Annotated in this window: 54 protein-coding genes, 1 tRNA gene and 1 rRNA gene (1 of these 56 running past the window's edge); 37 read left to right on the top strand and 19 right to left on the bottom strand. The window is 51.7% G+C overall.

Features of this window, described 5'->3' with window-relative positions; translation table 11 throughout:
- Positions 1-110 (top strand): 5S ribosomal RNA (rrf, locus tag LG202_RS01300); the annotation flags it as partial.
- A gap of 184 nt (positions 111-294) precedes the next feature.
- On the opposite strand, the gene LG202_RS01305 is transcribed toward rrf, so the two are convergent.
- Positions 295-1,062 carry a ParA family protein gene (locus LG202_RS01305; protein WP_230346631.1) on the bottom strand — a complete coding sequence of 256 codons (768 nt, stop codon included), beginning with the start codon at positions 1,060-1,062 and terminating at the stop codon, positions 295-297.
- Positions 1,063-1,195: 133 nt separating this feature from the next.
- Between LG202_RS01305 and msrA the strand changes: the two genes are divergently transcribed.
- The gene (msrA, locus tag LG202_RS01310; RefSeq protein ID WP_268867550.1) at positions 1,196-1,735 is read left to right on the top strand and encodes a peptide-methionine (S)-S-oxide reductase MsrA; all 540 of its coding nucleotides are present in this window, start codon (positions 1,196-1,198) and stop codon (positions 1,733-1,735) included.
- Positions 1,736-1,738: 3 nt separating this feature from the next.
- On the opposite strand, the gene corA is transcribed toward msrA, so the two are convergent.
- The gene (corA, locus tag LG202_RS01315) at positions 1,739-2,812 is read right to left on the bottom strand and encodes a magnesium/cobalt transporter CorA (protein WP_230346632.1); all 1,074 of its coding nucleotides are present in this window, start codon (positions 2,810-2,812) and stop codon (positions 1,739-1,741) included.
- 183 nt (positions 2,813-2,995) lie between these two features.
- Between corA and LG202_RS01320 the strand changes: the two genes are divergently transcribed.
- Complete coding sequence (locus tag LG202_RS01320; RefSeq protein ID WP_230346633.1) at positions 2,996-3,319, top strand: hypothetical protein; 324 nt, start codon at positions 2,996-2,998, stop codon at positions 3,317-3,319.
- Positions 3,320-3,327: 8 nt separating this feature from the next.
- On the opposite strand, the gene LG202_RS01325 is transcribed toward LG202_RS01320, so the two are convergent.
- Together LG202_RS01325 and LG202_RS01330 are read right to left on the bottom strand one after the other, a co-directional pair.
- Entirely contained in the window at positions 3,328-3,930 is a 603-nt protein-coding gene (locus tag LG202_RS01325) for a flavin reductase family protein (RefSeq protein WP_459724209.1), read from the bottom strand.
- Positions 3,931-3,942: 12 nt separating this feature from the next.
- Positions 3,943-5,706, bottom strand: coding sequence for a glutamine--tRNA ligase/YqeY domain fusion protein (locus LG202_RS01330; RefSeq protein ID WP_230346635.1), 1,764 nt, complete (start codon positions 5,704-5,706; stop codon positions 3,943-3,945).
- A gap of 126 nt (positions 5,707-5,832) precedes the next feature.
- Here LG202_RS01330 and birA point away from each other — a divergent pair, with 126 nt between their 5' ends.
- The 4 genes from birA to LG202_RS01350 are packed head-to-tail and all read left to right on the top strand — an operon-like array spanning position 5,833 to position 8,620.
- On the top strand, positions 5,833-6,810 hold the full coding sequence (birA, locus tag LG202_RS01335) for a bifunctional biotin--[acetyl-CoA-carboxylase] ligase/biotin operon repressor BirA (protein WP_230348012.1): 978 nt from the start codon (positions 5,833-5,835) through the stop codon (positions 6,808-6,810).
- A complete protein-coding gene (locus tag LG202_RS01340) occupies positions 6,811-7,560 on the top strand; it encodes a type III pantothenate kinase (protein WP_230346636.1) in 750 nt (249 codons plus the stop codon).
- Complete coding sequence (locus LG202_RS01345; protein WP_230346637.1) at positions 7,557-8,213, top strand: SPOR domain-containing protein; 657 nt, start codon at positions 7,557-7,559, stop codon at positions 8,211-8,213. Before LG202_RS01340 ends, LG202_RS01345 begins: the two co-directional genes overlap by 4 nt.
- An 8-nt stretch (positions 8,214-8,221) precedes the next feature.
- Positions 8,222-8,620: a hypothetical protein gene (locus tag LG202_RS01350; protein ID WP_230346638.1), complete on the top strand. Its 399-nt coding sequence runs from the start codon at positions 8,222-8,224 to the stop codon at positions 8,618-8,620.
- A gap of 30 nt (positions 8,621-8,650) precedes the next feature.
- Here LG202_RS01350 and LG202_RS01355 read toward each other — a convergent pair whose 3' ends face one another.
- From LG202_RS01355 to LG202_RS01380, 6 genes are all read right to left on the bottom strand, one after another.
- The gene (locus LG202_RS01355) at positions 8,651-10,456 is read right to left on the bottom strand and encodes an ABC transporter ATP-binding protein (RefSeq protein WP_230346639.1); all 1,806 of its coding nucleotides are present in this window, start codon (positions 10,454-10,456) and stop codon (positions 8,651-8,653) included.
- On the bottom strand, positions 10,453-11,289 hold the full coding sequence (locus LG202_RS01360) for an ABC transporter permease (RefSeq protein ID WP_230346640.1): 837 nt from the start codon (positions 11,287-11,289) through the stop codon (positions 10,453-10,455). Before LG202_RS01360 ends, LG202_RS01355 begins: the two co-directional genes overlap by 4 nt.
- Complete coding sequence (locus LG202_RS01365) at positions 11,286-12,392, bottom strand: ABC transporter permease (RefSeq protein ID WP_459724218.1); 1,107 nt, start codon at positions 12,390-12,392, stop codon at positions 11,286-11,288. Before LG202_RS01365 ends, LG202_RS01360 begins: the two co-directional genes overlap by 4 nt.
- Complete coding sequence (locus LG202_RS01370; protein WP_230346642.1) at positions 12,389-13,981, bottom strand: ABC transporter substrate-binding protein; 1,593 nt, start codon at positions 13,979-13,981, stop codon at positions 12,389-12,391. Before LG202_RS01370 ends, LG202_RS01365 begins: the two co-directional genes overlap by 4 nt.
- 39 nt (positions 13,982-14,020) lie before the next feature.
- Positions 14,021-15,262: an LLM class flavin-dependent oxidoreductase gene (locus LG202_RS01375; protein ID WP_230346643.1), complete on the bottom strand. Its 1,242-nt coding sequence runs from the start codon at positions 15,260-15,262 to the stop codon at positions 14,021-14,023.
- 242 nt (positions 15,263-15,504) lie between these two features.
- Entirely contained in the window at positions 15,505-18,135 is a 2,631-nt protein-coding gene (locus LG202_RS01380; protein ID WP_230346644.1) for a TonB-dependent receptor, read from the bottom strand.
- A gap of 422 nt (positions 18,136-18,557) precedes the next feature.
- On the opposite strand from LG202_RS01380, the gene LG202_RS01385 reads away from it, so the two are divergent.
- Positions 18,558-19,637 carry an LLM class flavin-dependent oxidoreductase gene (locus LG202_RS01385; protein ID WP_230346645.1) on the top strand — a complete coding sequence of 360 codons (1,080 nt, stop codon included), beginning with the start codon at positions 18,558-18,560 and terminating at the stop codon, positions 19,635-19,637.
- Positions 19,638-19,707: 70 nt separating this feature from the next.
- Here LG202_RS01385 and lpdA read toward each other — a convergent pair whose 3' ends face one another.
- The 3 genes from lpdA to aceE all read right to left on the bottom strand — a co-directional run bounded on the left by lpdA (position 19,708) and on the right by aceE (position 25,613).
- Positions 19,708-21,471, bottom strand: a complete 1,764-nt coding sequence (lpdA, locus tag LG202_RS01390) for a dihydrolipoyl dehydrogenase (protein WP_230346646.1) — start codon at positions 21,469-21,471, stop codon at positions 19,708-19,710.
- Positions 21,472-21,487: 16 nt separating this feature from the next.
- On the bottom strand, positions 21,488-22,828 hold the full coding sequence (gene aceF / locus LG202_RS01395; protein WP_230346647.1) for a dihydrolipoyllysine-residue acetyltransferase: 1,341 nt from the start codon (positions 22,826-22,828) through the stop codon (positions 21,488-21,490).
- A 130-nt stretch (positions 22,829-22,958) separates the two neighbouring features.
- Positions 22,959-25,613 (bottom strand): pyruvate dehydrogenase (acetyl-transferring), homodimeric type, encoded by a 2,655-nt coding sequence (gene aceE / locus LG202_RS01400; RefSeq protein ID WP_230346648.1) that lies wholly within the window; start codon positions 25,611-25,613, stop codon positions 22,959-22,961.
- A 451-nt stretch (positions 25,614-26,064) separates the two neighbouring features.
- Here aceE and arfB point away from each other — a divergent pair, with 451 nt between their 5' ends.
- Positions 26,065-26,466 (top strand): alternative ribosome rescue aminoacyl-tRNA hydrolase ArfB, encoded by a 402-nt coding sequence (gene arfB / locus LG202_RS01405; RefSeq protein WP_230346649.1) that lies wholly within the window; start codon positions 26,065-26,067, stop codon positions 26,464-26,466.
- Positions 26,467-26,470: 4 nt separating this feature from the next.
- Here the strand turns inward: arfB and LG202_RS01410 are convergent, their stop codons facing one another.
- The 5 genes from LG202_RS01410 to LG202_RS01430 form a co-directional block, all read right to left on the bottom strand.
- Entirely contained in the window at positions 26,471-28,162 is a 1,692-nt protein-coding gene (locus LG202_RS01410; RefSeq protein WP_230348013.1) for an NAD(P)-binding protein, read from the bottom strand.
- 52 nt (positions 28,163-28,214) lie between these two features.
- Positions 28,215-28,583 carry a DUF6394 family protein gene (locus LG202_RS01415; RefSeq protein ID WP_230346650.1) on the bottom strand — a complete coding sequence of 123 codons (369 nt, stop codon included), beginning with the start codon at positions 28,581-28,583 and terminating at the stop codon, positions 28,215-28,217.
- Positions 28,584-28,653: 70 nt separating this feature from the next.
- Positions 28,654-30,138, bottom strand: a complete 1,485-nt coding sequence (locus tag LG202_RS01420; protein ID WP_230346651.1) for a CYTH and CHAD domain-containing protein — start codon at positions 30,136-30,138, stop codon at positions 28,654-28,656.
- Between the two features lie 15 nt (positions 30,139-30,153).
- Complete coding sequence (locus tag LG202_RS01425; RefSeq protein ID WP_230346652.1) at positions 30,154-30,786, bottom strand: nucleotide-binding protein; 633 nt, start codon at positions 30,784-30,786, stop codon at positions 30,154-30,156.
- A 66-nt stretch (positions 30,787-30,852) separates the two neighbouring features.
- Entirely contained in the window at positions 30,853-31,305 is a 453-nt protein-coding gene (locus LG202_RS01430) for a SixA phosphatase family protein (protein ID WP_230346653.1), read from the bottom strand.
- Positions 31,306-31,377: 72 nt separating this feature from the next.
- Between LG202_RS01430 and LG202_RS01435 the strand changes: the two genes are divergently transcribed.
- From LG202_RS01435 to LG202_RS01455, 5 genes are all read left to right on the top strand, one after another.
- On the top strand, positions 31,378-32,352 hold the full coding sequence (locus tag LG202_RS01435) for a hypothetical protein (protein ID WP_230346654.1): 975 nt from the start codon (positions 31,378-31,380) through the stop codon (positions 32,350-32,352).
- Positions 32,324-34,018: a single-stranded-DNA-specific exonuclease RecJ gene (recJ, locus tag LG202_RS01440; RefSeq protein WP_230348014.1), complete on the top strand. Its 1,695-nt coding sequence runs from the start codon at positions 32,324-32,326 to the stop codon at positions 34,016-34,018. Before LG202_RS01435 ends, recJ begins: the two co-directional genes overlap by 29 nt.
- Before the next feature lie 122 nt (positions 34,019-34,140).
- Positions 34,141-34,893: a triose-phosphate isomerase gene (tpiA, locus tag LG202_RS01445; protein WP_230346655.1), complete on the top strand. Its 753-nt coding sequence runs from the start codon at positions 34,141-34,143 to the stop codon at positions 34,891-34,893.
- A 32-nt stretch (positions 34,894-34,925) separates the two neighbouring features.
- On the top strand, positions 34,926-35,261 hold the full coding sequence (gene secG, locus LG202_RS01450) for a preprotein translocase subunit SecG (RefSeq protein ID WP_230346656.1): 336 nt from the start codon (positions 34,926-34,928) through the stop codon (positions 35,259-35,261).
- 26 nt (positions 35,262-35,287) lie between these two features.
- Positions 35,288-35,372, top strand: a tRNA-Leu gene (locus LG202_RS01455).
- A gap of 71 nt (positions 35,373-35,443) precedes the next feature.
- Here the strand turns inward: LG202_RS01455 and LG202_RS01460 are convergent.
- Positions 35,444-35,674, bottom strand: coding sequence for a hypothetical protein (locus LG202_RS01460; RefSeq protein WP_459724227.1), 231 nt, complete (start codon positions 35,672-35,674; stop codon positions 35,444-35,446).
- Between the two features lie 354 nt (positions 35,675-36,028).
- Here LG202_RS01460 and LG202_RS01465 point away from each other — a divergent pair, with 354 nt between their 5' ends.
- The 23 genes from LG202_RS01465 to LG202_RS01575 all read left to right on the top strand — a co-directional run.
- Positions 36,029-36,385 (top strand): NADH-quinone oxidoreductase subunit A, encoded by a 357-nt coding sequence (locus tag LG202_RS01465; protein ID WP_230346657.1) that lies wholly within the window; start codon positions 36,029-36,031, stop codon positions 36,383-36,385.
- Between the two features lie 13 nt (positions 36,386-36,398).
- Entirely contained in the window at positions 36,399-36,875 is a 477-nt protein-coding gene (locus LG202_RS01470; RefSeq protein ID WP_011480281.1) for a NuoB/complex I 20 kDa subunit family protein, read from the top strand.
- Between the two features lie 10 nt (positions 36,876-36,885).
- Positions 36,886-37,479 carry an NADH-quinone oxidoreductase subunit C gene (locus LG202_RS01475; RefSeq protein ID WP_230346658.1) on the top strand — a complete coding sequence of 198 codons (594 nt, stop codon included), beginning with the start codon at positions 36,886-36,888 and terminating at the stop codon, positions 37,477-37,479.
- Positions 37,472-38,725 carry an NADH-quinone oxidoreductase subunit D gene (locus LG202_RS01480; protein ID WP_230346659.1) on the top strand — a complete coding sequence of 418 codons (1,254 nt, stop codon included), beginning with the start codon at positions 37,472-37,474 and terminating at the stop codon, positions 38,723-38,725. Before LG202_RS01475 ends, LG202_RS01480 begins: the two co-directional genes overlap by 8 nt.
- Complete coding sequence (gene nuoE, locus LG202_RS01485) at positions 38,722-39,201, top strand: NADH-quinone oxidoreductase subunit NuoE (protein ID WP_230346660.1); 480 nt, start codon at positions 38,722-38,724, stop codon at positions 39,199-39,201. The genes LG202_RS01480 and nuoE overlap by 4 nt, the downstream gene beginning before the upstream one ends.
- The gene (nuoF, locus tag LG202_RS01490) at positions 39,198-40,523 is read left to right on the top strand and encodes an NADH-quinone oxidoreductase subunit NuoF (protein WP_230346661.1); all 1,326 of its coding nucleotides are present in this window, start codon (positions 39,198-39,200) and stop codon (positions 40,521-40,523) included. Before nuoE ends, nuoF begins: the two co-directional genes overlap by 4 nt.
- On the top strand, positions 40,516-42,942 hold the full coding sequence (nuoG, locus tag LG202_RS01495) for an NADH-quinone oxidoreductase subunit NuoG (protein ID WP_230346662.1): 2,427 nt from the start codon (positions 40,516-40,518) through the stop codon (positions 42,940-42,942). Before nuoF ends, nuoG begins: the two co-directional genes overlap by 8 nt.
- Positions 42,939-43,958, top strand: a complete 1,020-nt coding sequence (gene nuoH / locus LG202_RS01500; protein WP_230346663.1) for an NADH-quinone oxidoreductase subunit NuoH — start codon at positions 42,939-42,941, stop codon at positions 43,956-43,958. Before nuoG ends, nuoH begins: the two co-directional genes overlap by 4 nt.
- 41 nt (positions 43,959-43,999) lie before the next feature.
- On the top strand, positions 44,000-44,491 hold the full coding sequence (nuoI, locus tag LG202_RS01505; protein ID WP_230346664.1) for an NADH-quinone oxidoreductase subunit NuoI: 492 nt from the start codon (positions 44,000-44,002) through the stop codon (positions 44,489-44,491).
- Between the two features lie 84 nt (positions 44,492-44,575).
- A complete protein-coding gene (locus LG202_RS01510) occupies positions 44,576-45,214 on the top strand; it encodes an NADH-quinone oxidoreductase subunit J (RefSeq protein WP_230346665.1) in 639 nt (212 codons plus the stop codon).
- Between the two features lie 13 nt (positions 45,215-45,227).
- Positions 45,228-45,536 carry an NADH-quinone oxidoreductase subunit NuoK gene (nuoK, locus tag LG202_RS01515; protein WP_011480272.1) on the top strand — a complete coding sequence of 103 codons (309 nt, stop codon included), beginning with the start codon at positions 45,228-45,230 and terminating at the stop codon, positions 45,534-45,536.
- Positions 45,537-45,591: 55 nt separating this feature from the next.
- On the top strand, positions 45,592-47,646 hold the full coding sequence (nuoL, locus tag LG202_RS01520) for an NADH-quinone oxidoreductase subunit L (RefSeq protein WP_230346666.1): 2,055 nt from the start codon (positions 45,592-45,594) through the stop codon (positions 47,644-47,646).
- A gap of 6 nt (positions 47,647-47,652) precedes the next feature.
- Positions 47,653-49,140 (top strand): NADH-quinone oxidoreductase subunit M, encoded by a 1,488-nt coding sequence (locus LG202_RS01525; RefSeq protein ID WP_230346667.1) that lies wholly within the window; start codon positions 47,653-47,655, stop codon positions 49,138-49,140.
- Positions 49,141-49,161: 21 nt separating this feature from the next.
- Positions 49,162-50,610, top strand: a complete 1,449-nt coding sequence (gene nuoN, locus LG202_RS01530; RefSeq protein ID WP_230346668.1) for an NADH-quinone oxidoreductase subunit NuoN — start codon at positions 49,162-49,164, stop codon at positions 50,608-50,610.
- A gap of 41 nt (positions 50,611-50,651) precedes the next feature.
- Positions 50,652-50,945 (top strand): DUF2818 family protein, encoded by a 294-nt coding sequence (locus LG202_RS01535; protein ID WP_230346669.1) that lies wholly within the window; start codon positions 50,652-50,654, stop codon positions 50,943-50,945.
- Positions 50,946-50,969: 24 nt separating this feature from the next.
- On the top strand, positions 50,970-51,551 hold the full coding sequence (locus LG202_RS01540; protein WP_230346670.1) for an NUDIX domain-containing protein: 582 nt from the start codon (positions 50,970-50,972) through the stop codon (positions 51,549-51,551).
- Complete coding sequence (locus LG202_RS01545) at positions 51,551-52,378, top strand: SDR family oxidoreductase (protein ID WP_230346671.1); 828 nt, start codon at positions 51,551-51,553, stop codon at positions 52,376-52,378. The genes LG202_RS01540 and LG202_RS01545 overlap by 1 nt, the downstream gene beginning before the upstream one ends.
- 356 nt (positions 52,379-52,734) lie before the next feature.
- Entirely contained in the window at positions 52,735-54,534 is a 1,800-nt protein-coding gene (locus tag LG202_RS01550) for a methanol/ethanol family PQQ-dependent dehydrogenase (RefSeq protein WP_230346672.1), read from the top strand.
- An 87-nt stretch (positions 54,535-54,621) separates the two neighbouring features.
- Positions 54,622-55,464 (top strand): methanol oxidation system protein MoxJ, encoded by an 843-nt coding sequence (moxJ, locus tag LG202_RS01555; protein ID WP_230346673.1) that lies wholly within the window; start codon positions 54,622-54,624, stop codon positions 55,462-55,464.
- Between the two features lie 27 nt (positions 55,465-55,491).
- Positions 55,492-55,986: a cytochrome c(L), periplasmic gene (gene moxG, locus LG202_RS01560; RefSeq protein ID WP_230346674.1), complete on the top strand. Its 495-nt coding sequence runs from the start codon at positions 55,492-55,494 to the stop codon at positions 55,984-55,986.
- Between the two features lie 98 nt (positions 55,987-56,084).
- Positions 56,085-56,360: a methanol dehydrogenase [cytochrome c] subunit gene (locus LG202_RS01565; RefSeq protein ID WP_230346675.1), complete on the top strand. Its 276-nt coding sequence runs from the start codon at positions 56,085-56,087 to the stop codon at positions 56,358-56,360.
- Between the two features lie 138 nt (positions 56,361-56,498).
- Positions 56,499-57,518, top strand: a complete 1,020-nt coding sequence (locus tag LG202_RS01570) for an AAA family ATPase (protein WP_230346676.1) — start codon at positions 56,499-56,501, stop codon at positions 57,516-57,518.
- A gap of 31 nt (positions 57,519-57,549) precedes the next feature.
- Positions 57,550-57,671 carry the 5' portion of a DUF58 domain-containing protein gene (locus LG202_RS01575; protein ID WP_230346677.1) on the top strand. The gene runs 742 nt beyond the window's last position, so only the first 122 of its 864 coding nucleotides appear in the window; it begins with the start codon at positions 57,550-57,552; the stop codon falls past the right edge of the window.

Here is a 57,671-nt window from a genome sequence, read left to right on the forward strand (position 1 = left end):
GCGGCCATAGCGAATTGGAACCACCCCTTCCCATCTCGAACAGGGCCGTGAAACGATTCCGCGCCAATGATAGTATACTTCTCGTATGCGAAAGTAGGTCACCGCCAGGCTTTTATTCAAAAGCCCGCTAGTTATCTAGCGGGCTTTTTCATTTTTTGAGTAAGTGAGTCACTTTAGATACTTTCTTGTTAAATAAGTGCTTTATGTGTGCAGCCTTAGCTGAATACTCATGTAACTTTAAAAAGAAAAGCCCTCTTGTAGAGGGCTGTCTTCGCGCACTTGCATTGATATTACTTATTCTTTAGGCCACTTCTGGGCTAATTCAATCAATAATGCCAAGTAGTTTTGTGCACCAGTGCTATTTGGTTGGTGGCGGAAGATATCAACTCCATGTTCAGGACTTTCTGCCACAGCGACGTTTTCTGAAATAACAGTATCTAGTAGCTGATCGCCAAAGAGTTCCTTAGCTTTTTTCTGTACTTCAAATGTCATGCTGCGTCTGCGGTCGAATCTTGTCAGCAAGTAGCGTCGTTCTATCCGGCGTTTTAATACTGGTTCGATAGCCGCCAATGTATCTCCTACTTTTTTTGCTCCTCTGAGGGAGAGAAAGTCGGATGAGATTGGAATAATCACCAGGTCTGCAGCAAACATAGCATTGAGTGAGAGTGTGCCTAGATAAGGGCAGCAGTCGATCAATGTATGGCGATTGATATAGAGCTTGTCAGCAATATCCAAACCTTCGCGTAGCTTATTCAGTACGGCAAAGCCTTTGCCAAACGCTGAATCTACTTTAATCAATTCTTTATGTGCTGGGATGAGATGACCTAAGCCAGGCCATTCTACTTCCAGATGATAAAGTGGTTTGTCATCTTGGTAGAATGCAAACAAGCTTTGCTTGGCACTTTCTGGAGGCTGTCCATGAATCTGTGTCAGATGCGCTTGAGGATCCATATCGATCAGCAGCGCTTCCTTGCCTGTGCGTTGTAATGCCGCAGCAAGGTTAAGGGCTGTGGTGGTTTTTGCGACACCACCTTTCTGGTTAAAAACTGCAATACGCGCCATAATGGTTTCAGCTGCTCAAGATAGTTTGCAGGATATTAGCCCTTATTATCCTTTATGAGCTGCATGCTTAATCCATGGATTTGAAGCATGAATCTTGTACTTTTTCCCATTTGAACTAGATGGAGGCGTAATTTTGGCAGAGTCAGTGGCTATTTTTGCTGGAGGGTGCTTTTGGTGTTTGGAGCCAGTTTTCTCGCAGTTACAGGGAGTGAAGCAGGTCGTATCTGGCTATATTGGAGGGGACATTCCGAATCCTAGCTATGAAGATGTCTGCACTGGAGCGACAGGACATGCAGAGGCGATCAAGATAGTGTTTGATCCAGCTGTGATTGATTACGCCATATTGCTAGAAGTATTTTTTCTGGCACATGATCCTACGACCTTGAACCGTCAAGGACATGATATAGGTACGCAATATCGCTCCGCTGTATTCTGCCAAGATAGCGCACAGCAGGCATCGCTGACCAATATGTTGGAAACATTTGCAACGGAAAATACTTTTAGTAAGCCTGTGGTGACAGAGATGCATATGGGAGGGGAGTTTTATCCTGCGGAGCAGTATCACCAGCAATATTATGCTCAACACGCTAACCAGCCCTATTGCCTTGCCGTAGCTGCGCCTAAGATCGCGAAGATACGTGCTCAATATGGAGCGCGTATCAAGGCTGAGTGAGGATCAATGTCTGCTGAGCCACTGGCGGCGCCAGAAATGTAGCCCCATGCCGCCAGCGACAAATAGCATCATGGCAATAGCGATCCAGAAGCCCCAGTGATCTTTCAGCAGCGGCATACTCTCGAAATTCATACCGAAGATACCCGAAATCAAGGTTGCGGGCATAAATAGCATGGTAACGACCGTGAGGATGCGAACTTCTTTATTGACCTGGTTGCTAATACTGGATAAGTAGATATCAAGCATACCGGCCAATAAGTCACGTAATGACTCCAGAGACTCGATAAAGTGAATGCTGTGATCGTAGACATCTCGTAAATAGAGAATGGTGTTTTCCTGGAAGAATGAAAACTCATTGCGGATTAGGGTGTTAATGATTTCTCGTAATGGCCATACTGCGCGTCGCAAGTCCATTGTTTCACGTTTAAGTTTGTGTATGCTTTGCAATACCGCATCACTGGGGTGATGCAAGAGTTGATCTTCCAGTTTTTCGCAATCGTCGCTAATTTGCTCAAGCATGACAAAGTATTTATCGACGATCATATCGAGCAAGGCGTAAGCCAGCACATCCGCACCTGACTTGCGTAACAAGCCTTTGTTAGCACGCAAGCGTTCACGTACAGGGTCGAAAGAGCCTGTGGGGCGCTCTTGGAAAGACAGGACAAAGTGGTCACCTAGAATGATGCTGATTTGTTCGGAATTCACCAGCATCTGCTCTGAGTCGTAGCTAAAGAAGCGTGTGACAAGATATAAGTAATCATCATACGCATCAACTTTGGGGCGCTGGTCGGTATTGAGGATATCTTCAAGTACCAATGGATGGAGCTTGAAGCGTTGCCCGATCTCAGCCATCAGCTTGGGGTCATGTAGTCCATGTACATTAAGCCAAAGAATGCTGTTTTGGGTGTCATCAGCTTGTATTTCATTGAGCGAGCTGATGGTGTGCTCTTCGATAGATTCCGCATTGTAGCGAAACAGGGTGAGGGTGATCTGCGGTGTCTTCACGTCTCCTGTATGCACCAGAGTGCCTGGGGGTAATCCAGTTTTCTTGCTGTGTGAATGACGCCGTTTTTTCATCCCTACTCCAATGGTTGACTTATTTAACGAAGAGACTTCATCGGCAAGACATGCGTACCGAGGTAGAATAGTAGCCGAATTGCTCGTTAATACTTGATGTTGAGCTACGCTGCCCTTTCTGTAGGGTAATACAATTAAAGCGGCATATACAACGATGTGTCGCCATGATGTAACGGAGGAAGTATGCGATTTTACTTATTCGCAGCCTTATTAAGCAGTGCATTGAATTTACAGGCAGCCGAGTTGGCTACAGACATGAAAGTAAGCTTAGTCGAGGATGACAGTTCTGAGTGTCTTGCCAATGATGGCAAGCTGATTTTGCTGAAGAGCGACGCTTCGGAAACCATGGTAGTGTGGCTAGACCGCTGGTTTATGGGTATGCAAACAGCGGATCATACCAAGCATGTGATTCAGCCCGGGGACGAGCCGATTGCGCTGGGGTGTTCTGTAACGCGCGATAAGGAAAAACAGGGCTGGACGATTGCGAGTATTAGCCCGCAACCATGACGCACTTGCTAGGTGCTGATACCAGTGCCTGGTGTGAAGAAGAAGCCGCCTGCAACATGATGCAGTGTGCGTAAATCATCGTGATCATCAAAATGCCAACGTCCTTCGCTGAATACACGGTTATCTGCATAGGCAGCGATGACTTCGGCAATAAACAAGTCATAAGTCTGCTGCATATGCGGCTCAGGGATGATGCGGCACTCCAACCACGCCACACATCCTGCTAATAAGGGTGCTGCAATATGTGTAGTGGGGAACGTGTGTAGGTCGAACGCTTCAAACTTGTTACTGGGTGACTTGCCCAATAACTCCCTGCCTGAGCTTGAGCCTACTTTGACGACCATATCGGCTTGCGCACGACAAGGGATATTGATGGCAAAAGTGCCGCTGGCCTCAATTAGGTCGCGCGTGAAGGTTTTCTTATCAATCACAATGGCAAGCCTGGCTGGATTGAAATCCAGGGGCATGTTCCATGCTGCTGCCATGACATTGCTATGTCCATGATGAGCGGATGTTACTAACACTGTAGGGCCGTGGTTAAGTAAGCGGAAGGCTTTTTCCAAAGCGACAGCTTGCACGGTACTGGTGGTTTCTACGGCGTTAAATGACATCATTGCGCCAAGTTATTTCTGCCAGGCATCACGTAATGTGACAGTGCGATTGAATACGGGCTTGCCCGGCTGGCTATCCTTGCTATCAGCGACGAAGTAGCCGTGGCGCTCGAACTGGAAGCGGTCTTCCGGCTTGGCTTCCTTCAATGCAGGTTCTAATTGTGCGGTAATGATGTTGACCGAATTGGGGTTGATGTCATCAAGATAATCACGTTCGCCAGCACCTGGGTGGGCTTCCTTGAACAAGCGGTCATACATGCGTACTTCAGCCGCATAGGCATGTGCTGCCGATACCCAGTGGATATTGCCTTTGACCTTGACTGAATCTGCCCCTGGAGTACCAGATTTGGTATCTGGCAGGTATTCGCAATGCACGACGGAGACATGACCAGCGCTATCTTTTTCAACACCGGTACATTTGACCACATAACCATAACGTAACCGTACCATATTGCCTGGGAACAGGCGGAAGTAGCCTTTGACCGGCTCTTCCATGAAGTCTTCTCGTTCTATCCATAATTCGCGCGAAAGCGGTACGACACGATGACCTAGTTCGGGCTTTTGCGGATGGTTGGGTGCGTGACAGTCCTCGGATTGATCGACAGGATAGTTGTCGATTACTAGCTTGATCGGGTCAAGTACTGCAATACGGCGCTCCGCTGAAGCATTGAGCACTTCGCGCATGCAGTCCTCAAGGATAGTGTATTCAATCCAGGAGTCTGCCTTGGAAACGCCAATGCGATCTGCGAACAGGCGGAAACCCTCTGGTGCATAGCCACGACGGCGCGCGCCGGCCAAGGTAGGCAAACGCGGATCATCCCAGCCACTGACAAATTGCTTTTCAACCAACTCAATCAACTTGCGCTTGGACAGCACGACGTAAGTGAGATTGAGACGGGAGAATTCATACTGCTTTGGCAATGGATGGGCAAGGAGCCCCCCTTCAGCCAGTCTTTCCAGCACCCAGTCGTAGAATGGACGCTGATCTTCGAACTCCAGTGTACAAATCGAGTGAGTGACGCCTTCGTAAGCATCTTCCAGCGGATGGGCAAACGTGTACATTGGGTAGATGCACCATTTGTCGCCAGTATTATGGTGATGGGCATGCTTGATGCGGTAAATCGCTGGGTCGCGCAGGTTGATGTTGGGCGAAGCCATATCAATCTTGGCACGCAGTACCATACTACCGTCCGCATGTTTGCCATCACGCATTTCGCGGAACAATGCTAGGTTATTCGCTACAGCGCGGTCACGCCATGGCGAATTCTTACCTGGCTCGGTCAAACTACCGCGGTTGGTGCGCATTTCCTCGGCGGTTTGTTGGTCGACGTAGGCATTGCCTGATTCGATCAAGTATTCCGCAGCGCGATACATGAAGTCGAAGTAGTTGCTGGCGAAATACAGGTGGGATTCGCCAAATGCATCCCAACCGAAGCCTAGCCACTTGACCGCGTCGGAAATGCTGTCGACGTATTCCTGTTCTTCTTTCTCGGGATTGGTGTCATCGAAGCGCATGTGACACACACCGCCAAAGTCGCGCGCCAAGCCAAAATTGAGGCAGATGCTCTTGGCGTGGCCAATATGCAGGTAGCCATTCGGCTCGGGTGGAAAGCGGGTGCGGATTTTCGCTGGGTCGGGTTCGCCCGCTGCATGATGTTGGGCATCCCCAGGGCATCGGGCCCAGTGACGACTGGCGTAAGTCCCTTGTTCAAGGTCACGCTCGACGATATGACGAATAAAATTGGAAGCTGGAGCAACAGGAGTTTTGTCAGACATGGTGGTAATACGCTATTGATTTGTGCCTATTTTACACTGTGTCATGCGCTAGCGGGCTGTCATGCATGTTGGCTGCTCCCAGAATATTCATTCCATGGTGACGGCTTGCGATATACTGCCCCAGCAATGAATAACTTGGTATTTCCTATATTAAGACTGCTAGCAGATGGCCGTTTTCACTCTGGTGAGGACATTGCGCGCCAGTTTTCAGTGACGCGTGCTTCTGTCTGGAATGCGATCCAGGCTGCAGAAGCCTTGGGTGTCGACATTTTCTCTGTAAGAGGGCGAGGTTATCGCCTGCCACAGCCCTTACATTTACTCGATAAACAGGCTGTGCTGGACGCGCTCGGAGCGCAGCAGCACCGGTTTCAACTAGCCTTGTTTGATGCGATTGATTCCACGAACAGTTATCTGATGCAGCAAGCTGCAAGCCATGCACCGCATGGAATGGTGGCTGCAGCATTGCTACAGACCAAGGGGCGTGGGCGTCGAGGCCGTAGCTGGCAAGCAGCATTCGGCGCCAGCCTGACCTTTTCATTGTTGTGGCGTTTCCAAATGGGTGCGTCGGCATTGTCTGGTTTGAGCCTGGCAGTCGGGCTGGCCTTGGTTCGTGCCTTGCATCACTATGGTTTGCGCAGTGCGCAATTAAAATGGCCTAACGATATTCTTGTGCAAGGTCGTAAGCTTGCGGGCATCCTGATTGAGTTAAATGGCGATATGGATGGCCCTAGTGCAGCGGTGATTGGTATTGGTCTTAACCTTAACTTGCCACCAGCTATACGTGCACAAATTGATCAACCTGTGACGGATATGGCAAGCCATCTGCCGATCAATATTGATCCCAATGCTCTTCTAGGCCAGTTGTTGCAAGAGTTGGTAAAAGTATTGGATACCTTTGAGCGAGAAGGCTTTGCTGCCTTGCGCGAAGAGTGGCAGGCGCATCATGCTTATCATGGTGAGGTGGTCAAGCTGCTATTCCCTGATGGACGGGAACAATTCGGTCATGTGCAGGGCATTGCCGATGATGGGGTGTTACTGGTGCAGAATGAGCATGGGACTCAGCGTTTTTCTTCTGGGGAAATCAGTTTGCGGGGGGCGCGTTAAATGGGTAGCCGGTTGGTGATTGATGCTGGCAATACCCGGACTAAATGGGCCGTTCTGCAATATGAAAATGGTGCGATATTGCATCATGGCGTCATGGATCGTCATGAAGTGCCTGCGGCCTGGCATGGCTGTGATGCTGTGGCCGTGGCGAATGTGGCAGGGCAAGGACGGCACGATATGTTGACGGAGTTGCTCAAGCCGCTAGGTTTGCCAGTGCGTTGGCATGCCAGCACTGCGCACGCTTGTGGTTTGAGTAATGGTTATGCCACCCCGGAGCAATTGGGCGTGGATCGCTGGGCGGCGATGGTCGGTGCGTGGCAGCATTATCAGCGTAGTTGCGTCGTGGTCAACGCAGGCACAGCACTGACCGTCGATATGATCGAAAAAACCAGCCCCGGTCAGGCACGTTTTATTGGTGGCATCATCGTGCCAGGGGTGAAATTAATGCAGAACAGCATTGCTAATGCTGCGGCCAATATTGGAGAGATACACGGGGTATTTCAGGACTTTCCCTTGAACACCCAAGATGCTGTCTATAGCGGTAGTTTGTATGCATTGGCTGGTGCAGTGGATAATTTGGTGCAATTGCTCAGTGAGCATTGCGGGCATGTAGTGCCTTGTATGTTAAGTGGAGGGGATGCGGCTACCTTGTTGCCCTTGCTGCAAAAGCATGTATTTGCAAGGGAGTATCAGCTAGAAGATTACTTGGTGCTGCAGGGGCTTTGGTATTTGGAAAGAGAGTTGCCATGAAGTGGTTGTTGAGCGGCTTATTATTGCTGAACCTCATTGCCTTGATTGGCCTCGGTTGGTACCAGCCAACAGCATCCTCCAATGAACCAATACATGAGCCTTTATCTGCCGATAAAATCAAACTACTGAGCCAGGATGATGTGGACGCCATGCCCAAGGTTAGCGCCTCTGGTGATACCGTGGTAGACGAAGTCTATGCGTGTTATGAATGGGGGAGCTTCTCCGCGGCAGGTTTACAACGTGCACAGGCGATTCTGGGGCAGCACTCACTGGTGGCTACTGTGCAGCAGAAAACCATGCAAGAGGCTTTGCGCTATTGGGTCTATATTCCGCCGTTACCCTCTTTGCAGGCTGCACAGAGCAAGGTGGCCGAATTGAAAGCGCTGGGCGTGGAGGTGAGTTTTATTATTCAAGAGGCACCTTGGCGCAACGCAATTTCGTTCGGGGTCTTCAAGGATGAACGTTTAGCGAATAAACTACTCGAACAGTTACAGCGTCAAGGGGTTCGAACAGCACAAAAAGGGGTACGCAATCAAGAAAAAGGACGTGCCAGTTTGCTCATTAACGATATGTCAGCCGAGATGGCTGGTGAGTTGAGTAAACAAGGTGCAAACTTTCCAGGTAGCGAACTTAAACAGGTCATTTGCCAATAGGAGTCTGTATGGGAATTTTCAAGAATATCATCAAGAAAGTTGCACTGGCTGCCGCAGTTGTTGCAGGGAAACGGATTTTGAGCAAAGTAGTCACCGATGTGATTGATGGTGATAAAAAGCCAGCAGAGGTGCCAGTAACCTCTGCGGTTAAACCCAAGAGTTCCAGTAATCGGCGGAGGGCTCCGGCAAAACCCAAGTCGGAGGGCGCAAAACCCACTACTAGTCGGGCGGCCAAGCCAAAGGCCACAGGAGCAAATAACGCATCAGCAACCGATACGCCTAAGAAACCTACTAAGCCTCGTACGCGTAAACCAAGAGCGGCTGCCCAACCGAAAAGCAGTGAAAATAAGGCAGATGTAGCCAGCACACCTGCTGCATCTCATTCTTCACAATCTGATACTGAATAATTCCGCAGGCCTATTTGTGACTGGGGTGAGTTAGCTGATGCCGGTTGCAAATAGGGATGGTGAATCTTGGATCAGTTTTTTTGTGTAGTTTTCCTGTGGGCGATCTAGTAGCTCGTCCACCGTCCCGGCCTCTATTACTCGGCCATGATTCAATACCATGACGCGATCTGCAATCGTGCGCACCACTCCTAGATTATGAGTGACAAAAACGATAGCAAGACCTTGTTGTTGTAATGATTGTAATAATTCCAAGATATTCGCTTGTACTGACACATCCAATGCCGACGTGATTTCATCGCAGATAAGCAGTTGAGGGTTGCAGATCAAGGCTCGCGCAATCGCGACACGCTGAAGCTCTCCTCCTGATAACTCACGTGGATATTGTTGCAGGATTTTTTTAGGCAACGATACCTGATTCAATACGCCCTCTACTTTTTGTTGTGTCGTGGTGGGATTGAGGTTGAAAAAATGTTGTGTTGCCGCGGTAAGCGTCATTCCAATCGTATGTTTTGGATTCAGGGCTTGGTAAGGGTTCTGGAAAATATACTGGATTTTGTGGCGTTGCTTGCTGGCGCGATAGGCTGCTCTAAGCGGTAGTTCCTCACCATTGAAGTTGATACGGCCAGTAGCGGAAATATTGAGCCCCGCCATGATCTTGGCAAGGGTGGTCTTGCCAGAACCGGATTGTCCAACAATAGCCAAGCATTCGCCGATGGCTACTTCCAGAGAAATGTCGTGCAGCACCGGTTGTTTGCCATATCGGGCTGAGACGTGGTGTAGATACAGAATCGGTGACTGGGTTGTATTACCTGTCTGGCGGGTAGCCGCCTTACGCTGCTGGTATTCCGCGTGTACCAATGGCAATGGCGTTGTGTGCAGGCAGGCGAGCTGATGCCCTTCATCCAGGGAGCGTAATAATGGTTGCGAGTCATGGCATTGCTGTGTGGCTTTGAAGCAGCGCGGTGCAAAAGCGCAGCCTTGGCCTCTATGGCCAGGTGCTAAGGTTTGGCCGGGAATAGGTTTTGGCGTCCGTCTGAGTGCAATGTCTGGAATTGCCTCAAGCAAGCCATGGCTGTAAGGATGGTATGGTTGCGTAAACAAGCGATGACGTGGCGAGATTTCCGCAATGCGGCCAGCGTAAAGTACCATCACGCGGTCTGCGAGTTGTTTGACGACAGCGAGGTCATGCGAAACATACACGGCAGCAGCATTGTAGCGTTTGCATAGGTCGCGGATGGTGTTGAGTATCCTGGCCTGCGAGCTCACATCAAGCGCTGTCGTTGGCTCATCCAGAACAATCAATTTGGGGCGCAGAATAAATGCCAACCCGAGCAGAATGCGTTGTTGTTGTCCCCCTGAAAGTTGATGAGGAAATCTATCCAGGAACTCTTCATCATCTGGGAGCCCAACATCATTCATGATCGTCACTACCTGGGCTTGTCTTTGGTGTTGGGCGAGTTCTGGTCGATGTGCTGTTAACACGTCATGCAAATGCTGGCCGATGGTGCGTAGTGGATTGAGTGCCATGGCAGGGTTTTGCGCAACCAGGCTGACCAGGTGACCGCGTACTGTACGTAAGTCCTGAGGCGCGAGCGCGAGTAGGTCAATGCTGTCGATGAGGATGGTGCCGGATTTTACCTTTGCACCGGCCCTGGTATGAGCTAGCAAGGCCATGGCGATGGTGGTCTTGCCTGACCCTGATTCGCCAACCAATGCCAATACTTCCCCTGCGTGTACGCTGAAACTAATGTCTGCCACTAGTTCGGTGCCATTTTCCAGGGTGATATTGAGTTGATCGACAGTGAGTAGGGCAGGAATCGATTGCGCTGATGTCATCGGGCCTCCTTGATGCCTGATTGTGCTCTTCCCAGGCCTTCTGCCAGCAGGTTGGTTCCCAATGCGAACAACGCGATCAGGATGGCTGGTGCCAATACTGCATAGGGTTGTATCTGTAAACCTGCACGGTTTTCGTTGACCATCAGCCCCCAGTCAGCTGCGGGAGGTTCAACGCCATATCCAAGAAAACTGAGCCCGGCAAGAATGCCGACCGCCCATGAAAGCATGGTGCCAAGATGAATCAGCAAAGGCATGCTGATATTGGGCAGGATTTCGTGCAGCAGGATGCGGTGCGTCGAATATCCCATCATCGTGGTTGCCTCAATATATTCTTGTTGAGCAATGCCCAGTGTAATGCTGCGGGATAAGCGGATGACGCCAGGTAAAAAGGCAATCGCAACGATGAGCACAATCAGCCAGGGATCTCGACCCAGCATGGCAACCACCAGCAATATCAGGATCAGGTTGGGAAAAGCAAGGAATACATCCGACCACCATACAATGCTTTGATCAATGCGGCCGCGAAAAAAGCCAGCCACCATGCCGAGCAGGGCACCTGAGGCCAAGGCGATGACAGATGCCGCTACAGACATCCATACCAAGGATAATCCACCGGAGAGCAAGCGTGACCAGACGTCATGACCCAAATAGTCATATCCCAGTAGTGCCTTGGCATCAGGTGACCCATAGCGAGGGCCTACCAGGTCGACAGGCGAGTGAGGTGCCAACCAGGGCCCGATCAAGGCCAATAGCAGAATACCTGCGCTCAGGGTAAATCCGAGGCCAACCTGACTGTTCTTGCTGATGTTACTGATCCAGGTTGTGATATTCATTGCTTGCCTCCTGCGTTGGCTGGCTGTGTGCGCAATCTTGGCGTCAATAGCACAGTCATAATGTCGGCGAGCAGATTGATTAGCATAACGCTACCGGCCAGAAAAACCACGATTGCCTGAATGACAGGAATGTCACGAATATCAACAGCAGCATTCAAGGCGCTGCCTATGCCTGGATAAGTAAATACCACTTCAACAACCAGTACGCCCCCAATCATGACGCTAGTTGTTAATGCGATCGCCTGGATAGCCGGGATGACCGCATTGGGGATTGCATATTGCCAGATGATGGTACTGTGTTTCAGGCCGCGTAACCTGGCGCTGGTGATGAATTCAGAATCAAGAATTTCTATCATGGAGCTACGTACCAGCCGTAACAGGTAGGGTACGGTGGCAACCACTAGGGTCAAGGTGGGTAGCACCAGAAAAAAAGGCTGAGAAAACGCCGATCGGTTAGGATCAAGGAGTGAAACGGCAGGCAAGATAGGAAACACTGATGTTGCCAATAGCATCATCAGGCCAATGGCAATGGCAAAGCTGGGAATGGCCTTGAGTGCAATCATGGTGGATAGGCAGGCGCGATCTATCCAGCTATCTCGCCGTAGTGCAAGAAACACCCCCAGAAATAGCGATGCAGGGATGCTGATGAGCAGAACGCTGGCCACCAGTGCCAGTGAGTTTTCCAGGCGACCAGCAATCAATTGCGTGACGGGTGTGTTGGAGTCAATAGAATGTCCCCAGTCTCCTTGCAGTGCGTTGCTGATCCACTGGAAATATTGGCTGGCGATTGGCTGGTCCAACCCAAGGGTTTGCCTAAATACCTGCACCGCGTCTTCTGTGGCTTCTGGGCCTAGAATTACTCGGGCAGGATCGGATGGCAATGCCTGGGTGGCTGCAAATACCAGTATGCTGATAACGATGATGCCCAGTAAGCTGGAAACGATACGCTTGAGCATCCAGGGTAGCCAGGCTGGGATGGTGTACTGATTTACCCAGGCTTGCGTTTTGTGCTTTTGGGAAGTGATTGGCAAGGTGCTAAATGAAGCCTTTGCTTTCCATCTTCCCGTTTTTCCTGGCTTGCCTACGCCTGTGAGGATCGTCATGCGGATCTGTTTATCCATAATTTGTCAAAGCGCCAAGTCGGGAAGTGGGAACGTTCTGGTGCCAACCCGCCGACATGCTTGCCAGCGGCATCCAGCGTGTTGGTATAGCCCCAGATGATTAATCCGCCATGATCGTGCTGGATTTGCTGCGCCTCATGTACTAATGGTTTTCTGGCATCGACATTTGTCGTGGAAATCGCTTGTGTGAATAGTTCATTAAAGCGAGGGTTGTCAAAATGCGTCTTGTTGGCGGTTGAGATGGGGCTATCTACCATTGCTGCAGTGTGCAGGAAGCTTCCACCCAGCCGGCTATTGGTGCTGAACTGCCAATCATTGCGCAACGGCCCACCGAATGTGGCGGAATCAACTTGCGTGACTTTGACCGTGACGCCAGCTTTCTTGGCTTGTTCAGCCAAGACCAAGCCTGCAGGCGAGCCTCCTGCAACAGCAGTCAAGCCAGGGCCTACGGTCAACTCCACTCTCAGGTCATTGTTGTATCCCGCTTGTTTCAGCAGGAAGCGGGCTTGTTCAAGGTCATATTCGCGCTGGGGAATGGTGTGGTTGAACGTGGGATCCAAAGGCGAGTATAAGTCATTGGCGATACGGCCTTCGCCACCCAATGCGCGGTCTATTAGCTCCTGACGGTTGACGAGCAGGCGGAAGGCCTGCCTGACCCGGTCGTCGTTGAATGGTGCCTTGCTCAAGTTCATGTCAAACGACTGCCAGCCATGGGTTTCGCTGATGATGACATTGACCTTGGGGTTTTGCTTGAGGGGAATGACCTGTTCCGGATCCAGCGCATTTGCGACGTCGATCTGCCCGCTAAGCAACGCGGCTACTCGCGAGGTTTGGTCTTTGAAGTCAATGATTTCCAGTTCATCCGGGTAAGGCTGACCAGTCTTGTAGAAGTTCTCGAAACGCGTGAACAGTGAGCGTTGCCCTGGCACAAATTCTTTCAGCTTGAATGGACCGGCACCGACTGGATTGGTAACTGGATGATAATCTTTCGGCACGAGGCCACCAAAATTCACCCAGCTATCCGGTAATGAAAGCAGGCCACGCCCCCCCTTGATCGGAATCCTGACGGTACGTTCATCCACCTTGACCAGATTATCCCGATCTATCCACTGCAGGTACGCCAGGTAAGGTGATGCAAGGGCAGGGTCTGATAAGCGCCGTGCCGAGAAAATCAGGTCATCGGCAGTAATCGTCTTACCATTGTGGAATTCCAGGTCTTTGCGTAGGCGAATAGTCCACAGGGAGGCATTGTCATTGACATCTACTTCTTCAGCCAACGCAAGTTCTGGAGTCATGGCCTCACCCCACTCCCACAATTTGCTGTAAAGCGCGAAGCCGCGAATGATGGCACCTGTGGTGAGCGGCTTGTGTGCATCCAGATCGCCGGTTTTACTGCCATCGATAATGCCTAGGCGCAGGCGTCCGCCATATTGCGGTGTGCTGGGTAATGCAGTCACTGCATTATCGTTGTTGTTGCGGCAACCACTCAGGAGGCCACCGCCAAGCAAGATGCTACCACCCAAGGCGGCAGAATTGATAAGAAAGCCACGCCGGGATAGTTCAGTGGTCATGTCTGTTTTCCAAGTGTGATGTCAATCATGAGTAAAGGGTTACGCAGCTTGTTGCTCTGTCTCTGAAGCGTGCTGGTGGCGTTCGCCACGATGTGGATAGCTGTCGCGTCGCACAGGCGAAAGCAAGGGCACATCAAAACCATGATCCAGGTCTAGCAATGGGAACAACAGGTCTGCTACGCGATGGGCTTCTTCAATCAGCGGCCAGCCAGAAAGAATGAAGGCATGTGTGCCGTTGGCTTCAAATTCGCGAATGCGCGCTGCCACATTCTGGGCACTGCCAACCAGCGTAGTGCCTGCTAGGGGGCCCAAGACGTTGAAGCCATGCAGTGCGGGGCCCGTCCAGATATTGGGGTATATCTCGTAATCCTTGGCTTTGGGCAGCTTACCAGCGCGAATGCTTTCCAGATTTTGTTGCACTTGCGGGTCAGGGCTACGATAGCTGTCGAAAGTTTCGCCGGGAGGCAGTTGGCGTTTGATCGAGTCAATGGCGTATTGCACCGAGGTGCGGTCGACCAGATATTGTGCATATTCCCAGGCCTCTTCCTCGGTTTCGCGCACGATGATTTGTAAGCGCGTACCAAAGGTAAGCTTGCGGCCATGCTTGGCGGCTTCTGCACCAACACGCCTGAATTTCTCGCCCAATAAGTGTGGCTTATCGGCAAAGCTGAGGTAAACATCCAGTAACTTGGCGGAATGGGCAACACCTGGTGCAGAGGTGCCCGCCCCCCACAATGAAATAGCATCCTGATATTGACGTGAATAAGCTTGTTGCCGTTTTACCATGCCTGCAACCGCAGGCGGTGCGGCATCAATCTTGATGTATTTGCCGACATAACCCGCTTGGGAGCCACGGTACAATTGCTGGAAGGCATCCCAGTATTCATAGCTAAAGTCGTAACGTTCATCATGGGTAATGTGAAATCCCATGGATGGCAAGATGGCATCGCTGCCATTGACGACGTTATAAATCAGCCTGCCTTCTGAAAACCGGTCAATGGTTCGCGCCATCTGGGCCAGCTTCGCTGGTGCAATCAGCCCTGGATAAACGGCGGCAACAAATTTCATACGCCTGGTGGCTGCCAGCAAGGATGCCGCGACAATATTCACATCATTGCCAGCGCCGCCGCCTGTTGCCAGCAGTGCGCCGTAATACCCCAGTTTATCAATGCTGGTCGCTAGTTGCTGGAGATGGTCAAAACCTGTACTCCAGCGGCCATCGTTTTCCCAAGGTACCGGTCCATCAGGTTCGGTGAGGTACCACAATAGTTTGACTGCCATGTTCTATTCCTTTGTTGATGCATGTGACTGTAGTGGCGTGCAATGACATGCAGGTATTTTGCAAGCCTCATGCCAGCATGAGTGCAGTGCAGGTGTATTTTGTGTGTGTGGTTAACTTTTTGTTTTATATGGAATATATGAATTTATGATCTGGCTTGATATTGCGCTTGTGGTTGGACACCAGCATTGCTGTTGCATGAGCAGCAGTGCTGGTGTCCACTAGGAGGCTAGTCCATATCAACCTAGAAACGATAACCAAACGTGGCTTGCACCGAGAGTGGGTGCGAGGGCACGACAAATTCCCCAGTGGTGCCACCCACGCCGCCAGTGCTGAAGTTTTTGCGGTTCGTGAGGTTGAGGACACGCAGTGCTACATCGTATTTGGGCTGGTTGTAGTACAGCGTCAGGTCGAAATTATGGTTGTTGGGGATTCTGACGTCTTGAGCGGGGTTGGTGTACCAGCTGCTGGTCCACCAAGCCGACAGTGTAGCGCCGAGGCCAGAGGGTAAACGGTAATCCAGATAGCCATTGGCAGAGTATTTGGGGATGCCTGGAGCACGAATGGCGCCTGGGTTAGGTAATCGGCTGAAGAAATTTCCATCACCAAACACCGTTGCATTGTCCGGCACAAAGCCTGCAGCAGAGAAGAAGCCCCCAGGGTAGGCCAAATAGGTGTAGCGTGCATCGGTGCGCGATGCATTGGCACCTCCGCTCAGGCGCTCGGTTGCCTGGAAGCGAATCGAGGTTTCCACACCTTTCACAATCAGTCGTGCCATTTGCCCCAGGTTATCTGGGGCAGTGTCACGCTCTTGGCGGTAGGCTGCCAACGTCGCAAATAGTTTGTCGGGGACCAGCTCGGATTTGATCCCAACTTCGCGCAAGATGCTCAGGCTACGGAATGCCAGGGGAGACAGCCGATTGCCGCTGCCCCAGGTCAATACGTCAGCAAAGCCACCGGTATTGATGGCATAGGAGCGGTCATAGTTGGTGTATAGCGTAGTGAACTGGCTAGGCTTGTAGAGCAGGCCTGCCTGCAGGCTGGGTAGCCAGACGCTGTAGCTGTCGCTGCGGTTATCGGTAGCAGGGTTGATAACCAGTGGATTCTTGATCCTGGCATCAATGTAGGAGGAGTTGAGACCGATATTGAAACCGTATTTGTCGTTGATGAGGAAGTTCTGCTGCGTGAATAGAGACGTTGTCGTCCAGCGGCCCTCACTGGTATAGACTGCACCGGACGGTGGGAAGCCACCGACTTCGGCATAAAGCCCTCCTCCTACCGGATACATCCGTGGTAATACCAAGTAACCGAAACTGGTGAGTTGTGGCACGCCAGCCTGGCCTATCCACGACCCCGAGGTGCCATAGGTGGGCAAGCCCAACAGGCCAGCAGGTGTCTTGAGCGCAAGTGATGCAGTGAGGTCATATGGCGAAGTGGTAAAGCTGTTATTGGCTGCTAATGAGCGGAAGCTTTCGCGGCGAAAGGAAATACCGGTGTTGCTGCGGTCACTGATTTTGAGGCCGAATAACTCGAACTCATGGTGTCCGCGCAACTCGGTGCGGTTGTCGAAAATCTTGTCAGTGAATTGGGTCAGGAAGCTGCCAACCGAGTCGTTGGTATCGTCCGAGTATTGCACCATGGTGCTGTTGAGGATAGACCATTGCTGATTGAGGTCTATCGCGATACGTAGCTGGCTGACGCCACGTTTGGCTGTGTTCTTGTCCTCGGCGCGGGAAAAATCACTGCGCGAGAGCTTGACAGTATCGTTGCCGGGAGTTGAGGGGTCATAAACCCAGCCACGTATTGTGCCTGGGTTACTTGAGTTGGTGAAAGGTGAGGCGACGTTGCCTACTACCACCATTTGCCCAGCGCTATTACGCACACGCTGCTGCCAGCCAGTAATGGCTGAATCGGCTGCCCCGGAAGCATAGACTGGGGAGTAATAATTGCTGCCTTGCTGGATGATGGGGGTGGCACGACCAGCGTTATAGGTGCCGTGATCAATCAGGTCCTGGGTGGTACGGTTCCAGCCGTGTATGACATTGTAATCATAGTAGTCATCATAGCTGGCATTCCAGTCCACGCGCACATTATCCTGAGGCTTCCAGGCCAATGCGCCATAGAAGGCATTGAAATTATTGCTGACATTATCGTAGTAGTCATTGGTGCGCTGCGGCGTGATACTGACGCGATAGGCAAGCGTATCACTGATGGGGCCTGTGGTGTCGTAGGTAATGCGCGCTGTACGGAACGAGCCGCCGCTAGGTACCCAGGTGCCGATGAGGCCGCGAATTTCGGAACGTTGTTTCTCGAAGTCAGGTAGCTTGGATAGATAGTTGATATAACCGCCACTGCGTGAGGTGGGGCCGAACACTTGGGGTGGTGTGCCACTGACGACATCGGCGCCTTCATAGGCATTGATATTGAAAGGCCGACGTACGTTATAGGTACGTTGACCGTCTTGGAACAGTTCTGATGCTTGCCCGCGAATCACTGGGGCAATATTGACGTTCTGGCCGCCATTGCGCTGTATGCTCGGGCCGTAACGCACCAGGTCATCAGCGTTACGGATAGGATCCTTGGCCAATTGGTCTGCGGTGATCTCGAACACTGATCGTGGAGTGTCCAATACCGAAGCTTCAGCGCCTAATGAGCTGGTCGGGCGGCTAGGCAGAGGCGAGCTTGTCAGGGTCTCGGCTTGTACCACCACATGACCGAGAAGATTGGTTTCTGTATCACTAGCAGTGGATTCGGTATTCGTGCCGGTTTCTGCATTGCTCTCTAGGGCCATCGCCTGGTTGGCATAGACGTTCAGTAAGGTGCTGATGGCGATAAAGCCCAGCGAACGTTTGGCGAACGACTGGTGTTTTTTCATGTTTTCCCCTGGTTGTATCCCGGCAAGACGCGGGATATTTGCAAAAATTTACAATTTTCGGGATGTCGGCAAATTTTGTGCCAAATAAATAGTTATTAAAAATCAATTGATTGGGAATTTAGTGTGCTGGGTAAGCATCAGCCCTGTTGTGTCATACGCAGCTCAGCTGTGCAGGAATAAGGCAATGTATTGATTGCCGCGGGTGTGCTACAGATTGGCCGGTAGATGAGATGGCTGCTGGAAAATCAGCGCTAGCTGTTGGGGTCTGTGCATGATGGATGGATGACTGTTTTTATGCAGACAGCATAGAGCAAGGGGTTGCTGGCAAGTATATGTTTAATTGAGGTTTTGTATTAAGTCTTATCAGGCATGGTGCTTGCCTGCATATAGACCTTATTAATCAAGAACCGAGGAGTGATGAAATGCCGGTGGAATTTGTTGGAGGTCTGTTTCCGCGTAACCAGTATGCCCCGCGCCAGGGAGCGAGTGCCAAGTTGGATCTGGAGTACCTACGTGACCTCGCACGCGCCCATGAGCATGCCGGTTTTGACCGCGTATTGATCGCTAATGGCGGTGGTGATCCTGCTTACCTTGCGGCTTATGCGGCATCCCAGACAGAACATCTGGGATTCATGATTGCCCACCGTCCTGCCTTGCAAAGCCCGGCCCTGGCCGCACGTGCCTATGCCACGCTGGACCATATCACTGGTGGGCGCATACGGTTGCATGCGATTACCGGTCATGCCATTGATGCCGAGCACGGCGATACTCTTGCCGATAAAGCCCAACGCTATGAACGTGCCGGGGAATACTTGGATATTGTGCGTCGCTTGTGGACTACGGATAAGCCATTCGATTATGAGGGCAAGTATTTCCAGCTCAAGGATACCTCTATTCCGCTCAAGCCCTTGCAGCAGCCCCATATCCCGATTTCGCTTGGCGGCTCTTCCGATGTTGCGTATGAAGTGGCAGTGCGCCACACTGATCTTTATGCCTTGTGGGCCGAGCCTCTGGCAGATATTGCCGAACGGATTGCCAAGTTGCGTCGCGTAGCTGAGGTGGCTGGTGTTCCTGCACCACGTGTCAGTCTCTCGGCACGCCTGATTATCGGGCCTACGGAAGACATTGCTTGGCAACGTGCGTATGAAATCGTCGAACGCCTGAAACAAAACCATCAAGGTATTGCACCACAACATCTGCATGCAGGTGGTGCATTGCGCCAGCAGGAGATTGCTGCACGTGGTGACCGTCATGACCGGGCCTTATATATGGCTACGTCTACTGCCATAGGCACAGGTGCCGATACTACTTCGCTGGTGGGAACGCCTGACACCATCGTACAGTCGCTGTTGGATTATTACGACCTTGGCGTAACTACCTTCCTCAATCGTGGTTATGAGCCGCTCTATGACGCGGTGGATTACGGGCGCTACATTATCTCTACTGTGCGTGAAGAGGTTCGCAGGCGTGATGAATACAAATTAAAACAGGCCGCGGCTTAACTGGTGAGGTAAAAGCAGGCATAAAAAAACGGCACCTGAGGGTGCCGTTTTTGCTTGGCCATATAAACTATTAGCGCTTCTTTGGCGGCAGCATATCGGTGATCGTGCCTTCTTTCAGCTCTGCTGCAAAGCAGATGGTTTCCGATAGGGTAGGGTGGGCATGAATGGTGAGGCCAAGATCATGGGCATCTGCCCCCATCTCGATCGCCAACACGGCCTCTGCCAATAATTCACCCGCATTGACACCGACAATACCAGCGCCAATGACACGATGTGTCTCCTTGTCGAAAATCAGCTTGGTGGCGCCTTCGGAGCGGGCGATGGACAATGCACGTCCACTTGCCGCCCAAGGGAAGCTGGCTTTCTCGATGGCACGGCCTTGGGTCTTCGCATCGGTTTCCGTGACGCCTACCCAGGCGACTTCGGGGTCTGTGTAGGCGACGGATGGAATCACCGAGGCGATGAACTCAACCTTGTGACCGGCAATCACTTCAGCTGCCACCTTGGCTTCATGCGTCGCCTTGTGGGCAAGCATTGGCTGGCCAACGATATCGCCAATCGCGAAGATATGCGGCACATTGGTGCGCATTTGCTTATCTACGGCAATAAAGCCGCGATCATCGACGGCGACACCAGCGTTCTCGGCACCGATGTTTTTGCCATTGGGGCGGCGGCCAATAGAGACCAGCACGCGGTCGTAGACCTGGGCTTCTTTCGGCGCATTCTCGCCTTCAAAGCTGACGTGGATGCCGTCTTTCTTTGCTTCGATCTTGGCGACCTTGGTGGAAAGCATAATGCTCTCAAAGCGTTTTTCCATACGCTTCTGCAACGGACGAATGAGATCGCGATCAGCACCAGGGATGAGGCCATCCATAAATTCGACAACGCTCACCTTGCTACCCAACGCGTCGTACACCGTACCCATTTCCAGGCCGATGATGCCACCGCCAATGACCAGGAGTTTTTTTGGTACATCAGCCAGCGCCAGAGCACCAGTGGAATCCATGATGCGTTCGTCGTCAGGTGCACCGGGGAATTTGGTGGCTTGAGAGCCTGCCGCAATAATGGCGTTCTGGAAACCAACCGTGGTAACTTTACCATCGGCTGCGGTGACCGCGATCTGATTAGGGCCACTGAACTGGCCTACGCCTTGCACCACGGTCACGCCGCGTTGCTTGGCCATTTGTGCCAAGCCACCGGTGAGCTTACCAACAACATCATTGGCTTTCCATGTGCGGAGTTGCTCCAGATTGACTTCTGGCTTGCCGAAGCTAACACCGTGGTGGCTGGTTTCTTCTGCCTCTGTGATGACCTTGGCGGTATGCAACAGTGCCTTGGATGGAATACAACCCACATTCAGGCAAACGCCGCCCAGTGTAGAGTAGCGCTCAATCAATACCACTTGCTTGCCGAGGTCAGCAGCACGGAAAGCGGCTGTGTAGCCGCCGGGGCCGGAACCCAGGACCACGACTTCAGTGTTGAGGTCGGAGTCGCCAGTCACAGCAGGCACTGGTGCTGATGCCGCGGGTGTTGTCGCAGGTGCAGGTGTTGCGGCTTCTTGCGCCGCTGGGGCAGGGCTGGCCTGTTCTGTGCTGGCTTCTTCCACCAGCAGGATCAGTGCGCCCTTGGCGACCTTGTCACCGACCTTGACCTTGATCTCTTTTACCACGCCAGCGTGGGAAGAGGGGATGTCCATGGAGGCCTTGTCGGACTCCAGCGTGATCAGTGCGTCTTCCTTGGCGATGGTGTCGCCAGCTTTTACCAGCACCTCAATCACATCCACGCTATCAAAGTTACCAATATCGGGGACGAATACTTCAGTAATCTTGCTCATGTTGATCCCTTAATCCTTACAGCAACAAACGACGTACATCGGACAACACCATGCGCAGGTGGCTGGTGAAGCGCGCACCGTCGGCACCGTCGATCACACGATGATCGTAGGACAAGGACAAAGGCAGGACCAGGCGAGGTTCAAACTCCTTGGTCTTGCTGTTGAATACTGGCTGGATGCTGGAACGTGAAACGCCCAGGATCGCTACTTCAGGACAATTTATGATGGGGGTGAAGGCTGTGCCGCCGATACCACCCAGACTGGAAATGGTGAAGCAACCACCCTGCATTTCCTCGACCTTCAGTTTGCGCTCACGTGCCTTGGCAGACAACTCACCCAGTTCAGCCGCGATTTCGAGCACGTCCTTGCGATTGACATCACGGATCACCGGGACAACCAGGCCGTCAGGGGTGTCGCAGGCAAAGCCAACGTTGTAATACTGCTTGAGAATCAGGCTTTCACCATCGGCAGACAAAGAGGCATTGAAGTTAGGGTAAGCACGCAATGCATTCACCGAGGCCTTGATCAGGAAGGCGATCATGGTCAGCTTGACGCCACGCTTTTCGGCTTCGGACTGCATGGATTTGCGGAAATCTTCCAGGTCAGTAATGTCGGCCTCATCGAACTGCGTCACGTGCGGTGCAGTGACCCAGTTGCGATGCAGGTTGGCACCAGAGAGCTTCTTGATGCGGGATAGTGACTTGGTTTCGGTTTCGCCATACTGACTGAAATCAATTACAGGTGCCGGGATGACAGCCAAGCCACCAGCTCCAGTGGCAACGCCACCACCGCGCGGTTTGCTGAGCTCACCCTTGACATAGGCCTGTACGTCAGCCTGGGTAATGCGATTCTTGGGGCCGCTGGCGCTGACCAAATCGAGATTGACGCCTAGTTCGCGTGCGAATTTGCGGATGGATGGGCTGGCATGAGCCAGCTTGCCGGAAGCTGTTTCCACACTCGCCGCGATCGGGTTGGGCGTGGTTTGTGGCTGGATGGTTTTTGGAGGCTCAGGTGCCGGACGGGTTGCCTCGGGTACGGGCGCCGGGGTTGCTGGCGCTGCGGCGGCAGGAGCAGGCTTGGCTGTTTCCGGTGCGGCAACTGGTGTGCTCGCGCTTTCTTCTGCGGCTTCTAGCGTGAGAATAAGCCCGCCTTGAGCTACCTTGTCGCCCACCTTGATTTTGACTTCTTTCACTGTCCCGGCAAATGGCGCGGGAATATCCATGGAGGCCTTGTCGGATTCCAGGGTGATCAGCGAGTCGTCCTTGGCAATGCTGTCACCGGCTTTCACCAGGACTTCGATGACATCCACACTGTCAAAGTTGCCGATGTCGGGAACGAGTACGTCTTTAATTGCCATGCTTGATGTTCCTTAAAATGTATCTTTTTAAGATATGCATTTACGCAAAACGCCCACATGCGGTCAGCCGGGGCGTAGATTGCTTGCGCGAGGCTGCCAGATGGGTATCTGGCAGCTTTCTGTCATCTGGTTAAACCGTTGTCGGGTTGGGCCTGTTGACGTTAATGTTGTATTTCTTGATGGCTTCTGCTGCCTTAGCTGCAGGCAACTTGCCTTCATCAACCAATGCTTTCAGTGCTGCAATGACCACGTGGTAGCGGTCAACCTCGAAGAAGCTACGCAGTGCTTCACGAGAGTCGGAGCGGCCATAACCATCGGTACCCAATGCAACATATCGCTGCGGGATGAAGTTGCGGATCTGGTCAGCGTAGGACTTCATGTAGTCGGTGGAAGCAATGACCGGGCCTTCTGCCTTTTTCAGGCTCTTGGCGACAAAGCTTTCCTTCTGGGTTTTCTCCGGGTTGAGCAGATTCCAGCGTTCTACATCCAGACCTTCGCGGCGCAGTTCGGTGAAGCTGGTCACGCTCCAGATATCGGCAGAAACGCCCCAATCCTTTTCCAGCAACTCGCCTGCAGCAATGACTTCACGCAGAATCACGCCGCTACCCAGCAGTTGCACCTTAGGACCCTTGGCCTTGGATTTGCTGAAGGAGTAGATACCCTTGAGTATGCCTTCCTCAGCGCCAGCAGGCAGCGCAGGGTGGGTGTAGTTTTCGTTCATCAGGGTGATGTAGTAGTACACATCTTCCTGGTTCTGCACCATGCGGCGCAGGCCTTCCTGGATGATTACGGCCAGCTCGTAGGCAAAGGTTGGATCATAGGAAATACAATTCGGGATAGTGGCAGACATCAGGTGGCTATGACCATCTTCGTGCTGCAAGCCTTCACCGTTCAACGTGGTACGGCCTGCGGTAGCACCCAACAGGAAGCCACGGGAGCGTGAGTCACCTGCGGCCCATGCCAAGTCGCCGATACGCTGGAAGCCGAACATGGAGTAGAAGATGTAGAACGGAATCATCTGTACGCCACTGACGCTGTAGGAAGTCGCTGCGGCAATCCATGAGGAGAACGAACCGGCTTCGTTGATACCTTCTTCCAGAATCTGGCCGTCCTTGGATTCCTTGTAGAACATCACCTGGTCGGCATCCTGAGGCTCATACAGCTGGCCGACGGAAGAGTAGATGCCCAGTTGACGGAACATGCCTTCCATACCAAATGTACGTGCTTCATCTGGCACGATAGGCACGACGTATTTGCCGATTTGCTTGTCACGCACCAGTGTCGACAGGATACGAACGAATGCCATGGTGGTGGAAATTTCACGCTCACCGGTTGCCCCCAGCATGTTCTCGAAGGCGGAAAGCTCAGGGACTGTCAGTTCATTACCCTTGCGGCGACGTGATGGCACAAAGCCACCCATCGCTTCGCGGCGAGCCTTCAGATATTGCATTTCCGGGCTGTCATCAGCAGGACGGTAGAACGACAGGTTCTCCACTTGCTCATCTGTCAGAGGCAAGTCGAAGCGGTCACGGAATTTCTTCAGTGTTTCGACGCCCATGCTCTTCTGCTGGTGGGTAGTGTTCTGGCCTTCGCCCTCCTGACCCATGCCATAACCCTTGACGGTCTTGGCGAGGATGACGCTAGGCTGACCCTTGTGGTTCACGGCAGAGTGGTAAGCCGCGTACACCTTGTGTGGATCATGGCCGCCACGGTTCAAGCGCCAGATGTCTTCATCAGACATCGCGGCCACCATTTCCTTCAGTTCAGGATATTTGCCGAAGAAGTGCTCACGTGTGTAAGCGCCGCCCTTGGCTTTGAAGTTCTGGTATTCGCCGTCCACGCATTCTTCCATGCGCTTCTTGAGCAGGCCATCCTTGTCCATGGCCAGCAATGGGTCCCAATAAGAGCCCCACAGCACTTTCAGCACATTCCAGCCAGAGCCACGGAACGCAGCCTCGAACTCCTGAATTACCTTACCGTTACCGCGTACAGGGCCATCAAGGCGTTGCAGGTTACAGTTGATGACGAAAATCAGGTTGTCCAGCTTTTCACGTGCGGCCAGGGAAATCGCGCCCAAGGACTCAGGCTCGTCCATTTCACCATCGCCACAGAATACCCATACCTTGCGGTCTGAGGTATCGGCAATGCCACGGTCATGCAGGTACTTGAGGAAGCGTGCCTGGTAGATGCCCTGCAATGGGCCCAGGCCCATGGATACCGTTGGGAATTGCCAGAAATCTGGCATCAGCCAGGGGTGAGGGTAGGAAGATAAGCCATTGCCTTCCGCTTCAATACGGAAGTTGGACATTTGTTCTTCTGTCAGGCGGCCTTCCAGGAAGGCGCGTGCGTACACGCCAGGGGACGAGTGGCCTTGGAAGTAGATCAGGTCGCCACCGAAGTTTTCGTTGGCAGCACGGAAAAAGTGGTTGAAGCCGGTGTCATATAGAGTGGCTGCAGACTGGAAGCTGGCAATGTGACCACCTACGCCGGGAGATTTCTCGTTGGCGCGCAGTACGGTCATGATGGCATTCCAGCGGATCAGCGCACGGATCTTGCGTTCCATGGCAGTATCGCCAGGATGCTTGGCCTGCAGGTGTGCAGGAATGGTGTTTACGTAAGCGGTTGTTGCGTTGTACGGTAAATACGCACCTGAGCGGCGCGCTTTGTCGATCAGCGTTTCCAGCAAGAAGTGGGCGCGCTCGGTTCCCTCGTTCTCAAGTACCGATGAGATGGCTTCCAGCCATTCCTGGGTCTCTTGAGGGTCGATATCAGGGGTCAATGCCATGTAAGGTTCTCCGGGAAACTTTTAAGATACGCTTGGGTATAATCAGCCTGATGCAGCATCAAGCTTAAAATATTGGTTATGGCTTGAGGCCGTTGTGAAGACGCTATATTGGCTTTTTTGACTGTTTAGGTCAAGTTTTGTCGCTTGTTCCAGTGCATGAAAGTACGGGCCTAAGCCGCTAAAAACAAGAGAAAACTTATGATTCTGCAACCGTATCAACCCCTCTTCCTGACAGCGACGAAATCGCGTCCCGCTAAGACCAATATACTGTTTGTTCTATGCAGTGCAGCGATCACTTGGCTATTGCGTGCACCAGCGCTGCAAGCTGCTTCGTGCCGTGCTGACGGCCAATATACCGACCTGGCGAAAATGTTGCGCTCAAAGGGGGTGCCAACGATAGGTCATATCTATAGCTTGTTGTGCTTAGGCGTTGAGCTAGGAGGGAATGGGGATGGCGGATATCCAGCTTGAACCGGATGAAATCACCCTGACTGCCGTGCGTGCGCAAGGGGCGGGCGGCCAGAACGTGAACAAGGTGTCGAGTGCAATTCACCTGCGTTATGACGTCAAGGCGTCCTCGTTGCCTGAGACGGTGAAGGCTCGGTTGTTGCGCTTGCGTGATCACAGAATTACCAAGGATGGTGTGATCATCATTAAGGCGCAATTACACCGCAGCCAGGAGTTGAACCGGGCAGATGCGCTGGTCAGGCTGCACGAGCTAGTGAATAGTGTGGCGACCATGCCTGCGCCGCGCATCGCTACCAAACCCACTAGGGGTTCCAAACTACGCCGCCTGGAAGGCAAGCGTATCAACGCCGAGCGCAAAGCCTTGCGACGGCAAGTCATCCAGTAGGGATTTATTGCGAGGTTGGTTTGCGTGGCTTGCGCAATCGAGTGATCTTGCGTGTCATCCAGCGCCATAGCCAGCCATCAGCAATTTCGCGACCATTGATGATCCAGGTCAATGTCTTGTGATTGCTCAAGGTAATTGGCTGGATACTCTTGGCCATAGCACTGCCGCAGAACAGCAAGCGGTCACCAACATGCAATTTCTCTGTGACTTCCGGTAGCAGTGTGTATTCTCCGCTGCGTACCAGCATGAGGGGAACCAGATCCAGCTTTTGTGTGCGGTTGCCAGGGTCGCGCGTTAAGGCATCGAGTGTGACTGGCAGGCCCCAGGCAATCAGGTTGGCAACCGCCGGGCTGTGTTCTGCATCTACGGTGACGCCCCAGGCATCGGGGACGTTTTCGCCTACTACGCCTACCAGGCGGCTGATCAGTTGGTTAGCCCAGCTATTATCTTGCGTCCGCACTAGTTTCAGGAAGTGCGTCATCATGGGCGTGATCATGCGCGCCAGGCATTCGTGTGCAATGATGTCACTGGGATCCATGGATATATCGGCGTTGAAATGCTCGAACAATGGTTCATTAAAACGACGGTTTTTGCGCACAACGACGAACAGGTTAGGGTTCATCTTTTGCGCAGTCATGACGATCGACAGGTTGTTGATGTCATTGTTGGTGCCGGCGATGATGCCTACGGCATCTTCAATTCCTGCTTCCGTCAATGTTGCTGCCTCGGTACCGCTGCCTACAATGCAGTTTTCGCAATTCGTTAGCTCAGGGTCGGCTTCAATAACCACAGTCGTGATCTGCTCACGCTCCAGGTTTTCCACCACGGCTTTGCCAAAGCGGCCATAGCCGCAAATGATCCATTTGCCGATTGGAGGTACCTTGGGCAGGGTCAAGGTATCACCGGGGACACCAGTCAGCCATTTGTGTAGCAGGTAGGTACCAATCGCGTGCACTTCCATGCCCAATTGGTCACCAAAGAGCGTGTAGGGATTGAGGATGTGGTCAGTGCCAAACGAGGCCATGTTGGCTGCGACCTCGTCGTCTTCTGCGCGCGCTAGTACCATGAGGTCAGGATTTAGCAGTTTGGCAGCCACGGCTACTGCGAGGTTGACATGGTCATTATCTGTGAGGGCGGCAATGCCCTTGCACATGGGGTGGCGCACACCCGCGCGTAGCAGGGTGTCGGGCATTTTTGCGTCGGCACAGAGAACCGGGATGTCAAACTGGTAGTCTTCCAGTTCCAGGTCGTTGACGCGATCCTGGTTCATTTCGGTGACTACAACACGTATGCCTTTATGATCCAGCGCCTTTACCAGCAAACTGCCAGTTTCCCCATAACCTGAAACAATGAAGAATGGTTCGTGCAGGTGGTCTACCGCGCGTGCGAAGCTGTTGGTGGTGAGTGCTTGCTTAAGGGCAGGGTCCTGGAATAGCGAAATGATCTTACCTATCGCATAAAACCAGGGGATAACAGTGAAGTAGATCGAAAATGTCATCCATAGCCGCTGCGCATCGCTATAGGGGAAAGGCACTTCACCAAAGCCAATTGTGGTAGCGGTGTAGCTGATGACATAAAAAGCCTCGAACAAGCTCATGTGCCAGGGGTTGCCTTGATGGTCAGCCCCTGGCATCAGTGTCAGCCCGACGATTGCAATGGTATAGCTGACAATGACGGTGATCAGCGGCGCACGCATGCGCCGCAGGATCAGGAAGAAAATATTATTCACAAGCGATTCCGCTCAGAATTTATCGACGCAGGGTAATGGTTTCCGCAAGTAGCAGGATGACCGAGGTGATATTGGCCAGCAAGGCACCGCCACTGAGCGACACTACTCGTGCCGCTGTGCCCGACTCTTCGCTGCTTGCGACCACCCAGACAATGGCGGCTGCGATCAGTTGCAGGTCTGCGACCAGGCTGGTGGACAAGTGGATGGCACCAATTTGCGAGCGGTCACCAAACTTGAGTACGGTGGCAATCAGGTTTACCACGATAGCGGTATACAGTTCATAAATATGGTGCTCGATGGGGTTACCGCTACCGCCGACGAAAAAACCAAAATTAAGGGTCATCGCCAAGACGATGAAGAAGCCGAAAATGACTTTTTCCAGATTCATTGTGATCCCTGTGTATGTCGAGTTGAGAGAATGGTGGCGAGTGTAGTGGATTTTCGCTGAGATGGCACCTTTACCAAGGAGTCGATGCTTTTTTGAACGCCTTCCAGAGATTAGGTAAGTCAGCTGTATGACGTTTTTCGCGCTTGCGTGCAGCTTGTTGCCAGATTGGCAATACAGGCACTAGGCCAGGATTGCGTTTGCTCATGCGCTCCAGTGTCTGGCTGGTAACGGCAGTATCGTTCAACGTGCCTAGATTAGCTTGCAAGCCACTGAGCGTACTGAGTAGTTTGGCTGCCTGTTTTCCTGGTTTCTTCCCTTGGTAGAGTGGGATGAAAAGCTCCAGGACGTAGCGCAGGCGCCGTGCCAATATGCGTAACTGGTGCCGTTGCTCGATGGTGAGCTTATCCAGTTGCTTGCCTTGCTTGAGCAGCTTTTTGTACGTGCGTTGCAAGTGTGAACTGGCTGTGCGTGACAAATTGGGGTGGCCAATTGGCAAGCCGCAGGCAAACAAGTAGCCTAGTGTCAGCAGCAAGTGTTGATAACGTGGTTGTCTCAATCCATTACGCAGGGTGCTGTATGCGCGCTTTTGTGCACTGCTGACATGTGCTTGAGCCTTGTGCAATACATCAGTTGATAGCTTGAGGCTGGGTATGGTTTCATGCAGCAATACATCCAGATCGCGTGCCTTGGCCAGCACGGAATTGAGCCAGTTAATTTCGTCATTGATGGCATCATTGTTGATGCCGAAGGCTTTGAGGGATGCTTTGAGGCGCCTTAAAGCAACCCGCATCTGGTGTACGCCCTCGGGGTCGTCACCCTGCATGGCAATCGCTTGATTGCTTTGCAGCTGTCGCAAGCATTCCCAGCCAGCTTTGGCAAAGGCATCGCCGGGGTTGTCTGTGGCGGCCAGACCTGCTGGCTTGGCTTTGGAGGGCTGCTGAGGAAAATGGCGATAGTAGGCATAGCCGCGTTGTGCCTTGCTGACGTTTTCTATTGTCAGTGCAATATCTGATTGCAGTTCCAGCGCCAGCGCAAACAAGTGTTCTACCTTGCCATCTTTTAGCTCCAGCTCAATCTCGATCAAGGGCTCTTGATGCTTGTCGGCAATGAGCAGGCCATCGTCCAGTGATAGTTCGATATGGCTGCCTTGATAATCCAGTTGCCATTCAGTACGGCGCATATCGGTAGTGAAAATGGGCTGTAAGCCTTGGCGCAGCACGGGATCGTCAAAAATAGGCGTGAGGCTAGAATCGGTAATTTTAGTGTAGTCTGGCTCGCCCTTGGAGATGATGTCCTCCCACTCTAGGCGCTGGTGCAATCCTGCCAGAGAATGACCCGCGGCCTTGACCGCCTGGAACCAGCCGCCAGACATGCGCCTGACGCGCAAGCTGACACGTTGGTCAAATAGCTGCAAGTCGGGCGTGTCGTAGTAGGTGCTTACCAATCGGCGCGTGATGGCCTTGCCGGTCAGATACTTGCGAATGGCGGCATGGCGGCGCAGGTGAGGAATATCCTCTTTGGCAATGCGTAGCTTGAGCTCGATCTCGTTAGGCATGGTGTACTCCTATGATTATTTTTGTTTGCTTGCATTGACCAGCCAATGCAAGAGCGGAGCCCATTGCTGCAAATCACGACTAACCTGGGATGGGCGAATGTCGAACAGGCTGGCACCTTGTTCCGCTGCAAGTGCATATACTTGCGCATTACGCAGATTGCCGACCGACGGAAAGCCAGATGCTGCAAGAAACTCTTGTAATGTCTGTGCGGCCCGCGTGCGGTTGTCGACCCGCATCCCGATCATGGCGACAAAGGTTTTGCCTTTGCGCACAGATTTTTCTTCCTGCAGTACTTCCAGGAAATCACGGGTCGCCCCCATGTCAAAAGCAGATGGCTGCATGGGCACAATGACAAAGTGTGCATCCTTGACAGCTTGGCTTAATCTATCGCCGCGCAACCCTGCCGGGGAGTCCACGATGGTCCAGTCTGCACTCAGGCTGTTGGTGTATTGGCTGCGCCCATCTTGTCCATGAATCAATGGCAGCTTGTAGGGTCTGCGCTCCAGCCAGTGCAGTGCAGAACGCTGTCTATCCATGTCAGAAAGCACGACATGCTTGCCACGGCTGGCAAAATAACCTGCCAGGTTGGTGGCTAATGTGGTTTTTCCGCTACCCCCCTTGGGGTTGGCAATCAGGACGGTGCTCACATGGGCTCCTGTTGAAGCGGGCACAGGGGAGATTGGTGCATAGTAAATGCGATATTCATATCCAATTTAGATCAATTCGGGGGTGACCATGGCTCGTAACACGGTTTGCTCTTCTTCGCCCCGTCTGCGATTGGCAATCCACCAGATTGCGCCTTTTTTCACGCTCCAGTATTGCATGCGGCGTGTCATGGCATAGGCAGCGGCCATGCCTAGCGTCGGCTGGTGGCCGATAATCAGTACGTTGTCATGGCCTAGGGGCCAGCCAGCGGCATCAAGTAATACCTGGGGCGATGAACCCGGAGCAAGCTCGTCCAAAGTGGTAAACTCCATGCCAAGAGCACTGGCAGTTTGCTGTGTGCGTGTTGCTGGACTGGCCAGAATACGCATATTGGCAGGCATATGTTGTTTCAGCCAAGACGCCATTTTTGCGGCTTGCTGTTCACCCTTGGGGGTAAGCTTGCGTGCAAGATCGGGAAAGCCTTCCTCGGCTTCAGCGTGACGCCATAAAATAATATCCATAACCCTGTTGCTAAGCTGAGAATGTCCTTCTATCTTAGCGCTCAACCTGCTTCATGACAAAGTGACATCTGTGTGAAATTACAAATCCTACTTTCTGATCCTGTTGATGCTTTGCCTGTGATGGCGGCGGATCAAGCCTTGCTGCACATGATGGCAAGAGGTAAGAAGCAATGGCTGGATATGGGGTGGGAAGCCTACTTGTGTCAGCAGTTCGGTGTGTCAAAGCAGCAGGATTGGCCAATCGCGGCATTGTCGCGCCTGGGGGCTGATTTGCCTGCCGATCATGCTTATTGGATGTTGGCTAGTCCTGTGCATCTGCTGTTACAGCGTGATTCTTTTGCCTTGAGCCAACCCGCACCCTTGGCATTGAGTATTGATGAGCGTGAGGCCTTGCGGAATAGCCTGAACCGGCATTTTGATGGCGAAGGTTTGGAATTCATGCCGGGAGCCCAAGGGCATTGGTACCTAAGGCTGCAATCCATGCCGGCATTAGCCACCACACCCGTCGAGATGGTAGCCGGGCGAGATATTACGTCCTGCATGCCTCAGGGTGATGATGCGCAGCGTTGGCGGCAGTTGGTCAATGAAATGCAGATGTTGTTGTTCAGTCATGAGGTCAACCAGGCGCGGGAAGCGCGTGGCGAGCTAGCCGCCAATAGTGTCTGGCTTCACGGCGGCGGTATCCTGCCAGGCAAAGGGCAGCCTCTAAACTGTGCCGCCGTCTATAGTGAGGATGTCAGTGTCAAAGGGTTGGCTATATTGGCAGGCTTGCGCCATGCTACGGTCACCAATCTGCATGCAGTGTTGCAAGACGCTCAAGCGCTAGCTGTGGTGCAGTCTGCCTATGCGAGCTTGGGGGCTGGCTGGAGTAGTGTGTGTTGGCATGCTCTGCGGGCCAGGCGTCTGCAGCAGCTTGATCTTTATTTTCCCTGGTTTGACCGCATGCTGCATGTGCGGCTCAAGCCTATGGATGTGTATAAATTCTGGCGTAAGCCAATAGCATTAGAAGCGTATCTTGATGGTTCAGATCATACAAAGAAATATTGAGCAGGATGCTTATGAAACCTTGGTCAATGGTGGTGTGCGACCTACCATGGCCAGGTTGCTGGCAGCTCGTGGCGTGCGTGACATCAGCCAGATGGAAGCAAGTTTGGCGCGTTTGATCCCGCCAGAACGATTGACGGGTAACCGTGAAATGGCGGTGCTGTTGGCTGAGGCAATTGCGGCAGGCAAGCGCATCATGGTGGTTGGGGATTACGACGCTGACGGTGCCACTGCCACTGCTGTAGCGGTCAAGGGATTGCGCAGCATGGGCGCAATCGTGGACTTCCTGGTGCCTAACCGTTTTGAATATGGTTATGGTTTGACGCCAGAAATTGTTGCCCTGGCTGCGAGCCAACATCCTGATCTGATCTTGACCGTGGATAATGGCATTGCCAGCGTCGATGGGGTGGAAGCTGCGCGTGAGCTGGGCATCCCGGTACTGGTGACAGATCACCACTTGCCCGGTGATGCCGCGCCGCAAGCAGCCTGCATTGTTAACCCAAATCAACATGGGTGCGAGTTCCCTAGCAAGCACTTGGCTGGTGTGGGCGTGATGTTTTATGTGCTGCTTGCACTGCGCGCTGAGCTACGCCGGAGGGGTGTTTTTGATGTGGGCTCTGAACCTAACTTGACCGAGCTCCTGGATTTAGTGGCATTGGGGACGGTGGCTGATTTGGTTCGGCTGGATGATAACAACCGTATTTTGGTGGAGCAGGGCTTGCGCCGTATCCGTGCTGGCAAGTGTAGTCCTGGCATATTGGCTTTGTTTGAGGTGGCAGGGCGTGAATACGTCAAGGCTAACCCACAGGATTTGGGATTCAGTATTGGCCCGCGCCTTAATGCTGCCGGCCGCCTGGATGACATGACTTTGGGAATTGCCTGCCTGCTGGAGCAGGATATGGCAGTGGCCAAGCAGATGGCGCAACAGTTGCATGAGCTAAACCAGGAACGGCGTAACATTGAGGCCGATATGCAAGATGATGCGATGGCCGTTTTGGATGAAATTGATGCGACTGGACGCTATAGTCTTAGCCTGTTTCAGGAAGGATGGCACCAGGGTGTCATCGGTATTCTCGCTTCTCGTATCAAAGAGCGATTTCATCGGCCTGTGATTGCCTTTGCCTCTGCGGGCGATGGCATTATTAAAGGCTCAGGGCGCTCAATTCCCGGGTTGCACTTGCGTGATGCGCTTGATTTGGTTTCCAAACGAGAGCCGGGCTTGCTGCTGAAGTTTGGCGGGCATGCTATGGCAGCGGGCTTGAGCATACGCGAGCAGGATTTTTCACGCTTTAGTACAGTGTTTGAAGAGGTGGTTGCAGGGTTGTTGACCCCTCAGCAGCTGGAGGCGGTAATAGAGGTGGATGGTTCATTGTCAACGGACGATGCTAGCCTGGAGATGGCTTATGCTTTGGAGCGCCAAGTCTGGGGCCAGGGATTCCCTCCTCCTGTTTTTCTGGACGAGTTTCGCGTGATGAGTCAGCGTATTGTCGGGGAGCGTCACCTTAAGTTGAGCCTTGAAAAATCAGGGCAGGTATTCGATGCTATTTTTTTCAGGCAAGAAGAGTTTTTACCTGAGCAGGTGGAGTTGGTCTATCAGGTGCAAGTCAACGAATTTCGTGGGGCGAAGACACTGCAATTGTGTTTGCAGCATTGGCAGGTACCAGGCTAGATAAGGTTCCTGCGTTGACCAGCCTCATGGCTGCACTATAATAATATCCAATTCAAATATTCACTAAGTATATCCAGTAAGATTCAAACGGATATCAAATACAGTCTCGGGTTTCTTTAAATATGCGTCGCAAGCTGGTTGTCGGCAATTGGAAAATGAATGGCAATCTTGCTCAGAACAACAGGTTGCTGGAAAAACTCGCGCATGGCTTGCAGGATGTCAGCCAAGTCGATATCGCTGTTTGCGTTCCTTATCCCTATTTATTCCAGGCGCAGCAAATATTGGCTAACACCAACATTGCATGGGGTGCACAAAACGTGGCCAAGCACGAGAATGGTGCTTATACAGGTGAGGTGAGTGCTGCCATGCTCAAGGAGTTTGGTGTCAGCTATGTCATCGTTGGGCATTCGGAGCGTAGTGATGCTTATTGTGAGAGCGATGCCAATATTGCCGACAAATTCGCGATCGCCAAACATCACGGCCTGATCCCAATTTTTTGCGTTGGCGAGACTTTGCAAGAAAGAGAGTCGGGGGTCATGGAGTATGCCATTGCCAATCAGCTGGATTCGATCCTCTCGGTTTCTGGCGGGGCGTTGCTTGATCATGCCGTTATTGCCTATGAACCTGTCTGGGCGATTGGCACCAACAGAACGGCTACGCCTGATCAGGCACGTGCGGCGCACTCCTTTATCCGTGAGCGTATTGCTGCACAGCATCCCGGAGCGGCTGAAACGGTAAGAATCATCTATGGGGGTAGCGTAAATCCCAGAAATGCGGCACAATTACTGTCTATGCCGGATATAGACGGCGGATTGATCGGCAGGTGTTCTTTGGATGCCGATGATTTTGAAAGTATTTGTCGCGCTGCTTGCTGATTGATCGGTTAGGCAGGGGATTTAAGAGAAAAATGGAAACAATCGTAACCGTCATTCATGTGATTGCAGCGCTGGGCGTAGTTGGTCTGGTCTTGTTGCAGCATGGTAAGGGTGCTGATATGGGCGCTGCATTTGGTAGTGGCGCTTCCGGCAGTCTGTTTGGTGTCAGTGGCTCATCCAACTTCATGAGTCGTGCAACGGCTATCTGTGTCGCTGTCTTTTTCGTGACCAGCATGAGCCTTGCCTATTTGACCAGTCATCGTTCTGACCAAGGCAGTGTGGTGCAGAAGTCTGTGGTAAAATCAGCGCCCGTTTCTGATGTGCCTAAGGCAGCTGAGCCTACATCGGCAAAGGATGTACCTCAGTAATTAATAGTTTTAGGGTCTTGGCCCATGCCGTCGTGGTGGAATTGGTAGACACGCTATCTTGAGGGGGTAGTGGCGAAAGCCGTGTGAGTTCGAGTCTCACCGTCGGCACCAAGAATTAAATCAAGCTGTATCAAATCGGCTTAGAAAAACCCGCATGTAACCTAGAGTTTGGCGGGTTTTTTTCATTTTTGCTTATCTTGTGTGAAGTTTTTGCACGTGGAGCTAGTTCTTGTTTCATTTAATTGACATGTGATATCCATAATGTATTCATTAATGCATTGACTTGCAGAATCTTCCAGAAATTCATACAGGCCTCTCGGGGCCTGTTTTTTTATTTCTGCACCTTGGGGGGGGGCTTCCTTGAAAATTGGTATTGCAACATTGTTAGAGTGCTCATTGGTGGTGTGTTGCATGATCGTGCTCAGTGACTTGGTTGTTGGGATTGGTGTCATTTTGAGTTTGGCTGAATTTTCCGTGAACTAATGTGTTTTTTGTTGGTATAACCTGTATCTTGTAAGGTTATTTTTGTAACAAAAAGTTAATTTTGTTTCATTTTAACCCTGTTTTTGCAAGGTTATTTTTTAGTAAAGTTGATATTAAACAGGAAGTAATGGCAAGCTCGGCCCCGGATAAGGCATTTCAGGCTGTTTGGTTGTAATTTGTATGTTACAATTCATTAACAAATGCGGGGTATGATGTTTTATCAATACTGCTGTCAGGGTAAACAAACCTGATTTTCTTTGGGCTGATTTGTATAGGGTTAGAACGTGCTGGAGAACTACTTCCCGATATTGCTGTTCATCATTGTGGGTCTTGGTGTCGGTGTCGCTCCTATTGTGCTTGGCAAGCTGGTTTCCCCCAATCGGCCTGATGCCGAAAAGAACTCCCCTTATGAGTGTGGTTTTGAGGCATTTGAAGATGCGCGCATGAAGTTCGATGTGCGTTACTACCTGGTAGCTATCCTGTTTATCCTGTTTGATCTCGAGATTGCCTTTCTTTTTCCGTGGGCTGTGGTGTTGCAAGAAATCGGCTTGTTCGGTTTTCTCGCAATGATGGTTTTCCTGGGGATACTGGTTGTTGGCTTCGTCTACGAGTGGATGAAGGGAGCCCTGGAATGGGAGTGAAGTGTGGTGTCGTATGAGTATTGAAGGCGTTCTTGAAAAAGGTTTTGTTACTACAACACTGGATACGGTCATCAACTATACCCGTACCGGTTCCTTGTGGCCGATGACGTTCGGGTTGGCCTGTTGCGCAGTTGAGATGATGCATGCTGGCGCGGCCCGCTATGATCTTGACCGTTTCGGTATCGTATTCCGTCCTAGTCCGCGCCAATCCGATGTCATGATCGTGGCGGGTACCCTGGTCAATAAGATGGCTCCGGCCTTGCGTAAGGTATATGACCAGATGGCTGAGCCGCGCTGGGTAATTTCCATGGGGTCTTGTGCCAATGGCGGTGGTTATTATCACTATTCATATGCCGTGGTGCGAGGTTGTGACCGTATCGTGCCTGTTGACGTCTATGTGCCAGGTTGCCCACCGACTGCCGAAGCATTGCTCTACGGCATTATCCAATTGCAGAACAAGATCAAGCGTACCAATACGATTGCCCGGTGAGAGCTGACAAATGACGCGTCTGGAACAATTAAAACAACATTTGCAGGAAGTCCTCGGCGAAAGCATGGTTCGTTTGGAGGAGCATGTCGGGGAGCTGACTATTGAGTGCAAGGCGCCATGTCTGCTTGAAGTTGCCAACCTCCTGCGTGACCACAAGTTGTTAAAGTTCGAGCAGTTGATTGATCTTTGCGGTGTGGATTATGCCGATTATGGTGAGGGTAGTTGGTCTGGCTTGCGCTATGCCACGGTCTATCATTTCTTGTCCGTGAGTTTGAATCAGCGATTACGTCTGCGTGTTTTTGCTTCGGATGACGATTTTCCAGTATTGCCTACTGTGGTTGATGTTTGGCCAGTGGCCAACTGGTTCGAGCGTGAGTCATTTGATTTGTTCGGGATCATGTATGAGGGGCACCCAGACTTACGTCGCCTGCTGACCGACTATGGTTTTGTCGGGCATCCGTTCCGCAAGGATTTCCCAATGATAGGCAACGTGGAAATGCGCTATGATCCTGAGCAGCAGCGCGTCGTTTATCAGCCTGTGAGCATTGATCCGCGTAATAACGTGCCCAGGGTGATTCGCGAAGAGGGCGTGCATCATGGCTGAAATCCGCAATTACACCATGAACTTCGGCCCGCAGCATCCTGCAGCACACGGCGTGTTGCGCCTGGTGCTGGAGCTGGATGGCGAGGTGATCCAGCGCGCCGATCCGCATATTGGCCTGCTGCATAGAGGCACGGAAAAACTCGCGGAAAACCGCACTTACCTGCAATCGGTGCCGTATATGGATCGCCTGGACTATGTGTCCATGATGGCGAACGAACATGCCTATGTCATGGCCATTGAGAAGCTGCTTGGTTTGGAAGTGCCCTTGCGGGCGCAATACATCCGCGTCATGTTCGACGAGATTACCCGCATCCTCAATCACTTGCTGTGGCTGGGAGCCCATGCGCTGGACGTGGGGGCGATGACGGTATTCCTATACGCTTTCCGCGAGCGCGAGGATTTGTTCGATTGTTATGAGGCCGTATCCGGCGCACGCATGCATGCGGCTTACTATCGTCCAGGTGGCGTTTATCGCGACCTGCCGGATCGCATGCCGCAGTATGAAGAATCTGCGGTACGCAGCAAGGAAGACGTCAAGCAGCTCAACGAGAACCGTCAGGGTTCAGTGCTGGATTTTATTGAGGACTTCACTAACCGCTTCCCGGCTTATGTCGATGAGTATGAAACACTGCTCACCGATAACCGTATCTGGAAGCAGCGTACCGTTGGCATCGGTGTGGTGTCGCCAGAGCGTGCATTGGCGCTGGGCCTCACTGGTCCTATGTTGCGTGGTAGCGGCTTTGCCTGGGATTTACGCAAGAAGCAGCCTTATGAGGTATACGATAGGCTGGATTTTGACATTCCGGTCGGGGTGAATGGTGATTGCTATGACCGTTATCTAGTGCGTATGGAAGAGTTCCGCCAATCTAATCGCATCGTCAAGCAATGTATAGACTGGCTGCGCAAGAACCCAGGGCCAGTCATTAGTGATAACACCAAGGTAGCGCCGCCACAGCGTGAGGAAATGAAGCACGATATGGAAGCGCTGATCCATCATTTCAAGTTGTTCACCGAGGGGTTCCACATCCCCGCTGGCGAGGCCTATGCTGCGGTCGAGCATCCTAAGGGAGAGTTTGGTATTTATCTGGTTTCGGATGGTGCAAACAAGCCATACCGCCTCAAGATTCGTGCACCTGGGTTTGCACATCTTGCTGCGCTGGATGAGATGACGCGTGGCCACATGATTGCCGACCTGGTGGCGATTATCGGCACTCAGGATATTGTATTCGGAGAAATTGACCGATGAGTTTGTCTGCTGAAGCTTTAGCCAAGATTGATCGTGAATTAACCAAGTATCCACCTGAGCATCGCCAGGCGGCGGTGATGTCTGCGCTGCGCATTGCGCAGACTGAAAAAGGCTGGCTCTCCAAGGAGACCATCAGCGAAGTGGCTGATTACTTGGGTATCCCCGCGATTGCTGCGCTGGAGGTGGCGACTTTCTACAACATGTATGAGTTGGAGCCTGTAGGCAAGTACAAGATTACGGTGTGCACCAATATTTCCTGCATGCTGCGCGACTCATCCGAAATTGTTGAGCATTTGCAGAAGCGGCTTGGTATTGGCTTTAACGAAACTACTGCCGATGAGCGCTTTACCCTGAAGGAGGGCGAGTGCATGGGATGTTGCGGTGGGGCGCCGTTATTTCATATTAACAATAGCGAAATGCACGAGTTTCTCACGCCGGAGAAAGTAGACCAGATACTGGAGGGTCTCGATAAATGAGCGCGACACAAACTCTGGTTTGCCTGCGTACTGTTGGGCAGGATAACCCTGCCTCGCTGGAGACCTATCTTAAGCTGGGTGGCTATGCGCAGCTTAAGCGATTGGTGACGGAGAAGGTCAAAGCCACCGAGGTGATTAGTCAGGTTAAGCTTTCTGGCTTGCGCGGACGTGGCGGGGCGGGCTTTCCCACTGGCCTCAAGTGGAGCTTCATGCCACGCTATTTTGATGGCACTAAGTATCTGGTGTGCAATACTGATGAAGGTGAGCCTGGTACCTTCAAGGACAGAGACATCATCCGCTACAACCCGCACCAGCTCATCGAAGGGATGGCGATTGCCGCTTATACCCTGGGCGCACGGGTGGGTTACAACTATATTCACGGTGAAATCTGGCAGGATTACGAGATATTCGAGAGGGCGCTTGATGAAGCACGTGCCGCTGGCTATCTCGGCGAACACCTGTTTGGCACCGATTTCAGTTTCGATCTTTATGCAGTGCATGGCTACGGTGCTTATATCTGTGGCGAGGAAACTGCATTGATTGAGTCGATAGAGGGCAAGAAAGGGCAGCCAAGATTCAAGCCCCCTTTTCCTGCCAGCTACGGCGTGTTTGGCAAGCCGACCAATGTGAACAATACGGAGTCATACACGTCGATACCATGGATCATGGAGCACGGCGGCCAGGCTTTTCAAGAGCTTGGTGTCGCTAACTCAGGGGGAACCAAAATCTTCTCGATCTCGGGTCATGTAGACAAGCCTGGGAACTATGAAGTGAATATGGGCATCCCTTTTGCTGAGTTGCTGGCACTGGCCGGAGGTGTATGGAAGGGGCGCCAGTTGAAAGCCGTCATCCCCGGAGGGCCGTCAACTGCCGTTTTACCAGCTTCAGCCATCATGGGAGCGACCATGGATTACGATGGTCTTTCCAAGGCGGGCTCTAGCCTGGGCGCCGGCTCCATGATAGTCATGGATGAAACCACCTGCATGGTGAAAACCCTCAAGCGTTTATCCTATTTCTTCTTTGAGGAATCGTGCGGTCAATGTACGCCCTGCCGTGAGGGGACTGGCTGGCTGTATCGCGTGATCAAGCGTATTGTCGACGGGCAAGGCAAGCTTGAAGATCTGGATTTGCTTACTGATGTCAGCAGCAATATCTCTGGGCGTACCATTTGTGCATTGGGCGATGCGGCTGCAACACCGGTGCTGAGCTTCATCAAGCATTTCCGCCCTGAATTTGAATACTACATCCGCCATGGAAGCAGCATGGTGGAAGATCGCCTGGCTGGAAAGCTCCAGGTACAGCAAGAGGTGGCCTATGCTTAATATCGAGATTGATGGCAAGCAGGTCGAGGTCGAACACGGTTCCACCATCATTGATGCGGCAGACCAGCTTGGTATTGCCATTCCACGTTTTTGCTATCACAAGAAGCTTTCCGTGGCGGCCAACTGCCGCATGTGTCTGGTGCAGGTGGAAAAATTTGCCAAGCCATTGCCGGCTTGTGCGACGCCAGTTGCCGATGGCATGAAGATATTCACGCGCTCCAAGGCTGCTGTTGAGGCGCAGCAGAGCGTGATGGAGTTTCTGCTGATTAATCACCCGCTGGATTGCCCGATCTGCGATCAGGGGGGTGAGTGTGACTTGCAGGATATTGCTGTTGCTTATGGGGCACCAGCCTCACGCTACACCGAAGAAAAACGCGTTGTCATCAACAAGAATATTGGCCCGCTGGTGTCGACTGATATGACGCGTTGCATCCAGTGTACGCGTTGTGTGCGCTTCCTCAAGGAAGTGGGCGGCATGATGGAGCTCGGGCTGATTAACCGCGGCGAGCATGCGGAAATTACGGCTTATGTCGATAAGAGTGTAGATTCGGAGCTTTCCGGCAACATCATTGATTTGTGCCCTGTGGGGGCATTGACCAGCAAGCCTTTCCGCTACACTGCGCGAAGCTGGGAGCTGACCCGACGCCCCTCTATTGCCCCGCATGACGGACTTGGTGCCCATATCGAAGTGCATATCAAGGATGGCAAGGTGCTACGCGTCTTGCCACGCGAAAAGGAAACCATCAATGAGTGCTGGCTTTCTGATCGAGATCGTTTCTCCTATGACGGCTTGAATAGTCCGGACCGGCTTAAGGTGCCCATGGTGAAGCATAATGGCGCCTGGCACGAGACCGACTGGAAAACTGCACTGGAGCTGGCTGCAGGCCAGATCAAGGACATCGTGAATAGCGAGGGTGGCGACGCGCTTGGCGTGCTGGTTTCCCCCAATAGCACCATGGAAGAGGCTTATCTTGCGACCAAGTTTGCGCATGGCTTGGGCTCGGATAATGTCGATTACCGTTTGCGCCATACCGACTTTCGCCATGACGGCAAGCGTCTGGGTGTGATCTGGATGGGCTGCAATATCCCTGATGTGCAAGAAATGGACCGCATCCTGGTGATCGGTGGCAACCTGCGCAATGAACATCCCTTGCTGGCTCAACGCATCCGCCGTGCGGTTGCCAATGGAGCCGAGCTTTCCGTGGTGAATCCGCTGGATGAAGACCCTTTGATTCCGATCAAACACAAGGCTATTTGCTCGCCGAATGACATGGTGAACGTGCTATCGCAGATCCTCAAGGCTGTGTCTGGCATGGAGCGGCTTTCGTTATGTCTGCCCAAATCGCTGAGTGAGTTGCTGGAAGGCGTTAAGGTGTGGGATAACAGCAAGGCCATTGCGCTTAGCCTGACGGGTCATGGTGAAACCATGGACTTGATTAGCCCTCGTTCTGCTGTATTCCTCGGCAATATTTCCCAGCATCACCCGCGCTATACCGAGATTTTCAGTTTGGCCGAGGCGATTTCCTCTCTTTGTGGCGCGACCTTCGGTGTATTGAGCGCTGGTGCCAATAGTGTAGGTGCGAATCTGGTTGGGGCGATGCCCAAGGCGGGTGGCTTGAATGCCCGTACCATGTTGGAGTCGCCACGTAAGGCGTATCTGCTGATGAATGTGGAGCCTGAGCTGGATTGTCATAATCCAAGTCTGGCAACCAACGCCATGCAGCAGGCTGAGTGCGTTGTAGCGCTGACGGCATACAAGTCAGAGGCATTGGAACGCGATGCCGATATCATGTTGCCGATCGCACCTTTCACTGAGACTTCGGGTACTTTCATGAGCATGGAAGGGCGTGTTCAGAGCTTTGCTGCTGTGACCAAGGCATTGGGCGAAGCGCGACCAGGCTGGAAGGTATTACGCGTACTAGGCAACCTAGCCGGTGTTAGCCATTTTGACTATGACAGTACCGAGCAGGTCAAGAATGAAATTTTTGGTGGCGAGAAACCATCAACCGTGGTTTGGCGCACATTGAACAATAACCTGCGTGAGCTGATCGATGTCGAGATCAAGGTCAAGCTGGATAGCGATTTACAGCGTGTGGGGGAAATTCCCCAATTTCAGTCCGATGCGATTGTTCGCCGATCAACACCATTACAGAAAACGCGGCAGGTTGTGAAAGCGGTACTGGCAGCCTTACATCCTGAACAGATGCAGAAGCTGGGCATCAAGGATGGTGAGCGTATCCTCGTCAAGCAGGGCGAAGGCAGCGCTGTGCTGGAGGCACATGCGGATACTCGTGTGCCCCATGGCTGTGTGCGCATCCCGGGTGCCTTGCCGCAAACCGCAGGATTAGGTGATTTGCTGGGCGAGATCACGATAGAGCGTATTCCTGCCGAGCAGCCTATGGATGAGGTGGTGGCATGATAGAGCAAGTGCAAACCTTGTTAGGCCCGCTGTGGACGGTAGTCTGGACGCTGCTTAAGATTATCGCGATCGTTCTGCCTTTGATGGGCGCCGTGGCTTACCTGACATTGGCTGAGCGCAAGGTGATCGGGTTTATGCAGGTGCGCTTGGGACCTAACCGTGTTGGTTATCGCGGACTGTTGCAGCCATTGGCCGACGGGCTCAAGCTGCTGATGAAGGAAATCATCATCCCAAGTGCGGCAAACCGTACCTTGTTCCTGCTAGGCCCGGTGCTAGCGATTGCGCCTGCGCTGGCGGCGTGGGCAGTGGTGCCGTTTGACCTGACGCTGGTGCTGGCAGATATTGATGCTGGCCTGCTTTATATTCTCGCGATGACTTCCGTTGCGGTGTATGGGGTGATTATCGCGGGCTGGGCCTCCAACTCCAAATATGCTTTCCTTGGATCGTTGCGTTCCGCTGCGCAGATAGTCTCTTATGAAATCGCCATGGGCTTTGCGCTGGTCGGAGTATTGATGTCTGCCAACAGCCTCAATTTAGGCAAGATCGTGCTTGCTCAGTCTGGCGGCTTCTGGCAATGGTACTGGTTACCGCTGTTTCCCTTGTTTATCGTGTATTTCATCAGCGCGGTGGCTGAGACTAACCGTGCGCCATTTGATGTAGCCGAAGGTGAGTCGGAAATCGTGGCAGGCTTCCATGTGGAGTATTCCGGCATGGCCTTTGCGGTGTTTTTCCTTGCCGAATACGCCAATATGATCTTGGTAGCCATGCTTGCTGCGTTGATGTTCCTTGGCGGCTGGCTATCTCCAGTGCCTTTCCTGCCAGACAGTATCTTGTGGCTGCTGTTGAAGGTTGCGGCCTTGCTGTTCTTCTTTCTCTGGTTTCGTGCCACCTTCCCGCGCTACCGTTATGACCAGATCATGCGCCTGGGTTGGAAGGTGTTCATTCCTGTCACGCTCGTCTGGATATTGTTCGTTGGGGCGATGATGCAGACTCCTTGGGCATATTTGTTCCATTGAGCAATAGGCTGCCTTGAAAAACGATTTTATTGAGAAATTAGATGATCACTAAGATAAAAGAGTTATTCGCAAGCTTTATGCTGCTTGAGCTGGTCAAGGGTATGGCCTTGACTGGGCGCTATTTCTTTGCCCGCAAGATCACAGTGCAGTTTCCTGAAGAGCGCACGCCGATCAGTCCTCGATTCCGTGGTTTGCATGCGCTACGTCGTTATCCTAATGGAGAGGAGCGTTGTATTGCCTGCAAATTGTGCGAAGCGGTATGCCCAGCGATGGCGATTACGATTGAGTCCGAGCAGCGCGAGGATAATACTCGCCGCACTACACGGTATGACATTGATCTGACCAAGTGCATTTTCTGCGGGTTTTGCGAAGAGTCCTGTCCGGTTGATTCGATTGTTGAGACACGGATTTTTGACTATCACGGTGAGCAGCGTGGAGATTTGTTGTACACCAAACCCATGCTGCTCGCGGTGGGCGATAAGCACGAAGATCAGATCGCCGCCGATCGTGCCGTGGATGCACGGTATCGCTAGACGTGAATCAATTATAAAAAGCTACGAGGAGGAATGATGGATATAGCGTAATTGACCGCGCTAGTATCCACATAGGAGATCACCATGATATTCCAGGATTATGTTTTTTATGCCCTAGCCGCCATCCTGTTGTTTGCAGGCCTGCGCGTCATCACGGCACGCAACCCGGTACATGCTGCGTTGTTCCTGGTATTGGCTTTTTTTACTGCCGCAGGGATCTGGTTGTTGCTGGAAGCCGAATTCCTCGCCATTGCCTTGGTGCTGGTGTATGTCGGGGCAGTGATGGTGCTGTTCCTGTTTGTCGTGATGATGCTGGACATCAATCTCGATAAACTGCGTGAGGGGTTCTGGAATGCCTTGCCCGTTGCCTTGCCGGTTGGTTTGTTGATGGCTGCCGAAATGGTGATGATCCTGGGTAGCAAGCATTTCAGCGCAGACATGTTGACTGCGCCGGCACCCAAGCCAGCGGGCTACAGCAATACTGCCGAGATTGGGCGGCAACTATATACCGATTACCTGTTGCCATTTGAATTGGCCTCGGTGGTGCTCCTGGTCGCGATTGTGGCGGCGATTGCACTGACATTGCGAGATCGCAAGGATTCAAAATTCATGGACCCAGCCGAGCAGGTCAAGGTTAAGCGCTCAGACCGTGTGCGCATTGTCAGCATGCCAGCAGAAAAGGAAGTGATCGTGGCTTCCGAACCTGCGATTGAACAGAAATGATGGGGATGAATCAATGAGTGTCGGACTTTCTCACTACCTGATTTTGGGATCGATATTATTTGCGATCAGCGTGATCGGCATCTTCCTCAACCGCAAGAACGTGATTGTATTGCTGATGGCCATCGAACTGATGCTGCTGGCCGTCAACATGAACTTCATCGCCTTCTCGCATTATCTGAATGATATTGCCGGACAAATTTTCGTATTCTTCATCCTGACTGTGGCTGCAGCCGAGTCTGCGATTGGCTTGGCGATTCTCGTCTTGCTGTTCCGCAATTTGCGCACCATCAATGTCGATGATATTGGCAGCCTGAAAGGATAACCATGCAATTGCGAGTGTTCAGCCGGCCTGTGTTGTTGATGTCTGGAGTATGGGCATGACGGTACAAAGCCTTTATATCTGGATTCCACTGCTGCCATTATTTGCTGCTGCCGTGGTCGGCCTGTTTGGCCGCCAGTTGCCCCGAGCTTCTGCACATTGGCTCACAATAGTCGGTGTCGCAGCATCATTTGCATTGTCTGTTTGCGTCTTTATGGATGCGTTGCACGGTAATGTTTTCAATGGTTCGGTATATACATGGCTGACCAGTGGCGGGCATGTTTTCGAAGTAGGTTTTCTGGTTGATCGCCTGACGGCCACCATGATGGTGGTGGTGACGTTTGTTTCGTTGATGGTGCATATCTACACGATTGGCTACATGGCGGAAGACCCCGGCTACAGCCGTTTCTTTAGTTATATCTCTTTATTCACCTTCTCAATGCTGATGTTGGTGATGAGCAATAACTTCATGCAGCTTTTCTTTGGCTGGGAAGCAGTGGGCCTGGTGTCCTATTTGTTGATTGGCTTCTGGTACAAACGGCCAACCGCTATTTATGCCAACCTCAAGGCTTTTCTGGTTAATCGGGTTGGAGACTTTGGTTTCCTGCTTGGGATTGGCATGGTGTTGTACTACCTGGGTAGCCTGGATTATGCCGCTGTGTTTTCGGTGGCACCGCAATTTTCCGATACCACGGTAGAGCTGATTCCAGGGCATGCTTGGTCATTGATGACGGTGATTTGCATTTTGCTGTTTATCGGGGCCATGGGTAAGTCAGCGCAAGTGCCTTTACATGTCTGGCTGCCAGATTCGATGGAAGGCCCAACGCCGATCTCTGCATTGATTCACGCTGCTACGATGGTGACGGCCGGTATCTTCATGGTGGCGCGTATGTCGCCCTTGTATGAGCTATCAACGACCGCTTTGTCTTTTGTGCTGGTGATTGGTGCAATCACGGCCTTGTTCATGGGCTTCCTCGGTATTATCCAGCATGATATTAAGCGCGTGGTAGCGTATTCCACTTTGTCGCAGCTTGGTTACATGACCGTGGCTTTGGGAGTTTCCGCTTATTCGGTGGCCATTTTCCACTTGATGACGCATGCATTCTTCAAGGCGCTGCTGTTTCTCGGTGCAGGCTCTGTCATCATGGGCATGCACCATGATCAGGACATGCGCAACATGGGTGGTTTGCGCAAATACATGCCGATCACCTGGATCACCTCGCTGATTGGGTCTTTGGCCTTGATCGGTACGCCATGGTTCAGCGGATTCTACTCCAAGGACTCCATCATTGAGGCAGTCGCGTTCTCACATATTCCCGGAAGTGGTTTTGCTTATTTTGCCGTGCTGGCAGGGGTGTTCGTCACGGCTTTCTATTCTTTCCGGATGTATTTCCTTGTATTTCACGGCAAGGAAAAGTGGATGCAGCATGATGGTCACCAAGCACATCATCAGGAGCATGACCAGCATCAGCATACACATGATGATGCGCATGCTGACGACCATGATGAACATCATCATGGCCTGGGCCCGAACGACAAGCCACATGAGTCACCCTGGGTAGTGACATTGCCTTTGATCTTGTTAGCAATTCCTTCAGTGCTGATCGGTTATGTCGCGATTGATGTGATGGTATTTGGCGATTACTTCAAGGACATTATCCATGTTGATCACCAGCAACACGGTGCCATGCACGAGCTGGCCCATCACTTCCATGGTGCAGGGGCAATGGCATTGCATGGTCTGACTTCGTTGCCATTTATTCTCGCGGCATCCGGCGTGGCATTGGCATGGTTCTTCTATATGAAGCGTCCGGATATTCCGGCCGCCATCAAGGCGAGATCAGGTTGCCTCTACCGTATTTTGGACAACAAGTATGGTTTTGACAGCTTCAATGAGAAGTTCTTTGCTGCTGGCTCACGCTTCTTGGGAGGAAAACTCTGGCAGATCGGTGATGTGAAGTTGATTGATGGTCTGCTGGTAAATGGCTCCGCTCGGCTGGTGGGCCGCATTGCAGGCCTGGTCAGACGATTGCAGACTGGCTTGGTGTACCACTACGCCTTTGCCATGATTATCGGCGTTTTCCTCCTGCTCACCGTCTTCATGAAAATATAACAAGCTATGAATGACTTACCATTTTTAAGCCTGTCTATCTGGGTGCCTATCCTGGCAGGCGTGATCGTACTGTTCACTGGCGGCGATAAGAATGCCAACGCTGCGCGTTGGCTTGCGCTGGTCGGCAGTATTGCCGGGTTTGCAGTGACTGTGCCGCTTTATCTGGGATTTGATACGCAATATGGCGGCTTTCAGTTCGTCGAGCGCTTGCAATGGATTCCTGCCTTCAATATCCACTATCACCTTGGTGTTGACGGGATTGCCGTGCCCTTGATCCTGCTGACCAGTTTTACGACGTTTATTGTCGTCATAGCGGGCTGGGAAGTGATTGAGAAGCGCGTTGCACAATACATGGCAGCTTTCCTCATCATGTCTGGCATCATGATCGGTGTGTTTTCGGCCCTGGATGCGATTCTCTACTATATTTTCTGGGAGGCCATGCTGATCCCCATGTTCTTGGTGATCGGGATTTGGGGTGGGCCTAACCGGGTCTATGCCACGATCAAGTTCTTCCTTTATACCCTGCTTGGCTCATTGCTGATGCTGGTGGCGTTTATCTATCTCTATCATCAGAGCGGCAGTTTTGATATTGCCGAGTATTACCGTATGCCCTTGGCCTTGGACGTGCAGATATGGATATTCATTGCTTTCTTCATGGCCTTTGCCGTCAAGATTCCGATGTGGCCTGTACATACCTGGTTGCCGGATGCACACGTTGAGGCACCGACAGGTGGTTCTGTCGTGCTGGCGGCGATTGCTCTCAAGCTGGGAGGGTATAGCTTCCTGCGCTTCGCCATGCCGATTGCCCCTGACGCTTCGCATTACTTGGCAGGCTTCATGATCACCCTGTCATTGATCGCTGTGGTGTATATCGCGCTGGTGGCGCTGGTGCAGAAGGATATGAAGAAGCTGATTGCTTATTCGTCTATCTCGCATATGGGCTTTGTCACCTTGGGCTTTTTCCTATTCAACCCGCTAGGCTTGGAAGGCGCGATCGTGCAAATGATTTCGCACGGGTTCATTTCTTCCGCCATGTTCCTCTCGGTTGGCGTTTTGTATGACCGCATGCACTCACGTCAGATCGCAGATTACGGTGGTGTAGTCAACACTATGCCGGTATTTACAGCCTTTGCGGTGTTGTTTGCCATGGCCAATGCTGGCTTGCCTGGTACATCAGGTTTTGTCGGTGAGTTCATGGTGATTCTTGGTACAGTGCAAGTCAATTTCTGGTATGCCTTCCTTGCAGCCACTACGCTGATATTTGGCGCGGCGTATACCTTGTGGATGATCAAGCGCGTTTATTACGGCGAGATTGCTAATCCGCAGGTGGCAGCCTTGAAAGACATCAATCGGCGAGAGTTTTTTATCCTGGGTCTGCTGGCTATCCTAGTCTTGGGTTTTGGTCTTTATCCCCAGCCCATTACCGAAGTGACCCATGCAACCGTAAACCAGTTGCTTGAGCATATGGCGCTGAGCAAGCTGCCGCCACTGTAATCGCGACGAGAATATACCGACATGAATGCCATATCCTTTGACCTGATGACAGCATTACCGGAAATCGTCGTGCTAACGATGGCGATGCTGATCCTGCTGCTAGACCTATTTCTCAAGCCATCTAGCCGCTTCTTGATCTATGTTCTGTCCCAGTTGACCTTGGTGGCTGCCGCCAGCATTACCCTGTTCACGCATTCCACGGTGATAGAGTATGCCTTCAATGGCATGTTTGTTGATGATGCCTTGGCGGATATCCTGAAGCTGGGTATCTATTTGGCAACGTCGGTGACTTTGATCTATACCCGTAGCTATATCACATTGCGTGGTATGTTCCGCGGTGAGTTCTATGCCTTGGTGCTGTTCTCTACACTTGGCATGATGATCATGGTCTCTGGGCAGCACTTCCTTACGCTGTATATCGGCCTTGAACTACTTTCGTTGTCTCTTTATGCCTTGGTCGCTCTGGATCGGGACAATGCTAGTTCGACCGAAGCGGCGATGAAGTATTTTGTGCTGGGTGCATTGGCTTCCGGCATGTTGCTGTACGGCATGTCCATGCTGTACGGTGTGACTGGTAGCCTGAATGTGTCAGAGGTCGCTGAGTCTTTGATGAATGGTGCGCCAGATCATGGCGTGCTGGTGCTTGGCTTGGTATTTATTGTCGCCGGGCTTGCTTTCAAGCTGGGTGCAGCGCCGTTCCAGATGTGGGTGCCCGATGTCTATCATGGTTCGCCCACTGCGGTGACGCTATTCATCGGCTCGGCTACCAAGATCGCTGCTTTTGCCATGGTCGTGCGCTTGCTGATCCAGGCGATGTTTGTACTTGCGGCAGATTGGCAGGGCATGCTTATCATCATGGCGGTGTTGTCGATGGTGATCGGCAATATTGCTGCGATTGCCCAGACCAATATCAAGCGTATGCTGGCCTACTCCACGATTTCCCATATTGGCTTCCTGTTGCTTGGTTTTCTCAGTGCCAGCCTCAATGGCTATGCCTCCGCGACTTTCTATATCCTGTCGTATGTGCTCATGACATTGGCAGGTTTTGGCATCATCCTGTTACTGAGTCGCCAGGGATTTGAAGCCGATAAGTTGGAAGACCTTAAAGGGTTAAACCAGCGTAACCCTTGGTATGCGTTCCTGGTGTTGCTGGTAATGTTTTCCATGGCAGGTATTCCCCCTACCTTGGGCTTCTACGCCAAGTTCACTGTGCTGCAGGCGGCTTTGCAGGCGGGCTTTACCGTGCTGGTGGTATTTGCCGTGATCATGGCGCTGATCGGTGCTTTCTATTACCTGCGTGTCGTGAAGTATGTGTATTTCGACGAGCCTGATGATCACAGTGCGATTGCGGCACCAATTGACATGAAGCTGGTCTTGAGTATTAATGCTATTGCTTTACTTGTACTCGGCATGTTGCCGCAGCGTCTGATGGATGTTTGCGCGTATGCCATTATCCATAGCATTCAATAATCAGGTCAGGGCAGTGGTTGCCCTGAGGTGTAGCTTACGTCATGACAATTACGATCTTGTTGCTGCTGGCATTGCTTGCAGCCAACCTGCCTTGGTTTTCCGAGCGCTTGTTTTATATCATCCCATTGAAAAGCCAGCCAAAAGCCATTGGCTGGAGCCTGCTGGAGTTGATAGTGCTTTATTTCGTCGTTGGCGCGATTGCCATGATGGTCGAGAAGGGCAGTGTTGGTCAGATTGCGCCACAGCGCTGGGAGTTTTATGCCATCACCTTCAGTTTGTTTGTGGTGTTTGCATTTCCTGGGTTTGTTTATCGATATTTCTGGCGCAAGGCATAAGCGCCAGTCACCTAAAGTTCATCCATGAGCCATTCTCAATATAACGATCAGGATCTGGCTGAGGTCACCCTGTCTTCCGAAATAATTGCAGAAGGTGGCATGTTGCTGGTCAAGCGTGACCAAGTGCGTGTTCCATCTGGCGCCATGAGTCAGCGCGAATATGTCATCCACCCTGGTGCAGTGGTGGTGATTCCTGTATTGGATAATGGAAACCTGCTGTTGGAGCGGCAGTTTCGCTACCCGTTATCGCACGTGTTCATCGAGTTGCCCGCAGGCAAGATTGATGCGGGAGAGCCTCACCTGGAGACTGGTAAGCGCGAATTGCTTGAGGAAACAGGCTATACAGCGGCAGAGTGGATTTATCTGGGCTTGCAGCATCCTTGTATCGGTTATTCCAACGAGGTGATTTACATTTACCTCGCCCGTGGTTTATCCGCAGGACAGCATAATCGTGATATAGACGAAGCATTGCAGTTGTTTGAGGCGAGCCTGGAAGAGTGCATGCAGATGATTAGGCGCGGTGAGTTGACGGATGGCAAGACCATGGTGGCATTGTTTCATGCTGAGAAATTCCTTAGCGGTGAATGGCCGATGGAAGCATCGTGATGAGTCAGGTACTGATTGCGGGGTGCGGCGATCTGGGCCTGGAGTTGGCTAGGCGCTTGGTGGCTGAAGGGCATGCTGTCACTGGCTTGCGGCGTTCGGCCCAACCCATGCCCGAGGGGGTGCAAACCTTGCTGGCTGATGTCACTCAACCACAGACGCTGACAGAGATTGTCAATATCCAGCCAGAAATCCTGGTGTATTGCGTAGCTGCCAGCGAGCATAGCGATGAAAGTTATCGCCTGAGCTATGTTGACGGTTTACGCCATGTCTTATCAGTGCTGAATGAAGCAACATTGCAGCATGTATTCTTTGTTTCTAGCACTGGCGTTTACGGGCAGGAAACAGACGAGTGGCTGGATGAAGGTTCACCTGCTATTGCTACGTATTTCAGTGGTAGGCGCATGCTGGAGGCTGAAGCTTTGCTGGATGGATATCCATCTACTATCCTGAGGTTTTCAGGGATTTATGGCCCTGGACGCAGACGTATGCTGACCTTAGCGCAAACGCCTGAACAGTGGCCGGAAAAAAATGGGTGGACCAACCGTATTCATCGTGATGATGGCGCGGCATTTATATACTACCTGATTCAACAGCGGCACAATGTCCAGCTACATCGCCTTTATGTGGTGACTGATCATCAGCCATTGCCCGTGCACAATCTATTGCGATGGCTTGCTGGTGAGCAAGGTGTTGAGTATGCCGTTAGCGACATGCCTCCTGTGCAAGGTAACAAGCGCTTGAGTAACCAGCGTATGCTCGCAAGCGGATATCAGTTTATCTATCCTGATTACATTGCCGGGTATAAATCATTACTTGCCATGGATTAAGAGTTCCTCTTGCATGCCACTGAAAACGCCACAAGGATTTACTTGTGGCGTTTTTGCTTTTACGGCCGTCTCAACAAAATCCTTAGTCGACTTGGGTGATTTTCCCGATGTTGGATTTCAAATATAGCTATGTCTCAACAACTATTTACACGCAATAGCTAAGTCAGTTTAGTCAGACTTCTTGCAAGCATCATGCTTTCCGGCGATACGGTGTCACAACGTAAGTGTGAACACTTTCCTTTTTAATCGGGAATCTTTCATCTGTCGCAGTTGTTACAAATTGTTAAAAATTGTTTCTGCCGAGTAACAACCGATCGGCAGGGAGTTTGTAATCAAACCAGAATGAGGAGAAGTATATGAAAGGCAGAGTAACCCACGTCGGTATCAGCGCTGCAGTTAGCAGCTTGCTGGTACTTGCGACGATGCAAGGTGCTCAGGCAAACCAAGATCTGCAAAATCTGACAAAGAATGCAGACAACTGGGCCTTGCAAACCGGTAACTTTACTGGTCAGCACAATAGCACATTGAGCCAAATCAACAAAGGCAACGTCAAGAACCTGAAGGCAGCTTGGTCTTTCTCCACCGGCGTATTGCACGGTCATGAAGGCGCGCCTCTGGTTATTGGCGACATGATGTACATCCACAGTGCATTCCCAAACAACACTTTTGCTGTGAACCTGAATGATCCAGGCGTGATCGCTTGGCAACACAAGCCTAAGCAAGTTGCTTCTGTTAAAGCTGTTGCATGTTGCGACATCGTTAACCGTGGCTTGGCTTATGGTGACGGCAAGATCGTGAAGACTCAGCTTGATGGCAAGTTGGTTGCCCTTGATGCTAAGTCCGGCAAGATCGTATGGGAAATTGAAGTATGTGATCCTAAGGTTGGTGCAACACTGACTCAGGCTCCATTCATCGCTAAGAACACAGTTCTGGTTGGCTGTTCTGGTGCTGAGCTGGGTGTTCGTGGTGCAGTTAACTCCTTCAACCTGAAGACTGGTGAGCTGCAATGGCGTGCTTTTGCAACTGGTCCTGACGAAGAAGTGAAGCTGGCTAAGAACTTCAACAGCGACAATCCACACTACGGTCAATTCGGCCTGGGTCTGAAGACCTGGGAAGGTGATGCATGGAAAATCGGTGGCGGTACTAACTGGGGTTGGTACGCTTACGATCCTAAGCTGAACCTGTTCTACTACGGTTCTGGTAACCCAGCACCATGGAACGAAACCATGCGTCCTGGCGACAACAAGTGGACCATGACTATCTGGGCTCGTGACCTGGATACAGGCGAAGCCAAGTGGGGCTACCAAAAGACTCCTCACGATGAGTGGGACTTTGCTGGTGTGAACCAAATGATCCTTTCCGATCACAAGGTTGACGGCAAGGTAACTCCTCTGCTGACTCACATTGACCGTAACGGCATCATGTACACACTGAACCGTGACAACGGTAACTTGGTACAAGCTGCTAAGGTTGATCCAGCAGTGAACGTGTTCAAGAAGGTTGATCTCAAGACAGGTACTCCAGTACGTGATCCAGAGTTCAGCACACGTATGGACCATAAGAGCACTAACGTTTGTCCTTCCGCGATGGGCTTCCACAACCAAGGTCTGGATGCATTGGATCTTGACGAGCCAATCGTTTACGCAGGTCTGAACCACATTTGTATGGATTGGGAGCCGTTCATGCTGCCATACCGTGCTGGTCAGTTCTTCGTAGGTGCAACACTGGCTATGTACCCTGGACCTAGCGGCCCAACCAAGAAAGAAATGGGTCAAGTTCGCGCCATGGACATCGTGACTGGTAAGTACAAGTGGACTAAGTGGGAGAAGTTTGCAGTTTGGGGCGGTACTCTCGCTACCAAGGGCGGTCTGGTTGCTTACAACACACTTGATGGTTACATCAAGACCCTGGACAAGGACAACGGTAAGGAGCTGTGGAAGTTCAAGATGCCATCCGGTGGTATCGGTGCTCCTATGACCTACCAGTTCAAGGGTAAGCAATATATCGGTTCCATGTACGGTGTAGGTGGTTGGCCTGGTGTTGGTCTGGTATTCGACTTGACCGATCCTAGCGCTGGTCTGGGTGCTGTAGGTGCCTTCAAGGAACTGCAGAACCACACACAAATGGGCGGTGGCCTGATGGTGTTCAGCCTGTAAGTTAGTAAAAGCAAGCTGATGTGATATTCCGGGGCAGCAGGTCTGCCCCGGTATCTAAATGAAATTGTGTTTTGGAATTGAGTACACATGCATATTGTTAATAAGAAGTCCTGTATTAATGCTGTTCAAGCTGCACTTCTTGGTTTTGCTGGGATGATTGCTTTGCAGGCTCAAGCAGCTGATGAATTGAAAGTATGCGCTGGTAAGGATGAATTGCCTTACTCGAATGACAAACAACAAGGTTTTGAGAATGAAATTGCCAAGGTGATTGGCAAGGCGATGAATCGCAAGGTCTCATTTGTTTGGTGGTCTGATGCTCGCTACGCAGTTAGGGATTTTCTAGACAAGAAGCAGTGCGATGTTTTATTGGGCTTGGATAAAGGCGATCCTAGGGTGCTGACTACCAAGACCTACTACAAATCTGGCTATGTGTTTGTGACACGCAAGGACAGAGAGATTGATATTCACTCCTGGGATCATCCATATCTCAAGGAGCGTAACTTCCGACTCGGTTTTCTTCCCGATAGTCCAGCTAAGAACATGATGCTTGAGATTGGTCGTTTTGACGACATGTTCGACTATCTAACCGAACTGACAGATTTCAAATCCACCCGTAATCGCTACATCAAGATTGATGAGCGCAAGTTGGTGGATGATGTGGTTGCTATGCGCTTGCATGCTGCAGCGCTGTGGGCACCTAGTGTGGCCAAGTATGTGGCGGAATCTACAACGCCATTGAATATGGTCTTGATTGAAGACAATGCCAAGCGTGCCAATGGCAGCAAGATTCCAATGCAGTATGAAACGGTGATGGGTGTAAGGCTTGGGGATGAGGCTTTAAAAGCTGAGTTGGACAAGGCTATTACGTCTAGTCAGAAAGAGATTAATGCGGTTCTTGAAAAAGAGCACATTCCTCTTTTGCCGATCTAGTTTTTTTGTGTAACTCCGGGGTAGTAAATGTTTAAAAAATTAGCAGTTGCAGGTGGTTTGAGTGTGTTTTTGGCATCAGGATTTGCGTTGATGCCTGCGCAGGCAGATCTGGATTTCCGCGGCACCGTTTCTGGTGAGCCTTTGGATTTTACCGGTGAGGAAGAAAGTCCTCAGTTCAAGGAGTTCAAGAACACTGGTATTAATCCATACAACGGTAACCAGGAAGCTTTGAATAAGGGCTATGTGATCTTCGCTACCGCATGTTCTGGTTGCCATGGTCACTTGGCTGAAGGCAAGTTGGGTCCTGCGTTGAGCGATGACTACTGGACATACCCAACCAACCTCGAAGACAAGGGTTTGTTTGAGACTATTTACGGCGGTGCAGCCGGTCAAATGGGTCCTCAACAAGGCTTGCTAGAGCCAGATGAAATTCTGCATGTGATGAGCTGGGTACGTGCTTTGCAAACTGAGCCAGAAAAGGCGAAGAAAGCAGTCGATACTTTTGAGCATCGCAACGGGTAATTGCAATTAGTCGTGTATTAGGAATTCTACCGGGATGCTGACTGGTGGCACCGGTAGATAAGTAGTACCACCAGCAACCATAACACAAGGAGATATCAATGAAACGCGTTTTGACATTAGTAGCAACCGTAGGTGCGATGGTTGCCTCTGGCCTTGCTTTTGCATATGACGGCCAAACCTGTAAAGAAGCTGGCAACTGCTGGGAAGCTAAGCCTGGCTATCCTGAAAAGATTGCTGGTTCCAAGTACGATCCTAAGCACGATGCTGCTGAACTCAGCAAGCAAGAAGCTGCTATCAAGGCAATTGATGAGCGCAATGCAAAGCGTATTGCCAATGCAAAGGCAACTGGCAGTTTCAAGTTTGACGTGAAGTAAGCTTGTGATATGTCGAAGGCTGATGTTCGGATACGGACATCAGCCTTTTTACTCATAAGAGCGATATGGTGATTTATTTCAATGACATTTTCTTAAGTGCCATTCAAATAAAATCTTCAGTCAGCAGGATGCAATAAGATGCAAGAGCAAATAAATCTGAATGAGTGGCGTGAGCGTGCACTCTCATTTGAGCAATCTGCCAATAAGGTAGTGCTGGGACTGGAGAAACAGGTTCGGGCACTGACAATTGCGATTTTCTCCCGCGGCCATGTCTTGCTGGAAGGGGATGTCGGGGTAGGTAAAACTACTTTGTTGAAAGCAGCTTCTCGCTTGCTTGGTGGGGCCTACCAGCGGATTGAGGGCGCTATCGACCTCATGCCTGGTGATTTTCTTTACCATGCTTATATTGACCAAAACGGTCAACCAGCTGTCGCACCTGGTCCATTATTGCGGCATGAAGAAAATCTTGCTGTATTTTTCTTCAATGAAATCAATCGTGCCCGCCCACAAGCACATTCTTTGTTACTAAGGCTAATGGCGGAACGTAGTGTCAATGCGTTCAACCGTGATTATTCTTTTCCTCATCTCACTGTGTTTGCTGACCGTAACGGCCTAGAGCGTGAAGAAACATTTGAGTTGCCTGCTGCTGCACGTGATCGTTTCTTTATGGAAGTCTCAGTGACTGCGCCTGAAGACAAAGCACTGCAGCGTGACTTGATGTTCAGCACACGCTTCCATGATGCGGATGCTTTGATTGAGACCTTAGAGCCAGGCCTTGTGCCCTATGACAAGCTCAACGCAGTATCAGCGACGATTCAGGAAAATGTACGCGCCGAGTTGGCCTTGCAGGATTACGCTGTCAACATATGGCAGGCCTTACGTCATCCAGAACGTCTGGGCATCGAGATTGAAGATGTTGATATCACTCGCTTGGTGGCTGGCGGTGCTAGTCCTCGTGGCATGGCCATGTTGATGCGCGCAGCACGTACCCGTGCGTGGCTGGAGGGACGAGATTACCTTACTCCCGATGATATTCGTGCTGTTTTCCCTGAGACCGTGGGGCATCGTGTGTTCTTTACGCCCGCGTATGAATTGCGCCGTGAAGATATTGCCCCAGCATTGCTGAACGGCGTACTCAACAAGATCCCTGCGCCTTAAGTGGGACAGGCCCTGACAGGCAAGCATTATTTTGGCAAGTTTTACACCCCAGGAATTTTATTATCACCTGCGTTGGCGTGCTCGCGGTGCCCAGCCGGGCGCGCATGCAACACGTACGCCAGGTAGCGGCACAGACTTTGCCGGACATGTCCC

This window comes from Methylobacillus methanolivorans (assembly GCF_054588515.1).

Excerpts from the sequence above, each read along its gene's own strand:
- LG202_RS01305 (WP_230346631.1), bottom strand. The coding sequence starts at position 1,062 with ATGGCGCGTATTGCAGTTTTTAACCAGAAAGGTGGTGTCGCAAAAACC.
- corA (WP_230346632.1), bottom strand. The coding sequence starts at position 2,812 with ATGAAAAAACGGCGTCATTCACACAGCAAGAAAACTGGATTACCCCCA.
- LG202_RS01320 (WP_230346633.1), top strand. The coding sequence starts at position 2,996 with ATGCGATTTTACTTATTCGCAGCCTTATTAAGCAGTGCATTGAATTTA.
- LG202_RS01325 (WP_459724209.1), bottom strand. The coding sequence starts at position 3,930 with ATGTCATTTAACGCCGTAGAAACCACCAGTACCGTGCAAGCTGTCGCT.
- LG202_RS01330 (WP_230346635.1), bottom strand. The coding sequence starts at position 5,706 with ATGTCTGACAAAACTCCTGTTGCTCCAGCTTCCAATTTTATTCGTCAT.
- birA (WP_230348012.1), top strand. The coding sequence starts at position 5,833 with ATGAATAACTTGGTATTTCCTATATTAAGACTGCTAGCAGATGGCCGT.
- LG202_RS01340 (WP_230346636.1), top strand. The coding sequence starts at position 6,811 with ATGGGTAGCCGGTTGGTGATTGATGCTGGCAATACCCGGACTAAATGG.
- LG202_RS01345 (WP_230346637.1), top strand. The coding sequence starts at position 7,557 with ATGAAGTGGTTGTTGAGCGGCTTATTATTGCTGAACCTCATTGCCTTG.
- LG202_RS01350 (WP_230346638.1), top strand. The coding sequence starts at position 8,222 with ATGGGAATTTTCAAGAATATCATCAAGAAAGTTGCACTGGCTGCCGCA.
- LG202_RS01355 (WP_230346639.1), bottom strand. The coding sequence starts at position 10,456 with ATGACATCAGCGCAATCGATTCCTGCCCTACTCACTGTCGATCAACTC.
- LG202_RS01360 (WP_230346640.1), bottom strand. The coding sequence starts at position 11,289 with ATGAATATCACAACCTGGATCAGTAACATCAGCAAGAACAGTCAGGTT.
- LG202_RS01365 (WP_459724218.1), bottom strand. The coding sequence starts at position 12,392 with ATGACGATCCTCACAGGCGTAGGCAAGCCAGGAAAAACGGGAAGATGG.
- LG202_RS01370 (WP_230346642.1), bottom strand. The coding sequence starts at position 13,981 with ATGACCACTGAACTATCCCGGCGTGGCTTTCTTATCAATTCTGCCGCC.
- LG202_RS01375 (WP_230346643.1), bottom strand. The coding sequence starts at position 15,262 with ATGGCAGTCAAACTATTGTGGTACCTCACCGAACCTGATGGACCGGTA.
- LG202_RS01380 (WP_230346644.1), bottom strand. The coding sequence starts at position 18,135 with ATGAAAAAACACCAGTCGTTCGCCAAACGTTCGCTGGGCTTTATCGCC.
- LG202_RS01385 (WP_230346645.1), top strand. The coding sequence starts at position 18,558 with ATGCCGGTGGAATTTGTTGGAGGTCTGTTTCCGCGTAACCAGTATGCC.
- lpdA (WP_230346646.1), bottom strand. The coding sequence starts at position 21,471 with ATGAGCAAGATTACTGAAGTATTCGTCCCCGATATTGGTAACTTTGAT.
- aceF (WP_230346647.1), bottom strand. The coding sequence starts at position 22,828 with ATGGCAATTAAAGACGTACTCGTTCCCGACATCGGCAACTTTGACAGT.
- aceE (WP_230346648.1), bottom strand. The coding sequence starts at position 25,613 with ATGGCATTGACCCCTGATATCGACCCTCAAGAGACCCAGGAATGGCTG.
- arfB (WP_230346649.1), top strand. The coding sequence starts at position 26,065 with ATGGCGGATATCCAGCTTGAACCGGATGAAATCACCCTGACTGCCGTG.
- LG202_RS01410 (WP_230348013.1), bottom strand. The coding sequence starts at position 28,162 with ATGCGTGCGCCGCTGATCACCGTCATTGTCAGCTATACCATTGCAATC.
- LG202_RS01415 (WP_230346650.1), bottom strand. The coding sequence starts at position 28,583 with ATGAATCTGGAAAAAGTCATTTTCGGCTTCTTCATCGTCTTGGCGATG.
- LG202_RS01420 (WP_230346651.1), bottom strand. The coding sequence starts at position 30,138 with ATGCCTAACGAGATCGAGCTCAAGCTACGCATTGCCAAAGAGGATATT.
- LG202_RS01430 (WP_230346653.1), bottom strand. The coding sequence starts at position 31,305 with ATGGATATTATTTTATGGCGTCACGCTGAAGCCGAGGAAGGCTTTCCC.
- recJ (WP_230348014.1), top strand. The coding sequence starts at position 32,324 with ATGGTTCAGATCATACAAAGAAATATTGAGCAGGATGCTTATGAAACC.
- tpiA (WP_230346655.1), top strand. The coding sequence starts at position 34,141 with ATGCGTCGCAAGCTGGTTGTCGGCAATTGGAAAATGAATGGCAATCTT.
- secG (WP_230346656.1), top strand. The coding sequence starts at position 34,926 with ATGGAAACAATCGTAACCGTCATTCATGTGATTGCAGCGCTGGGCGTA.
- LG202_RS01460 (WP_459724227.1), bottom strand. The coding sequence starts at position 35,674 with ATGCAACACACCACCAATGAGCACTCTAACAATGTTGCAATACCAATT.
- LG202_RS01470 (WP_011480281.1), top strand. The coding sequence starts at position 36,399 with ATGAGTATTGAAGGCGTTCTTGAAAAAGGTTTTGTTACTACAACACTG.
- LG202_RS01475 (WP_230346658.1), top strand. The coding sequence starts at position 36,886 with ATGACGCGTCTGGAACAATTAAAACAACATTTGCAGGAAGTCCTCGGC.
- LG202_RS01480 (WP_230346659.1), top strand. The coding sequence starts at position 37,472 with ATGGCTGAAATCCGCAATTACACCATGAACTTCGGCCCGCAGCATCCT.
- nuoE (WP_230346660.1), top strand. The coding sequence starts at position 38,722 with ATGAGTTTGTCTGCTGAAGCTTTAGCCAAGATTGATCGTGAATTAACC.
- nuoF (WP_230346661.1), top strand. The coding sequence starts at position 39,198 with ATGAGCGCGACACAAACTCTGGTTTGCCTGCGTACTGTTGGGCAGGAT.
- nuoG (WP_230346662.1), top strand. The coding sequence starts at position 40,516 with ATGCTTAATATCGAGATTGATGGCAAGCAGGTCGAGGTCGAACACGGT.
- nuoH (WP_230346663.1), top strand. The coding sequence starts at position 42,939 with ATGATAGAGCAAGTGCAAACCTTGTTAGGCCCGCTGTGGACGGTAGTC.
- nuoI (WP_230346664.1), top strand. The coding sequence starts at position 44,000 with ATGATCACTAAGATAAAAGAGTTATTCGCAAGCTTTATGCTGCTTGAG.
- LG202_RS01510 (WP_230346665.1), top strand. The coding sequence starts at position 44,576 with ATGATATTCCAGGATTATGTTTTTTATGCCCTAGCCGCCATCCTGTTG.
- nuoK (WP_011480272.1), top strand. The coding sequence starts at position 45,228 with ATGAGTGTCGGACTTTCTCACTACCTGATTTTGGGATCGATATTATTT.
- nuoL (WP_230346666.1), top strand. The coding sequence starts at position 45,592 with ATGACGGTACAAAGCCTTTATATCTGGATTCCACTGCTGCCATTATTT.
- LG202_RS01525 (WP_230346667.1), top strand. The coding sequence starts at position 47,653 with ATGAATGACTTACCATTTTTAAGCCTGTCTATCTGGGTGCCTATCCTG.
- nuoN (WP_230346668.1), top strand. The coding sequence starts at position 49,162 with ATGAATGCCATATCCTTTGACCTGATGACAGCATTACCGGAAATCGTC.
- LG202_RS01535 (WP_230346669.1), top strand. The coding sequence starts at position 50,652 with ATGACAATTACGATCTTGTTGCTGCTGGCATTGCTTGCAGCCAACCTG.
- LG202_RS01540 (WP_230346670.1), top strand. The coding sequence starts at position 50,970 with ATGAGCCATTCTCAATATAACGATCAGGATCTGGCTGAGGTCACCCTG.
- LG202_RS01545 (WP_230346671.1), top strand. The coding sequence starts at position 51,551 with ATGAGTCAGGTACTGATTGCGGGGTGCGGCGATCTGGGCCTGGAGTTG.
- LG202_RS01550 (WP_230346672.1), top strand. The coding sequence starts at position 52,735 with ATGAAAGGCAGAGTAACCCACGTCGGTATCAGCGCTGCAGTTAGCAGC.
- moxJ (WP_230346673.1), top strand. The coding sequence starts at position 54,622 with ATGCATATTGTTAATAAGAAGTCCTGTATTAATGCTGTTCAAGCTGCA.
- moxG (WP_230346674.1), top strand. The coding sequence starts at position 55,492 with ATGTTTAAAAAATTAGCAGTTGCAGGTGGTTTGAGTGTGTTTTTGGCA.
- LG202_RS01565 (WP_230346675.1), top strand. The coding sequence starts at position 56,085 with ATGAAACGCGTTTTGACATTAGTAGCAACCGTAGGTGCGATGGTTGCC.
- LG202_RS01570 (WP_230346676.1), top strand. The coding sequence starts at position 56,499 with ATGCAAGAGCAAATAAATCTGAATGAGTGGCGTGAGCGTGCACTCTCA.